Origin of the sequence: Nocardia sp. NPDC127579, from assembly GCF_042672005.1 — a bacterium.
Classification (GTDB): Bacteria; Actinomycetota; Actinomycetes; order Mycobacteriales; family Mycobacteriaceae; genus Nocardia.
The window spans coordinates 54,957-111,246 of sequence record NZ_JBHXVZ010000013.1 but is presented as its reverse complement, the minus strand read 5'-3'; the positions used below and the strand labels follow the sequence as shown (position 1 = coordinate 111,246).

Genomic DNA, 56,290 nt, shown 5'->3' with positions numbered 1-56,290 from the left:
ACCAGCGGCACGCCCCCGTCCTGATCCCGCCCACTGTCGAGCCGGCTCAATCCGAGCATTCGCCAGGCCGGCCACTCCGGATCATCCGGCGTCACCACCCGCCCGCCCATCCGCTCCATTGCCGTCAAATCCCGCTCCGCACAATCGATCTCCCGCCGCGCCCGCGTCGGACCCCGCAACGCCTGCGGTAGCGCGCACTCCCGCACCGCCCGCGCCGCCTCCACGACCCCCACCGCCTCGATCAACGCCGACAACGCCGCACACGGCCCAGCCACCACCCGCGACAGGTACATCCAGGCCAGCCTCCGTTCCTCGCCTACCAACCCACCCCTGTCCAAATCCAGCACGCGATCCGCACCGACCCCGGCCCCGCCCCAAGCACCCCCACACTGCCCGACCGGCACATCGACTCGAGCACTCCCGCACCGTTCCGCAGGCACTTCAACTCGAGCACCCCCAGACTCCTCCGCAGGCACCCCGACTCGAGCACCCCCACACCGTTCCGCAGGCACTTCAACTCGAGCACCCCCAGACTCCTCCGCAGGCACCCCGGCTCGAACACCCCCACACCGTTCCGCAGACACCTCAACTCGAGCACCCCCACGCTCCCCCGCAGCCACCCCAACTCGAGCACCCGCACACGGCCCCGCAGGCATACCAGCCCCGCTCCCGCCGAGTCCCGCCTCGTCATCGTTCGCCGCGCTCATTGCGCACCGCGCTGGCGGAAGTTGAGGGCGAGCATGATGTCCTGGGCGGTGGGTAGGGTGGCGCCGCGGAGATCGCAGATGGTCCAGGCGACGCGGATGGCGCGGTCGGCGCCGCGGGCGGAGAGGCGGCCCATGCGCAGGGCGGCTTCCAGTGGGGCGATGGCGTCGTGCGGGAGGCGGAAGCGTTGCCGGAGCACATGTCCGGGGACCTCCGCGTTGGTGGTCCAGCCGTCGTCGTGCCAGCGCGCCGTGGCGGCCTGGCGGGCGGCAGCCACCCGGGCCCGGACGACCGCGCTGGATTCGGCGTTGTCGGAGGTGAAACTGGAGCCGGAGTGACCGCGCATCTGCACCCAGATGTCGATGCGGTCCATCAGCGGGCCGGAGAGCTTGCCCAGATAGCGGCGGCGTGCCAGGGGCGCACAGATGCAGTCGACATCGCGGGCCGGGGCGCACGGGCACGGGTTCGCGGCCAGCACCAGTTGGAAGCGGGCCGGGTAGCGGGCCACGCCATCGCGCCGGGCGATCCGGATCTCCCCCTCTTCCAAGGGAGTTCGCAGCGCCTCCAGCACCTTGGCACCGATCTCCGCGCATTCGTCCAGGAACAGCACGCCGCGGTGCGCGCAGCTGACCGCACCGGGACGGGCAGCGGGCGAACCACCGCCGACCATGGCCGTGGCCGACGTCGAATGATGGGGTGCGACGAACGGCGGCATCGTGATCAAGGGCTGATCACCGGAGAGCAGACCCGCCATCGAGTGAATGGCGGTGACCTCCAGCGCCTCGGACTCCGACAGCGGCGGTAGCAATCCCGGAAGTCGTTGCGCCAGCATGGTTTTGCCGATTCCGGGCGGACCGGTCAGCAACAGGTGGTGGCCGCCGGCCGCGGCGACCTCCAGCGCCCACCTGGCCTCGTCCTGCCCGACGACCTCGCTGAGATCGCCGCCCGTGGGCGCCGGGGCGGGCAGATCACCACTGGGCGTGCGCAATTGCCCTTCCGCGCGCAACCAGGCAACCATGGTCCGCAGGCTGGCCGCGCCGAGCACCTCGATGCCCTCGACCAGACCAGCTTCGGGCAGTGCGGATTCCGGCACCACGACGGTGGGCCAGCCCGCGTTCCGGGCGGCGATCACCGCGGGCAGGACGCCGCGCACCCGCCGGACCCGGCCGTCGAGCGCCAGCTCACCGAGCAGCACTGTCTTCGCCAGCCGCTCGGAGGGCACCGCGCCCGCCGCGTCCAGCACCGCGACCGCGAGCGCCAGATCGTAGACGCTGCCGACTTTCGGGAGCGTGGCCGGTGACAATGCCAGCGTCACCCGGCCGTCCGGCCATTTCTCCCCCGAGTTGGCCACCGCCGCCCGCACCCGATTCCGGGATTCCTGTAATGCGGTGTCGGGCAGCCCGACCAGGTGCACCGACGGCAAGCCCTGCCCGATATCGGCTTCGATCTCGACCAGCAACCCGTCCACACCGGTGACGGCCACCGAGTGCGCCCGCCCGAGCGCCATCAGAACACCGCCTCGAGGTGATCGATGACCGGCCGCTGCCCCGGCAGCAGCAGGACCGAGATGACATCGAACCGCACCCGCCGCAGCGGGCCGTCGTGCTCGTTCAGCCAGAGCAGCGCGAGCGTGCGGATCCGCCGCCGCTTGGCGTAGGTGACCGATTCCGCGGGTACGCCGAAACCCAGACCGCGTCTGGTTTTCACCTCGATGAACGCGGTGTAGCGGGCATCGCGGGCGATGAGATCGAGCTCGCCGTAGCGGCACCGCCAGTTCCTGCCGATGATCTCCCAGCCGGAGGACCGCAGATAGCGGGCCGCCAGCTCTTCCCCTCGTGCGCCGAGCGCCTTCTTATCCGTCACCCGCACAGCGTGCGGGCGCGGACGCTGGCGGGCGCCGAGCCGACCTGGGAGAACGGAAAAGCTGTGGATAACCTTTCGGCTGTGGACAACTCGCGTCCACGAGCACCGAACTACTCGGGCAGTCGCAGGTCAGGCTTCTCCAGCTCCTCGATATTGACGTCTTTGAAGGTGATCACCCGGACGTGTTTGACGAAGCGCGCCGGGCGGTACATATCCCACACCCAGGCATCGCTCATGCGCACCTCGAAGTACACCTCGCCGTCGGCGTTCTGCGGCCGCAATTCGACCGAATTGGCCAGGTAGAAGCGACGTTCGGTCTCCACCACATACGAGAACTGACCGACGATGTCCTTGTACTCGCGATACAGCGAGAGTTCCATCTCGGTTTCGTACTTCTCGAGGTCCTCGGCACTCATCGGGTGGAAGTCCTCCTAGTTCGCGGGTCCTTGATGAGATTCAGCTCCATCGGCGTCGTCGCTGCACATCATCTCGCATGGACCGGCCCGCCAGCCACCCGGCCTTCCGCGGCCTGTTCGGCCAGCACCGCGTCGGCGTGGTCGAGGGCCGGATCCACGGGTACCAGGCCCGCCATTTCCCGGACATTGCGCCAGGACCGGCGATGCTCACTGCTGGGGCCGAGCCGCTGCAACGCCTCGGTGTGCTCGGGCGTGTTGTAGCCCTTGTGGGCGGCGAACCCGTACCCGGGCAGGCGCTGATCGAGGTCGACCATGATCCGGTCCCGGGTGACCTTGGCCAGGATGCTGGCGGCCGCGATACAGGCGGCCGCGGCGTCGCCGCCGATCACCGGCAGCGAAGGCGCGGGAATGCCGGGCACCCGGAAACCGTCGGTGAGCACATAGCCCGGGGTCCGCCCGAGCCCGGCGACCGCGCGCCGCATGCCCTCGATATTGGCGACGTGGATGCCGATGGCGTCGATCTCCCAGGCGGGAACGACCACGACCTCGTAGGCCAGCGCCAATCGCTGGATGATCGGGAAGAGTTCCTCGCGGGTGGCCTCGGTGAGCTTCTTGGAATCGTCGAGCCCGGCCAGCCGGTCGTAGGCCTTGGGCGCGAGCAGGCACGCGGCGATCACCAGCGGCCCCGCGCAGGGGCCGCGACCGGCCTCGTCGACGCCCGCCACCGGGCCCAGGCCGCTGCGGATCAGCGCGGCCTCCAGGGTGCGCAGACCACCTGCCTTGCGCATGACGACGCGCGGCGGCCAGGCAGAGTTCCCCCGCCCCGCCTGCCATCCGCCACTGGTGCTCCGGGTGTAGCCCACGAACCAATTATCCTGCCGCCGTGCGCCTTAAGTTCGCCCGGGGTGTCAATTCACCTGTGGATCGATCGAACTGACCGATCCGATCCGGCTCGGCGGCCAGATCTTGAACACCGCCTTGCCGCGGACATTGTCGACTGGGACCGTGCCCTGCAGCGAATCCGAGACGTGCGCACGGGAATCGGCGGACTGGTCGCGGTTGTCACCCATTACCCACAGGTTGCCCTCGGGCACCTTGACCGGGCCGAAGACCCGCCCGGCCGGGTAGGTGGCGTTCTGCTTACCCGGGAACCACGGGTAGTCGTTCTTCACGTAGGGCTCGTCGAGCGGTTTGCCGTCGACCAGGATCCGGCCTTCGGCGTCACAGCACTGCACGGTCTGTCCACCGACCGCGATGACCCGCTTGACCAGGTCGTTCTCGTCCGGCGGCACCAGGCCGAAGAAGGAGAAGAAGTTCTGCACGCCGCGGATCACGGTGTTCTCCGAGCGGATCGACTGGTACCGGGTGTTCCAGGACTCCGGCCCCACGAACACCACCACGTCACCCGGCTTCGGATCACCGAAGTAGTAGCTGAGCTTCTGCACGTAGATGCGGTCGCCGACGCAGCCGGGGCAGCCGTGCAACGTCGGTTCCATCGATTGGGACGGAATCACGTACGGGCGGCCGACGAAGGTGACCATCAGCGCGGCGATGACCGCCGCGATCACGATGAGAATGGGCAATTCCTGCCAGAACGGCCGCTGCTTCTTGCCCTTCTTCTTGGCGCGCCGCGCCCTGGGGGCGCGATCCGCGCCTTCGTCACCCGCACCCGACACCGACACCGACCCACTTTCGTCTGCCACGCCGAACAGAGTAGCCCGGCACCCATCCTGGCGGCGGGTACCGGGCTACGAAGTATCTGCTGTGGCGAGCGGCTCGCTACAAGATCAGCGCTTTTCCTTGATCTTGGCGGCCTTGCCGCGCAGGTCGCGCAGGTAGTACAGCTTGGCGCGACGGACGTCACCGCGGGTCAGGACATCGATGTGGTCGATGTTCGGGCTGTGCACGGGGAAGGTGCGCTCGACACCGACACCGAAGGACACCTTGCGGACGGTGAAGGTCTCGCGGATGCCACCGCCCTGGCGGCGGATCACGACGCCCTTGAAGACCTGGACGCGCTCCTTCGAGCCTTCGATGACCTTCACGTGCACGTTCAGCGTGTCGCCCGGGCGAAAGTCCGGGACGTCGCTGCGCAGCGACTTTTCGTCGACGAAGTCAAGGGTGTTCATTCTCATCCTTTGTGATGTTTGCGCGAACAGAGGACCCTGGCGGCATTCCCTCGAACCGAAATGAGGGCGCGCGACCGGTTCATGCTCCGAATTAGGGGGTGCTCCCGGGACAGAGATCTCCCCAGGGCAACCCGATTATTGTGCCAGACCACCCGGGCACCGGAGAAATCGGCCCGTCAACGCTCCGATTTGTGCTCCGGGGAGAACAGCGAGTGCTCCGGAGAGAACAGCGGATGCGGATGCGGCGCGGGTGGGGCGGGCACCACCTTACGGGCCAGCTCCGCCTCGGCGGCGCTGCGGACATGCTCGACATCGGGCTTGCCCGCGATCAGGTCCTGGATGAAGATCTTCGCCCGGATCGCCGGCCGCCGATAGCGCCGTTCGCGCACGATCGCGCGGTACATCAGGCGGCGGCGTTCGGCGTAGCGCCAGCGGGCCCAGGGCGCGCCCGGCCGGCTCAGCCGCAGCGCGCCGATCCACAGCAGCGGCGGGAAGAACATGCCGAACAATCCGGTCCAGATCTTGCCCTTGGCGATGACCACAGCCGCCAACAGCAGATTCGACAGCGCGATCGCGGTGGCGAGCGCCTTGGCGTCGACGCCGATGGAACCGCCGATATCACCGATCTCGAGGATCGAGAGCGGATGGAAACCCAGCAGCAGCAGGCCGGTCACGGCGAGCGCGACGAACACCGCGTCCACCGAGGTGCGGCCCTGCTCCTCCCAGTACACATCGCGCAGGTAGTAGATGAGCGCGAACTCGTCGAGCACCAGGGCGGCGCCGACCCCGAACGCGGCGGCGAACGCCGCGGTGACCGCCTCGCTCGCGGTCGAGTACACCGCGATCAGGCCCAGGCCGGAGCCGAGCACCAGCACCACACCGATGACCATGTGGTGGATGTGGGTATCACCGGCGCGCAGATTGCCCGGCCACCACCGCACCTGCGCCCGGATCAGCCGGACGCTGACCCGGATGAACAGGAATCCGACGATGAACCCGAGCAGGAAGCACAGCAGCGGGAGGCGGCCCTGCGCGATCACATCGTTGTCGAGCCACCTGCGCATGGCCGCCTACCACCCTCCCGTCTGTCGTCGCCCTACTGGCCGAAACCCGCCCGGCGCAGCGCGTCGGCCATGGAACCGCTGGGCGCGGGTGCGTTGCGCCGCTGGTTGCCCTGTCCACGCCCCTGCTGTCCCTGTCGTCCCTGACCATTCTGCCGCTGCCGGTTGTCCTGACCGGACTGGCCACGCTGGCCGCCGCGATTACCGCCGCCACGTTCGGGTTTGGCGCCCGCCCCCGGCTCGTCGTCCAGGCGCAGCGACAGGCCGATGCGCTGGCGCTGCACATCCACCTCCAGCACCTTCACCTTGACCACATCACCGGATTTCACGACCTCGCGCGGATCCTTGACGAAGGAGTGCGACATGGCCGACACGTGCACCAGGCCGTCCTGATGCACACCGACATCGACGAACGCGCCGAACGCGGCCACATTTGTGACCACCCCCTCCAGCACCATCCCGGGCTTCAAGTCGGCGACCTTCTCCACTCCGGCGGCGAATTCGGCAGTCTTGAACTCCGGGCGCGGGTCGCGGCCGGGCTTCTCCAGTTCGGCGATGATGTCCGAAACGGTAGGGACACCGAACTTCTCGTCGGTGAACTGGTCGGGCCGCAGCTTGCGCAGCGTGCCGGTGTTGCCGATGAGTTCGGCGATGCCGCTGCCGGTCTGCTCCAGGATGCGCCGCACCACCGGATAGGCCTCCGGGTGTACCGCGGAGGTGTCGAGCGGGTCGTCGCCACCGCGGATACGCAGGAAGCCCGCGCACTGCTCGAAGGCCTTCGGGCCCAGCCGCGGGACCTCCAGCAGGGCCTGGCGGCTGCGGTAGGAACCATGCTGATCACGGTGCGCCACAATGGATTCCGCGACCGAACCGGTGATACCCGACACCCGGGACAGTAGCGGCACCGAGGCGGTGTTCACATCGACGCCGACGGCGTTCACCGCGTCCTCGACCACCGCGCCCAGCGACCGGGCCAGCAGGGTCTCCGATACATCGTGCTGGTACTGGCCGACGCCGATCGACTTCGGATCGATCTTCACCAGCTCGGCCAGCGGATCCTGGAGCCGGCGCGCGATGGACACCGCGCCGCGCAGCGAGACATCCATCTCGGGCAGTTCCTGCGAGGCGTAGGCCGACGCGGAGTACACCGACGCGCCCGCCTCGGACACCACGATCTTGGTCGGCTTGTGCTCCGGAATGCGCGAGATCAGCTCCGTGGCAAGGGCATCGGTCTCCCGGGAGGCGGTGCCGTTGCCGATGGCGATCAACTCCACACCGAACCGGGCGACCAGCGCGCCGAGCACCGCCAGCGACTTCTCGGTCTGCCCCTGCGGCTTGTGCGGGTAGATCACCTCGGTGGCGACCGCCTTGCCGGTCGCGTCCACCACGGCCACCTTCACGCCGGTGCGGTAGCCCGGATCCAGGCCCATGGTGGTGCGGGTGCCCGCGGGCGCGGCCAGCAGCAGATCACGCAGATTGGCGGCGAAGACGTCCACCGCGTCCTTCTCGGCGGCCTGCCGCAGGCGCATGCGGGTGTCGATGCCCAGACTCACCTGAAGTTTGGTGCGCCACGCCCAGCGGACCGTGTCCAGCAGCCAGGTGTCGGCGGCGCGGCCCTGATCGGCGATGCCGAACCGCACCGCGATCCGGCCCTCGTAGAGGGAGCGTTCGCCCGGCGCCAACTCCTCTGTCTCGGACTCCAACTGGAGGCTGAGCACCTCCTCCTTCTCGCCGCGCAGCAACGCCAGGATGCGGTGGGAAGGCAATGTGGTGAACGGCTCGCTGAATTCGAAGTAGTCGGCGAACTTCGCGCCCGCCTCCTCCTTGCCCGGGCGCACCGTCGAGCTGACCTGCCCCCGGTTCCACATCAGCTCGCGCAGCTCGCCGACCAGATCGGCGTCCTCGGCGAAACGCTCGACCAGGATGGCGCGGGCGCCGTCGAGTTGCTCGGCGCTGTACTGGGCGGGATCGGTGGTCGCGTCGGTGATCAGGGCATCGGCGACGGGTTCGTGACCCGCCTCGCGCGCGATCTGCGCCTTGGTGCGGCGCTTGGGCTTGTAGGGCAGGTAGATGTCTTCCAGGCGGGCCTTGGTCTCAGCGGTCATCAGCTGGCCGAGCAGGGCGTCGTCGAGTTTGCCCTGGCCCCGGATGGATTCGATGATCGCGCCGCGACGCTCGTCGAGTTCGCGCAGGTAGCCGAGGCGTTCGTCGAGCTGCCGCAGCTGCGCGTCGTCCAGGCCGCCGGTGACCTCCTTGCGGTAGCGCGCGATGAACGGCACGGTCGATCCGGCGTCGAGCAACTCCACCGCGGCGCGAACTTGCGTCTCGCGCACACCTAGTTCGTCGGCGATGCGGCGGCCGACACTGGCCAGGGGTGTGGTGCTGTTCGTCTCGGAACTGGCGATCTCGGGCGCTGTCGTCACGGCCGCCAACACTACCGCCGCCGACCGACACGGCGTCTACCCCTGGGTGAAGCCTTGGCCCGCCGCACGCTCTCCCGCCGCCGGGACCAGCGATTTCGCCAGTTCCCGCATCTCCGCCTTGCGGACCTTCCCGGTGACGGTCATCGGGAATTCGTCCACGATGTGGACAAAACGCGGAATCTTGAAGTGCGCCAGCTTGCCCGCGCAGAAGGCCCGGATCGCGTCGGCGTCCAGCGGCGCGGCACCGTCGCGCACCCGCAGCCAAGCCATCAGTTCCTCACCGTATTTCGGGTCGGGCACACCGATGACCTGAGCATCCAGAATGTCGGGGTGGGTGTAGAGGAACTCCTCGATCTCGCGCGGGTAGATGTTCTCACCGCCGCGGATGACCATGTCCTTGATCCGGCCGGTGACCGCGAGATAGCCGTCCTCGTCCATCACGCCGATGTCGCCGGTGTGCATCCACCGCGCGGCATCGATCGCCTCGGCGGTGCGGTCGGGTTGATTCCAGTAGCCCAGCATCACCGAGTAGCCGCGGGTGCACAGCTCGCCGGGCTCGCCGCGCGGCACGGTGACACCCGTTGCGGGATCGACGATCTTGACCTCGAGGTGCGGCAGCACCCGCCCGACGGTGGCGGTGCGACGCTCGAGGGTGTCGTCCCGGCGGGTCTGGGTGGACACCGGCGAGGTCTCGGTCATGCCGTAGCAGATGCAGACCTCCGACATACCCAGGCGATCGATGACCCGCTTCATCACCTCCACCGGGCACGGCGATCCCGCCATGATGCCGGTGCGCAGGCTCGAAAGATCCGGCGCCGCACCGCTGTCGAGTTCGCCGAGCACAGCGATGAACATGGTGGGCACACCGTAGAGCGAGGTACATCGTTCGGTCGCGACTGCGGCCAGGGTCGCCGCCGGATCGAAGGCCGGAGCCGGAATCACCACGGCCGCACCATGACTGGTGGCCGCGAGATTGCCCATGACCATGCCGAAACAATGATAGAACGGCACCGGCAGGCAGATCCGGTCCTGCTCGGTGTATCCGCACAGCTCACCGACGAAATACCCGTTGTTGAGGATATTGTGGTGGCTGAGCGTCGCTCCCTTGGGGAAACCCGTTGTGCCGGACGTGTATTGGATATTGATCGGATCGTCCATGGTCAGCGTCGCGCCGATCGCCACGAGCCGGTCGGCGTCGATCTCGTAGCGCGCCAGCACATCCCACGCGACCGTGCCGAGAATCAGCACCTGCTCCAGCGCGGGACAGTTCGGACGAACCTCGTCGATCATGGTGACGTAGTTGGAGGTCTTGAACTCCGGCGCGGCGATCAGCAGCTTCACCCCGGCCTGGCGCAGCACGTATTCCAGCTCGCTGGTGCGGTAGGCCGGATTGATGTTCACCAGGATCGCGCCGAGTTTCGCGGTCGCGTACTGCACGAGGAACCATTCCGCGCAGTTCGGTGCCCAGATGCCGACCCGATCACCCTTGTCGATGCCGAGCGCGGTCAGGCCGGTGGCGAGCGAATCGACGGTGGCGGCGAGTTCGCGATAGGTCCAGCGCCGACCGGAAGGCACGTCCACCAGGGCCTCGCGATCCGGGTACGCCGCGACCGCGCGGTCGAGGTTCGCGCCGATCGTGTCGCCGAGCAGCGGCGCCGCCGAGGTGCCGGACGCATAGCTGGGAAGTCGCATCACGCCCCGTTTGTACCTCGGGGCACCAGCATCCGGGTCGGGATTGGCCGAAAAGTCTTACTCGGTACCGGGCAGCAGGTCCGGACGGCGTTCCCGGGTACGCGTCAGCGATTGCTCGTGCCGCCACGCGGCGACCTTGGCGTGATCGCCGGAGAGCAGAACAGGCGGCACATCCAGACCACGCCAGGACACCGGGCGGGTGTAGCTGGGCCCCTCGAGCAACCCGTCGGAGAACGAATCCTCCTGGTGCGACTGCTGATTGCCGAGCACGCCGGGGATCAGCCGGACGAATGCCTCGGTCATCACCAGCACGGCGGCCTCGCCGCCGATCAGCACATAGTCGCCGATGCTGACCTCTTGCACCCGCACCCGGCGGGCGGCATCGTCGAAAACCCGCTGATCGATGCCCTCGTAGCGGCCGCAGGCGAAAACGATGTGCTGTTCGCTCGCCCAGCGCTCGGCGGTGCGCTGCGTGAATGGGACACCCGCGGGCGTCGGCACGACCAGCAGCGCGTCGTCGGGGCACACCTCGTCCAAGGCATCACCCCAGATGGTCGGCTTCATGACCATGCCCGGTCCGCCGCCATAGGGAGAATCGTCGACCGACTTGTGCACGTCGTGCGTCCAGCGCCGCAGATCGTGCACCTGCACCGACAGCAGGCCCCTGTCGATGGCCTTGCCCAGCAGCGCGGTGCGCAGCGGCTCCAGATACTCCGGAAAGATGGTGACGACGTCGATCTTCATTCGGGATCGAGCAGACCCTCGGGCGGATCGATGACCACGAGCCGGTCCGCGATCGACACCGTCGGCACGATCGCGGTGACGAACGGGATCAGGATCTCGCGCTTGTCCTCGACCGCCCGTACCGACAGCAGCTCGCCCGCCGCGGAATGCAGCACTTCCCCGACCGTGCCGACGACGGTGCCGTCGGTGAGCTGGACGGTCAGGCCCTCCAGCTCGTGGTCGTAGTACTCGTCCGGATCCTCCGACGGCGGCAGATCCGCGCTGTCGATGTGGAACAGGGTGCCGCGCAGTGCGTCGGCGGCGGTGCGGTCGGAGACGCCGGCGAGAAACACCAGGAGTCGGCCCGAGTGCTCCCGGGCCGACTCGATGGTGAAGTCACGGACCTCCTTGGACCGCGGCAACCGACCCCGCAGGGTGGTGCCGGGCGCGAACCGGGACTCCGGTTCGTCGGTGCGGACCTCGACGACGAGTTCGCCGCGCACACCGTGCGACTTGGCGACCCGCCCCACGACGAGTTCCATCTAGGCGTCGGTGTCGACCACGTCGACGCGGATACCCCGGCCGCCGATGCCGGCAACAAGGGTACGCAGCGCGGTCGCGGTGCGACCGCCGCGGCCGATGACCTTGCCCAGATCCTCGGGATGCACATGCACCTCGACGGTGCGTCCGCGGCGGCCGGTGATCAGCTCGACGCGGACGTCATCGGGGTTGGCGACGATACCGCGAACCAGATGTTCGACGGCATCCGCCACGACGGCCGACATTACTCGGCGGCTTCGGTCTCGGCGGGCGCCTCGGCGGCCTCGTCCTTCTTGGCGGCCTTCTTCTTCGGGGTGACGGCCTCGGCGACCGGCTCGTTGTCGGCGGCGGCGAGCGCGGCGTTGAACAGTTCCAGCTTGGACGGCTTCGCGGCCTTCACCTTCAGGGTGCCCTCGGCGCCCGGCAGGCCCTTGAACTTCTGCCAGTCGCCAGTGATCTCCAGCAGACGCTGCACCGACTCGGTCGGCTGCGCGCCGACACCCAGCCAGTACTGGGCGCGCTCGGAATCGATCTCGATCAGCGAGGGCTCTTCCTTGGGGTGGTACTTGCCGATGGACTCGATGGCGCGGCCGTCACGACGGGTACGCGCGTCGGCGACGACGACGCGGTACTGCGGGTTGCGGATCTTGCCCATACGGGTCAGCTTGATCTTCACAGCCATGGCTGATCTGCCTCTTTCAGTAGTTGGTCACGGCGCAATTCAGCGACCCGCACGGTCTGCGAGCCCGGTTTCACGCTTGGAGTGTGTGACCGCCGCGCGGTACGTAACCGGAGACGGGCTGACACTTGTCATTCGAAGGACGAGGGTTCATTCTGCCAGACGGGTCGATCCACCCTGAAATCGGCCATTGACCAGGTGTCACGGAAGCGGTCGTGACCCATGCCACTGCGCCGGGCTCGGTACTGGATTCAGCGCAGCTCCGCTGTATTCACAGTCACCGGTACAGGGCCGGGAGCTTTGACGGTTTCACCGTTTGCGGCATACACGTCCTGCCGGTATCCGGTCTCCCCCAGTGAATAGCCACAGAATTTGGCGGGTTTGCCCAGCGGCAACTCCACGATCCACAGGTACTGGACCCTCGCGGACGCATAGGCCGCGATCTTGGTATCGCGTTCCTCCCGAGTGTTGCCCGGAGACCAGACCTCGACCGCGAGAACGACATCCTCCGGTGCGAAGCTGGTGTGATTGATGTCGGCAGACACCACCGCGACATCGGGAATGACCCCAGTACGGAAGGCCGTACTGATGCGCACCGCGACGCCGGGCAAAGCCCGCAGATCCGTACGCACAGCTTCTCGGAGCGCCTCACGCAACACGGCGAAAAGCTCTCCCGCAGCAAACTGGTGTGGCCCGCCGGGCGCTGGCGTCATGTAGAGGTACCCCAGAATGAGTTCGAGTCGAGATCCGTCGGATGGCTGCTCTTCGGCTAGCCAGTCTTCCACCGTGGTCGGCCCCAGGGGATGGATCATCGATACCTCGGCGCTCATCGTCACGTTTGTCCGATCTTCCCGTTCGCGTGCCGTCGCATGTCGCTCGATTCGAACTTGACCTGGACTGTTAGCAGTCCAGGTAACTGTATCGCAGGGCACCGAAGGCGGTCGCGAAAGCGGTCAGCGCAGCAGGGACGAGAGTGCGGCCGAAGTCGGACTCCGGCATCGGATTCGTGACCGATGGTGAGCCGGTCAGCGGTGGCCGGTGACCGGGTTCGGGGTTTTGACTACGCGGCCGCGCAGGACCACCCACTGCGGGGCGGTCAGCATGGCCGGGTTGGTGCGTGGATCTTCTCGGTAGACGACGAAGTCGGCAGGGGCGCCTGAGGTGATGGAGGGGCGGCCGAGCCAGGTGCGGGCGTTCCAGGAGGCGGCGCCGAGGGCGTCGTGCGGGGACAGGCCGGCACCGGCCAGGGCGGTGATCTCGTCGGCGATCCGGCCGTGGCGGATCGAACCGCCGGCGTCGGTGCCCGCGTAGATCGGCACACCGGCCTCGTGCGCCTTGCCGACGGTGTCGCGGACGCGGCGGTGCAGATCGCGCATGTGCGCGGCGTAGGTGGGGAATTTGCCTGCGCTGTCCGCGATTTCGGGGAAGGTGTCGATATTGATCAATGTGGGGACCAGGGCGGTGCCGTGGCCGACCATGAGCTCGACGGTCTCGTCGGACAGGCCGGTGCCGTGCTCGAGGCAGTCGATGCCCGCGTTGATGAGGCCGGGCAGGGCGTCCTCTCCGAAGACGTGCGCGGTGACGCGGGCGCCGTTCGCGTGCGCGGCGTCGATGGCCGCCTTCAGGATCTCATCGCTCCACAGGGGGCGCAGATCGCCGACGGAGCGGTCGATCCAGTCGCCGACGATCTTGACCCAGCCGTCGCCGAAGCGGGCCTGTTCGGCCACGATCTCGGGCAGATCGCGTTCGTCGTCGAGCTCGATGCCGAGTTCGCGGATATAGCGCTTGGGCCGGGCGATGTGGCGGCCCGCCCGGATGATCCGCGGCAGTTCCTCGTGCTCGTCGATGAACCGGGTATCGATCGGGGAGCCGGCGTCGCGCAGCAGCAGCGCACCGGCGTCGCGTTCGGTTTCGGCCTGCGCCACGGCTCCCGCGCGGTCCTCGTCGCCGCCGCCGTAGCGGATGCCGACGTGACAGTGCGCGTCGACCAGACCCGGCACGATCCACCCTGTGTCACACAGGGTTTCGTCATCGGCACCGGGCTCGTAGGACACCACGCCGTCGCGTACCCACAGGTCGCGCATCTCGTCATCGGGGAGAACCACACCACGCAGATGCACAGCAACCTCCTGGACGTCGTCGGCAGCCTCCAACCTACCGCTCACGCTCTCGCACCGCCCGCCCGCGGTCACCGATTCACCACGTCACAGTGCAGCCGCACACCGCACCGGCGATCACGCCACAGGCCGAACGCCCAGATCCACGGTGCTCACGCCACGGGCCAGCCGCACACAACAGTCCGCAGTGATCGCCGCACCCATCAGAGCGCAGTGATATCCCCACGCTCACGACAGATCGCGCGGACCGCCGCCAACCCGGCGGCGATCGCAGGGTGGCCACTACTACCCCGCCGAACGAACGCGATATGGCGGCGGCTGGGCGCGGACGGTCCGTGCAAGGGAATTCGGACCACGGCATCGTCTGCGGGCAGGTAGGCCAGGCGCGGGATCAGGCTGACGCCGAAACCGCGGGTCACCAGGGCCGAGATACCGATCCAATCCATGCCGCGATGCACGATCCGCGGCGTGAAACCGGCTGCGGCACAAGCACTCAGCTGAAGCTGACAGTGCGCTACGCGGTCCGGCGCGCCGATCCAGTCCTCTGCGGCGGCTTCGGCGAGTTCGACACTGCGGCAGGCGGCCAGCCGATGACCGGCGGGCACGAGCAGATCCTGGGGCTCGTCCGCGAGCGGATGCTGTTCGAACCGCGCGTCCGTCGGCGCGGGGCCGTCCGCGGCCGGGATGACGACACCGATATCGGTGTCCCCGGCGAGCAGCAGATCGAAGCAGTGCCGACTCTCGTCCTCGTTGATTTCCAGTGCCAGCCTGGGATGTTCGGCCCGCAGCCGAGCCGCGGCGGGCGCGACCAGTGCGACCATCGCCGTGGGCATCGCGCTGATCCGCAGCACACCGGACAGGTCCGCGCGCTGCGCGGCCAGATCGGCGCGGGCCCGTTCGGCACCGGCGAACAGATCGTCGGCGTGCCGGAGCAGAGTGTGCGCCGCCGCCGTCAACTGGACCCGCCGCCCGACCTGTTCCAGCAGCACGGCATCCAGATCGTGTGCGAGCTGGCGCAATTGCTGCGACACCGTGGAGGGGGTGAGGTGTAGTGCCATGGCCGCCGCGGTCACCGTGCCGTGCTCGCGCAGCATCCGCAGCGTATGCAACCGCGGATCGATCATGTAGCCATTCAACACGATTCACTGCGGAATCTATTGATGGATTCGCACATCACCGCGTCGAATACTGGGGATATGCCCCCATCACCGTTCGTTTCGAGCTACGACGACACCGTTTCACACTGCCGCCGCTGCGGCCGCACCGTCCGCCAACCCGACCCGTCGGAGTCCTGCCACCGCACCTCCGAGGGTGTGGTCCGCTACAGCCGCTGCGCCTGCGGCATGGCCCAGATCTGGCTGCGGCGCTGGTCGGCCGAAGTACTGCACCGCTGAGGTGCGCCCGGCCGACGGCCGGGCACGACGGGAACTACTTCTTCGGGAACTTCAGCTTCGAGATATCGAAACCTTCGAGCCCCGGCGGCAACTGGTCCAGACCGGGCGGCATATCCGAGAGATCGGGCATACCGGCGGGCATACCACCCGGCAGACCCGGCATGCCCGGGAAACCACCGCGCATCTTCGGCGGGGTCGGGCCGCGGCCGCCCTTCTTTCCCTTCTTCCCCTTCTTGGCATTGCGCCGGTTGCCGCCGGGCAGGCCCATCTGCCGGCCCATGGCGGCCATCATCTTCTTCGCTTCGAAGAAGCGGTCGACGAGCTGGTTGACCTCGGAGACCTGCACGCCCGAACCATTGGCGATGCGCAGGCGGCGCGAAGCGTTGATGATCTTCGGGTTGTCCCGCTCGGCGGGAGTCATACCGCGAATGATCGCCTGCACCCGGTCGAGCTGCTTGTCGTCGACCTGGGCGAGCACGTCCTTCATCTGACCGGCGCCCGGCAGCATGCCGAGCAGGTTGCCGATCGGGCCCATCTTGCGGATGGCCAGCATCTGGTCGAGGAAGTCCTCGAGGGTGAGCTCACCGCTGCCGATCTTGCGGGCGGCCTCCTCGGCCTGCTGCGCGTCGTAGACCTGCTCGGCCTGCTCGATCAGCGACAGCACATCACCCATGCCGAGGATGCGCGACGCCATCCGGTCGGGGTGGAAGACGTCGAAATCCTCGAGCTTCTCGCCGGAGGAGGCGAACATGATGGGCGCGCCGGTGATCTCACGCACGGACAGGGCCGCGCCACCGCGGGCGTCACCGTCGAGCTTGGTGAGTACGACACCGGTGAATCCGACGCCGTCGCGGAATGATTCGGCGGTGTGCACCGCGTCCTGGCCGATCATGGCGTCGAGCACGAACAGGGTTTCGTCGGGCTGCACGGCATCGCGGATGCCCGCGGCCTGCGCCATCAGTTCCGCGTCGATGCCGAGGCGGCCCGCCGTGTCGACGATGACGATGTCGTACTGCTTGGCCCTGGCCTCTTCGACACCGGCGCGCGCGACCTCGACCGGGTCGGCGGCGGAGATGCCGAGCGGGTTCTCGCCGCCACCGACCGAGGTGCCGGGGTGCGGGGCGAACACGGCCACGCCCGCGCGCTCACCGACCACCTGGAGCTGGGTGACGGCGCCGGGACGCTGGAGGTCGCAGGCCACCAGCAGCGGGGTATGTCCTTGGCCCTTCAGCCATTTCGAGAGCTTGCCGGCCAGGGTGGTCTTACCGGAACCCTGCAGACCGGCGAGCATGATCACCGTCGGCGGGGTCTTGGCGAAGGTGAGGCGCCTGGTCTCGCCACCGAGAATGCCGACGAGTTCCTCGTTGACGATCTTGACGACCTGCTGCGCCGGATTCAGCGCCGCCGAGACCTCGGCGCCCTTGGCGCGCTCCTTGATCTTGGCGATGAAACCGCGCACCACCGGCAGTGCGACGTCGGCCTCGAGCAGGGCCAGCCGGATCTCGCGGCAGGTGGCGTCGATGTCGGCCGGTGACAGACGTCCTTTACCCCGCAGATCCTTGAGGGCACCGGTTAGCCGGTCGGACAGTGATTCGAACACCGATCGCGCTCCTGAATCTCGAGGGGACGTCTTTTTCCTTCGCCCAGCGTAATCGGAGTTCGCGGGTGATCGCGCACGGGGAGCGGGCACGACGACGCCCGGCCACCCGCGTGGGGGGCCGGGCGCGCGCGAACCGGTCAGTCCAGGGAGCGGCGGCGGGGCTTGACCGTCTTGCGGTAGTCGTGGTTTTCGGCGCCCACCATGAAGATCGCTTCGCGGCCGGTGAGCCCGAGTTCCAGGGCCAGGTCGTCGAGCAGGGCGTACTCGGCCTCGGTGGGCACGTCGGTGCCGGCGGCGGTCACGGCGATGGTCATGGCGGTGACGGCCTGCTGCCCGGTCAGGGTCCGGCCGGGTAGCCAGGAGACCACCCAGCGGTCGCCGCCGACGCAGCGGGCCATATGCGTTGTCTCGTTGCTCGTCATCATCGACGCCGAAACGACTTCGATTGCCACCGACCTGCTCCCCTCGTGCTCGCGATAGCCGGACGCTCTGATACTAGGTCGCCTCGACCACACCGCCTACAGGTTCCAGCAAATCGCGTGCAACGGTTTGATAGCGCGCTGCGCGTCAGGTGGCCGCGGCCGTCTCCGGCCGCTTCGGCGCCGGTCGCGGGACCACTTCCAGCACCGCCTTTTCGATCGCCGCGCGCCGGGCCGCACCGTCGTCGGCACCGAGATCCAGGCAGAACGCGTCCACCACGGCCGAACCCATGGTCACCACCTTGGCCCAGCGCACATTCGCGCCGCACGCCGAGAACGCGGCGGCCAGCCGGCTCAGCAGCGCCAGCCGATCCTCGGCCCGCAACTCCAGCAGCCACTGACCCGGCGCACTGGTCTGCGACCAGATCAGCCGGGGTTCGGCCTGCGCGTGCGGGCTCGCCGCGATACCTGAGTCCCGTTCGCGTTTGGCCAGCCGGGCCGGGAGATCCAGATCGCCCGCGGACGCGCGAATCAGCTCCTGGCGCAGCAGACCCGGGTCCGGCGGGTCCCCGAATTTCGGCGCCACCACGAAGGTGTTGATCGCCGAGTCGCCCGCCGCGCCGACCGATGCCGCCAGCACCCGCAGCGAGTGCAGGGCGAGCACGCCCGCCGCGTCGGAGAGCAGGCCGGGACCGTCCGGCGCGATGACGGTGACCGTGTAGGTGAACTTGCCCTCGGCGGGCCGCAGATCGACGTGGACGCCACCTGCCTCGGCGCGCTGGATCAGGTCGGGCGCAATGGGTTCCGGGGTCGGCAGCGGTTCCCCGGCCAGTACCAGGCGGCAGCGCCGGACCAGGTCGCCGATGAGCGAGGCCTTCCAGTCGCCCCAGACTCCGGGGCCGGTGGCCAGCGAATCCGCTTCCGCGAGCGCGTGCAGCAGTTCCAGCAACTGGATGTCGCCGTCGAGGGTGTCGGCGACGAAGCGGACGGTCTCGGGGTCGGCGAGATCGCGGCGGGTGGCTGTGTCCGGCAGCAGCAGGTGGTGGCGCACCATGGCCGAGAGCGTCTGCACATCCTGCGGCCACAGCCCGAGCCGACGGCCGATGTGGGTGGCCAGTTCCGCGCCGACCACGCTGTGGTCGCCCGCGCGGCCCTTGCCGATGTCGTGCAGCAGCGCACCGAGCGCGAGCAGGTCCGGGCGAGCCACCCGGGTGCTCAAAGTGCTTGCGTAAGCGACGGTTTCGATCAGGTGGCGATCCACCGTCCAGGTGTGCATGGCATCACGGGGCGGCAGATCGCGCACCGCGCCCCATTCCGGCAGCAGCCGGCCCCACAGCCCGGTGCGGTCCAGCGCCTCCACCGCGTCGATGACCCGGCGGCCGGATCCGAGCAGGACCAGCAGGTCGTTCAGCGCATCCTTGGGCCACGGTTCGCGGAGCTCCGGCGCGTCCTCGGAGAGGCGGTTCAGAGTGGTCGCCGACATCGGCAGCCCGTGCTGTGCCGAGGCCGCCGCGACGCGCAGGATCAGCCCGGGATCGCGCTGCGGGCGAGCGTCCCGGGCCAGCACCACTTCGCCCCCGTGCTCGACCACCCCCTCATCGAGTGGTCGGCGCACCGGTGCGCGGCGGAGCCGGGCCAGGCCGCGGCGGGGCAGCGCGTTCGCGGCGGTGCGCAGGCCGACATCGACCGAGTAGCTCACGGTCCGCGCCGAATCGCTGAGGATGCGGGCGAGGTCGAAGCGGTCGCCGAGGCGCAGTGCGCCGCCGATCTCGTCGGCGTCCTGGGCGCGGAGCTGGTCGCGGGCCCGGCCGGCCACCCGATGCAACTCCGTGCGAACATCCAGCAAACGTCGATGAGCGGTCTTCAAACCACCACCCGGCACGTCCGGCCCGAGCCCCGGCATGGCATCGGTGAGCTGAGCGATAGCCAACGCGTCCAGCAGCTGGATATCCCGCAGCCCGCCACGACCGTTCTTCAGATCCGGTTCGGCGCGATGGGCGATCTCGCCGCTGCGCTGCCAGCGCGCCTCGGCCTGCGTGATGATCTCGTCGAACCGGCCGCGGATCCCGGTCCGCCACTCCCGGCGCACCCCGCCGACCAACAGCGTGCTCAGATCCGCGTCACCGACGATGTGCCGGGCCTCGAGCATGCCCATGGCCGCGATCAGATCGTCGGCGGCGACCCGCAGCGCCTGCGGCACGGTCCGCACGCTGTGGTCGAGTTTGATGTGGGCGTCCCACAGCGGATACCAGAGCTGATCGGCCACCTCGGCCACCCGGGCCGGGTCCACGTCGTCGTGCAGCAGCACCAGATCCAGATCCGAGTACGGCAGCATCTCCCGGCGGCCCAGGCCGCCGACCGCCACCACGGCCAGACCGCTGTCGGCGGTGATGCCGAGCTCGGCGCCCTTGGTGGTCAGCCACAGCTCGTACAGGTCGACCAGGGCCGCGCGCACCGCCTCGGAATCCAGTCGCGGCGTCCGGGACCTGCGCTCCCCCGGTTCGGCGATCGGGCCATTGTCGAGCAATTGCTTTCGTGCCGCGACCAGTTCGGCCGCACCCTTCGACTGACCCACAACCCACCACCGTCCCAATGCGGGCGGCCCCGCCCCGACCGGCGATGAACCGGAAGGAGCGAGGCCGCCGCTCGAATTCGTCGTGCTTGTCCTACAGAGCGTCGGTACCGCGTTCGCCGGTCCGGACCCGGATGATCGACTCGACCGGGGTGACCCAGACCTTGCCGTCACCGATCTTGCCGGTGCGCGAGGCCTCCACGATGACCTCGACGACCTTCTCGACCGAGGCGTCGTCCACCACGACCTCGACGCGCACCTTCGGCACGAAGTCGACCGAGTACTCGGCGCCGCGGTAGACCTCGGTGTGGCCCTTCTGCCGCCCGTAGCCCTGCACCTCGCTGACGGTCATGCCGAGCACGCCCGCCTGTTCGAGCCCGGACTTGACGTCCTCGAGCGTGAACGGTTTGACGATTGCGGTGATCAACTTCATGGTCGTCATGCCTCCTTGACGAGCGAGCTCGGGACCGAGCTGGCCGAGCGTGCCGTGCCACCCACAGCAGCGAAATCGTATGCGGTTTCCGCGTGCTCGGACTCGTCCAGGCCCGCCGACTCGGCTTCCTCGCTGGCCCGCAGCCCGATGGTGAACTTCAGCAGGTAGGCGATCACCGCGGTCGCGATCAGCGAGTACGCCAGGACGACGAATGCTCCGACGGCCTGCAGCTTCAACTGCTCGATACCACCACCGTAGAACAGGCCCTTGACCCCGGCGGGTGCTTCCTCGGTCGCGACCAGGCCGACCAGCAGGGTGCCGACCAGACCGCCGACCAGGTGCACGCCGACCACATCGAGCGAATCGTCGAAGCCGAACTTGAACTTCAGGCCGACCGCCAGGGCGCACAGCGCACCCGCCACCGCGCCGATGACGATCGCGCCGATCGCGTTCACCGAGGAACAGGCCGGGGTGATGGCGACCAGACCGGCCACGATGCCCGAGGCCGCGCCGAGGGAGGTGGCGTGCCCGTCCCGGAACTTCTCCACCAGCAGCCAGGCCATCATGGCCGTACCCGTGGCGACGGTGGTGGTCAGGAAGGTCGCGCCCGCGGTGGCGGTGGCGCCGACAGCCGAACCGGCGTTGAAGCCGTACCAGCCGAACCACAGCAGACCGGCGCCGAGCATGACGAAGGGCAGGTTGTGCGGGCGGAACGGCGACTTCGGCCAGCCCTTGCGCTTGCCGAGCACGATGGCCAGCACCAGACCGGCCGCACCGGCGTTGATGTGCACCGCGGTACCACCGGCGAAGTCGATGGCCTTGAGGTTGTTGGCGATCCAGCCGCCCTGCTCGGCGGTGATGCCGTCGAACGCGAAGACCCAGTGCGCGACCGGGAAGTACACGATCGTGGCCCAGACGCCGGCGAACACCAGCCACGAGCCGAACTTCAGGCGGTCGGCGACCGCGCCCGAGATGAGTGCGACGGTGATGATCGCGAACATCGCCTGGAAGGCGACGAAGACCGGCAGCGGGATGGTGCCCGCCAGCGGTACCGCGGTCTCCACGTCGGCCAGGACGTTGGACTGATCGGCGCCGCCGAAGACCGACTTCAGACCGAAGTACTGGGTCGGGTCGCCGAAGAAGTTGCCCTTGTCCTCACCGAAGGTGACGGAGAAGCCGTAGAGCACCCACAGGATGGAGATCAACCCCATCGCACTGACGCTCATCATGATCATGTTCAGCACGTTCTTCCCGCGGACCATGCCGCCGTAGAAGAACGCGAGTCCGGGTGTCATCAACAGCACGAGCGCTGCGCTTGTCAGCATCCATGCGGTATCACCGGCGTCCGGTGCGCCGATTGCGGGAAATGCCACCTTGAAGTCCTCCTCATCTCGGGCCCCGCCGATCGACGGCGATATGGACCTGAACAGAAAGGTTCCTCACTCGGTGTTTCATCTGGCGTGCCGCGAGGTTTCGCGTGCGTGAACGGATACGCCAGTTGTGTTGCGTCTACGTTTCCTACTGCCGACCGTAGCCAAAACCCCTGGTGTGAGGCTCGGGCGGTGGCTAATTCCCGGCGTCAGCCCAGCAGCGCGTCGACGAAGGCGCCGGGTTCGAACGGAGCGAGGTCATCGGCGCCCTCGCCGAGCCCGACCAGTTTCACCGGCACCCCGAGCTCGTGCTGCACCTGGAAGACGATGCCGCCCTTGGCCGTGCCGTCCAGCTTGGTGAGCACCACACCGGTGATGTCGACCACCTCGGCGAAGACCCGGGCCTGCATCAGGCCGTTCTGGCCGACGGTGGCGTCGAGGACCAGCAGGACCTCGTCGACTTCGGCAGGAGCGGAGCCCGCGGAGCGACCAGAGTTCACGGCCTTTTCCACGACTCGTTTGACCTTGCCGAGTTCGTCCATGAGGCCGGTCTTGGTGTGCAGGCGGCCCGCGGTGTCCACCAGCACCACATCGACGCCACGCTCGATGCCCGCGCTGACCGCGTCGAACGCGACGGCGGCCGGATCGGCGCCCTCCTTGCCGCGCACGGTCTCCGCGCCGACCCGCTCGCCCCAGGTCTGGAGCTGATCGGCGGCGGCGGCGCGGAAGGTGTCGGCGGCGCCGAGCAGGACGCGGCGGCCGTCGGCGACCAGCACCCGGGCGAGCTTGCCCGTGGTCGTGGTCTTCCCGGTGCCGTTCACTCCGACCACCAGCAGGATCGACGGATGATCGGCGTGCGGCAGTGCGCGCACGGAGCGATCCAGTTCGGGGCGCAGCGCCTCGATCAGCACCTCGCGCAGGATGGTGCGGGCCTGCTCGGGGCTGCGCACGCTGTGCGCGGCGATCTCCTCGCGCAGGCGGCTCACCACGGCCGCGGTGGAGGCGGTGCCGAGATCGGCCAGGACCAGGGTGTCCTCGATCTCCTCCCAGGAGTCCTCGTCCAGGTCGCCGGCGCCGAGCAGTCCGAGCAGGCTCTTGCCGACCGCGTTCTGCGAGCGGGACAGACGTCCGCGCAGGCGGAACAGGCGGCCCTCGGTCGGCTCGATCTCGTCGAGGACGACCTCTTCGTCCAGCACCTCGGTGGTTTCGGCCGTCGGCGCCGCGGCGACCTCGACATCGCCCTCGGGCAGGGCCACGTTGGTGATGCCGCGTTTGGGGGCGTCACGCGGGACGGCGGCGTCGTCGCCGATGTGCGGCTGGCCCTCGTCGTCGGTGCGCTCCAGCGGAACGGGTTCCAGGGTGGCGGTGCCGCCACCCTGACTGAAACTGAACCCGCCCTGGGCCGTATAGCCACCGGACCGATCGGTCACCTCCTTGGTGTCGGAGGTCGGCGATGTCAGCGAGACGCGGCGACGCCGATACCGGACCGACCCGGCGACGAGCACGACCAGCAGCACCGCCGCGATCGCGGCAATCAGGATCCAGGCTTGGGAACTCACGTGCCCCATCCTTGCAGAACACCGACACGCCGCCGACGAGGCACAACCGGACGAGTCCGGCGGGCGGGCGGCTCGGTGCAGGCCGGAGGGGGTCGCGCGGTGGACACAGCCCACGAGATTTCTTGTCCTGCGGAACTTCTCGCGACGGGACAATAGGATCGGCAACGTGACAGACCGAAACGTGCTTGGGGGGCCGCTGGAAGAGTGCGGCGCCGATCCTGTGACCGGCTTCTACCGGGATGGCTGCTGCTCGACCGGACCGGAGGATCTCGGCAGCCACACCGTGTGCACCGTCGTCACAGCAGAGTTCCTGGAGCATCAGGCCTCCATCGGCAACGACCTGTCCACCCCGCGCCCCGACAATAATTTCCCCGGCCTGCAACCTGGTGACAGATGGTGTGTGGTCGCCGTGCGCTGGTTACACGCCCACGAGGACGGCGTCGCCGCACCGGTGGTCCTGGCCGCCACCCATGAGAACGCCCTGGAGGTCATCTCCATGGACATCCTGCGCAAGTACGCGGTCGATGTGCCCGATGACGTGAGCGATCTGTTGTAGCCGGTTTCGGTCGATGATCTCGACGGTCGGCTCGCGGCGGAGCGATCCTCCGGGCCGATCAGCCGGCGGTGCGACGGCGGTGGGCTTTCTGGCGGCAGGCGGCCGAGCAGTATCGAGCCGGGCGGCCGGTGGTCGGGCGGTGGACGGCGGCGCCGCAGATCGGACAGCCGCGAGTCTCGTTACGCGACGGAGTTTCGTCATGCGAATCCGGGCCGACGCCGGGTTTCGTAACAGCCGGAGCTGCCACGGTGGCGCGCAGCGAGTCCAGGACGAGGGCGGCGCCGCGGACGAGGCGGCGATCCGGACGCTGATGCCGTTGAATGGCAACGCATCCGGTGAAGATGTCCAGCACATCGCCGAGGGTGATGTCGGCGCGGACCGCACCGTGCCGCTGCGCGGCGACCAGCAGTTCCCCCACGGTCCGGTTGAAGCGCGCGCCCGCGCTCTGCACCAGCGCACGCGGCCAGCCGTCGTCGGATTGCACTATGTCGCAGAGTGCCTGGTTGCCCGGGGTAGACGCGATCACTTCGGCGCATACCTCGAAGAACGCGGCCCCGGGGTCCGCTGCGTTCAGCCGAGCGGCGGCGAACCGGGCCAGCCGATCGATCCGCTGCTGCATGACCGCTTCCAGTAGATCGGCTTTGGTGGGGAAATGGCGGTAGACCGTGCCCGCGCCGACCCCGGCGCTGCGCGCGATCTCGGCCAGTGACACCGAGGTTCCCTGCTCGGCGAATGCTTGCTGTGCGGCGGCCAGGACCTGGGCGCGGTTGCGCCGTGCGTCGGTGCGCGACGCGGGGCCGAGAGCGGCTGGTGGAGCGGACATTTCGTTACGGTCCTCCGATACACGTCCTGGTCGAGCGGGGCGCGTCACCCGTATCGTCCGAAAGCGGGTCACCTGACCCGATTGTATCGGCTCCGACACCAAGGCAGACAACGCGAATGTCACAACAACCCGTTCTCATCACCGCCGCCACCGGCAAGCAGGGTGGCGCGACCGCTCGACGGCTACTGACCGGCGGCGTCCCGGTCCGGGCCCTGGTCCGCGATCAGAACTCCACCGCCGCACAGGCTTTGGCCGCCGCCGGTGCCGAGCTCGCGGTCGGCGATTTCGACGCACCCGACACCGTCGCGGCCGCACTCACCGGCGTCCGCGCCACGCTGCTGGTCCCACCCGCCGAATACGGTGCGGGCGGTTGGAATGTCGAACTCGAGGCGCGACGCGGCGAACAGTTCGTCGACCTCGCCCGCGCAGCCGCCGTCGACCACATCGTGTTCACCGGTATCGCCTCTATGCGCGAGGACGCCAGCTGGGGCACGGCGGGCAAACGCCGCATCGAAGACGCGCTGCGCACCAGCGGTCTGCGCTACACCGTCCTGCGGCCGGTCCGCTTCATGGAAAACTATCTGATGCAGGGTTTTCCGGTGGACGGCATCAACGGCGGGGTGCACCGCCATCTCTTCCCCGCCGACCGCCCGCTACAGATGATCGCGGTCGCCGACGTCGCCGAATTCGCCGCGCTGGCCTTCGCCGACCCGGACCGCTTCCACGGCCTCACCCTCGAACTCGCCGGTGACGCACCGACTCCCACCGCCGCCGCCGCGACGATCAGTGCGCGGGTCGGCCGCCTTATCCGCTACCGGGAGTACACCGAGGCCGAGGCCGCCGCCATCGGATCGGAGATCGCCGAGGTCTGGCGGGTCAGTCGCGACAGCGGCGGCTGGCACGCCGACATCCACGCTCTGCGTGCCCTGCACCCGGGCCTCATGACACTCGAATCCTGGCTCACTGCAACCGGTTCCGCGCAGCTGCGGGCCCTCCCCGCGAACTGACCGCAGGCACCCTGTGCGATCATCCGCCCCCGATGGCGGTGGGGCGCAACTGCCGTCCTGATCAGTTCGCCGCGGCGCCCACCAGGTTCTCCCCGCGCAGGCGCTGGGAGATCACCTGGGTGATGCCGTCACCGCGCATGCTCACCCCGTAGAGCGCGTCGGCGATCTCCATGGTGGGCTTCTGGTGGGTGATGACGATCAGCTGACTCTTCTCCCGCAGCTGTTCGAACAAGCCGATCAGGCGGCGCAGGTTGGTGTCGTCGAGCGCGGCCTCGACCTCGTCCATCACATAGAACGGGGACGGGCGGGCGCGGAAGATGGCCACCAGCAGCGCCACCGCGGTCAGCGACTTCTCGCCACCGGAGAGCAGCGAGAGCCGCTTGACCTTCTTGCCGGGCGGGCGAGCCTCGACCTCGATGCCGGTGGTGAGCATGTCGGAGGGGTCGGTGAGCACCAGCCTGCCCTCGCCGCCGGGGAACAGTTTCGCGAAGACACCGACGAATTCGCGTTCCACGTCCTCGTAGGCCTCGGTGAACACCTGCAAGATGCGCGCGTCGACCTCGGCCACCACATCGAGCAGGTCCTTGCGGGCGTTCTTGACATCCTCGAGCTGAGTGGCCAGGAAGTTGTAGCGTTCCTCCAGCGCCGCGAACTCCTCCAGCGCAAGGGGATTCACCTTGCCAAGGGTGGCCAGGTCCTTCTCGGCGCGTTTGGCGCGGCGCTCCTGGGTGGCACGGTCGTACGGCATGGCGGTGGGCGCGACGACCTGTTCGCCGCGTTCACGGGCCTGGTCGTATTCCTGCCATTCCAGATCGGTCGGGGGCAGCGGCACATCGGGGCCGTACTCCTCGATCAGGTCCGACAGCGCGATCCCGAACTGCTCGGCGATGGTGGCCTCGAGCTGTTCGATCCGCAGCGCCGCCTGTGCCTTGGCGACCTCGTCGCGATGCACGGCGTCGGTGAGCTGGGCCAGCTGGGTGCTCAGCGCGCGGGCCCGCTCTTTCACCTGCTCGACCTGCGCGGCCGCCTCGGTGCGGCGGCGCACCAGATCGTCGCGGCGGGCTCCGGCCTCGGTCACCACCCGGTCCAGCTCGGCGGCGACCCGCGCCCCCGATTCCGCGACGGCGGCGGCCACCGCGGCGGCCTGACGGCGGGCGGCGTGCGCGCGTTCGGCGCGGGCCCGCGCCTCGCGCTCGGCGCGGGCGGCGCGACGCAGCGAGTCCGCTTTGCCGCGAACGGATTCCGCGCGTTCCTCGGCGGTGCGCACCGCCAGGCGCGCCTCCACCTCCATGGCGCGCGCCTCGGCCAGCGCGGCCGCGGCCTCCTCGCGGTCGCGGCCCGCGGACTCGGTGCCCGCGGCGGCCAGTTCGGAATCGTCCTGCTCGAGTTCGACGGCGCGCAGCCGGTCCTCCAATTCGGCCAGGGCCGTGAGGGATTCACCACGAGCCGCCTCGGCGTCGCCGCGCTGCCTGGCCAGGCGGTCGCTGTCGCCGGTGGCGGCGCGCGCAGCCTGGCCGAGCCTGCCGAGCCGGTCGTAGATCGTCATCAGCGCCTGATCGGATTCGTGCAGGGCCAGCAGCGCCTGATCGACGGCATCCTTGCGGTCGGCCTGTTCGTCCAGCGCGCCCGAGAGGGCGGCCTCCAATTCCTCGGCGCGCCGCTGCGCGGCCTCCAGATCGGCTCGCGCGGTATCGATATCGGCCTGGATCTCCAGCTGACTGGGCGCGCGGTCGGAACCACCGAGCACCCAGCCGGTGCCGGTGAGATCGCCCTCCCGGGTGACCACCCGCAGTTCGGGGCGCGTGCGCAGCAGCTCGGTCGCGTCGGCGAGCGTGTCCACCACCGCCACGCCCGCGGTGAGCGCGCCGATCGCGCCGCGCACCGAATCGGGGCAGTCCAGCACCTCGGCGAGCCAGCGGGCCGCTGCGGGCAAAGCGTCGCCGGATGCCGATGGTGGGGTGGCCGTGCCGAAGACGAGTGCGGCCCGGCCGCCGTCGGCCTCCCGCAGCGAGCGCACGGCGGCATGCGCGGTGCCCGCGCTGTCGGCGGCGACCGCGTCGGCCAGCGGGCCGAGGGTGGCGGCGACCGCCGCCTCGAAACCGCCGTGCACCCGCAGCAGGCCGGACAGCGGGCCGAGCAGGCCCTGCGTCTGATGCTCCGCGAGCCACGCCGCGCCGTCACGGCGCGCCAAGCCCATGCTCAGCGCCTCGATCCGCGCACCGAGCGACGCGACCAGTTTGCTCGCGTCCCGATCCTGTTCGCGCAGCTCCTTGACCCGCCGGTCGGCGAGCTCCAGTGCCTGCACGGCGTGCTCGTGCTGGGTGTCGAGGCCCGCCTCGCCCGCGTCGAGCTCGCTCAATTCGCCCTGTACCGTGTCGAATTCGGCCTGGGCCGCGTCACCGCGCTGCCGCGCCTCGGTAATCGCCACCGACAGTCGCGCGATCTCCGCGTCCATCGACTGTGCCTTGGTGCGCAAGGTATCGACCTGGCCGGACAACCGCGCCAAACCCTCGCGCCGGTCGGCGACGGCCCGCACCGCGGCCAGATGCGCCTGCTCGGCGGCCTTGGCCGCCTGCTCCCGTTCGTACAGCGCGTCCCGCGCCGCCTCCAGGGTCTCGGCGGCGATCTCCACGGCCTCCCGCAGTTCGGCCTCCTCGGCCTCCACGCGCGCGGCCTCCGCCTCGAGCTGATCGGGATCGCGGCCGGTACCGACCGGCAGCTCGGTATCCAGGTGACGCGCGCGGTCCTCGGCGATCCGGATGGTCGCGTTCACGCGTTCGGCCAATGCCGAGAGCTGGAACCACAGCTGCGCCGCCGCCTCCGCGCTCGGGGTCAGCCGCGACAGCTGGAATTCCTGCTGAGCCAGCACGGCGTTCGCGGCGTCGAGTTCGGTCTGCACGGTGATGTGCTGTTCGCGTGCGTACGCCTCCTTGCTCTGCTGACCGGCCAGCTCGTTGCGCCGGGTGACCAGATCGTCAGCGGCCAGGCGCAAGCGCGCGTCCCGCAGATCCGCCTGCACGGTCTGCGCGCGGCGGGCGACCTCGGCCTGCCGGCCCAATGGTTTGAGCTGGCGGCGCAATTCGGTGGTGAGGTCGGTCAGACGCGCCAGGTTCGCCTGCATGGCGTCGAGTTTGCGGACCGCTTTCTCTTTGCGTTTGCGGTGTTTGAGTACACCGGCCGCCTCCTCGACGAAGGCCCGCCGGTCCTCCGGCCGCGATTCCAGGATCGCCGACAGCTGGCCCTGCCCCACGATGACGTGCATCTCCCGGCCGATCCCGGAGTCGCTGAGCAGTTCCTGCACATCCATCAAACGGCAGCTGCTGCCGTTGATCTCGTATTCACCCGCGCCGTCACGGAACATGCGGCGGGTGATCGACACCTCCGCGTAGTCGATGGGCAGCGCGCCGTCGGAATTGTCGATGGTCAGGGTGACCTCGGCGCGGCCGAGCGGCGCGCGACCGGAGGTGCCCGCGAAGATGACGTCCTGCATTTTGCCGCCGCGCAACGCTTTCGCGCCCTGCTCGCCCATCACCCAGGTCAGCGCGTCGACCACATTCGATTTGCCGGAGCCGTTCGGGCCGACCACACAGGTGATGCCCGGCTCGAACCGCAGCGTCGTCGCGGACGCGAAGGATTTGAATCCCTTCAGCGTCAGACTCTTCAAATGCAATTCGACACCTTTCCGGAGTCGGCCTGATCGGGCGGGGCGACCAGCCATGATATCCACCCGGCGCCGACCGTCTGGTACGCGGGCAGTGGAGCGCGGATGCCACCGCGGGGGCGTCCTCCAGGGTATCGAGTTCGCCCGGTAGCAGGCACATTCGAGTGTGCCAGAGGTTTGCCGAATTCGCGGGCCGGATTCGATGCCAAGCCGTGATCACCGAAAGGCGGTGCGGGACACCGCGAGGACATACCATCCACCCTGATTCGCCAGCGCGCCGTCCTTTTCTGGAGTATCCGCAGATGCCACCCCTTTTCGGCACCAGCACCAGCTACCGGCTGGCTCGGATCGCCGCGCTCGTGGTCGGCAGTCTGCTGTTCCTGTACGCGTGCGAGCGCAGCCGCAGCACCATGCTGTCGGACGTGTGGGTGGAGGTCCTGCTCGCGGCCGCTTTCGGGCTGGCCGGGATCGGGGCGGCGTGGTTCGAGATCATGATCGATGAACGGGCCGCCCGCAGCGGCAAAGCCGACACCGCCGGGCTGCGTTTCGAGACCGGCGAGCGGGTCATCCGAGGCCGGATCGCCCGATCCGGGAATCTGGTGCTGCACGGACGCGACCTGGATTCGGACTACGAATGGTCTTGGACCTTCCGCCCAGCCACCTTCCCCGCCCTGCGCGCCGCCCTCGGAGACGAGGAGGGCGACCTGCTGAAACTCATGGAAACAACCATCCCCCAACTGGATCGAAACGCCCAGGCCGATCCCGGCGCCTGGTTACGCGCCCACGACGTCCCAGCCACCTACCGGGAAAAGGGCGACAACCCGGCCCAGGCCACCCGCGAACTGCCGATCCTGCACATCGGCCCGCCGGCCCGCCCGCGCTCGGGCTCCGAGCGCCGCCACGATTCCGCCTCGACCGGTGAACGCAACCGCGCAACCCGCCGCCGCACCTCCTCGTCGAACTCCGCTGACGAACGCTCCTCCCGCACACCGGCCTCCGCCACCGCAGCACTCGAAGAGCCCACACGCTCGCGTCGCCGACGCCGCGACGACAGCCGCCGCCGCCGCAGCAGTACCGGTGCCGGGCGAGACAGTGCCGCTGAGCGGGAGGAGGTCGATGTCGACGGCTATCGCGACGCGGGAGAGACCCGGAACAGTCGCGGCAACACCGGCAGTCGCGAACGCCGTGCGGACCTTCGCGACGGCCCAGCCCGGCGGGACACTACCCGCGGCAACCCAGATGCGGACCGGGACAGCGCACTCGAAGGCGGTGTCGATCGCGGCGGTCACCGAGGTCGCAAATCCGACAGTCGCGCGTCCGGCGGCGATCGGCGCAACAGCACGGCGCGCGATCGAAGCGCGATCCGCGACGATGGGCGAGCCGGTCGCGCCGGCGGCTACGGCAGCCGACTCGACGCGAATTCTCGCTACGCCCTCGGCGACCCGAGTGACTCCCGCGACCACGAGCCGGTCACGACCGGCACCCGGCACAGCGAGCAGCGCGACACCCGCCGCGGCAGTCGAGACGAGGGCGACAGCCGCCGCGCGGATACGCGGGACGGTCGAATCGCGGATCCGCGAGCGGATTCGGTACGCCGGTCCCGGCGCACCCAGGCGGAGCTGCCGGAATACCCCGACCGCCCGTTACCCAGCCGCCGGGACCGCAGCTTGCGCGCCGAGGCCGACCAGTCCGCCCGCCGCGGCCAGGCGGTGACCGACCGACCGGTACAGGTGCCACTCAATCGTCTGTCCGCCCGCGAATACGACGACCTCCGCCGCACCCGCCGCAGACGCTGACGAGCACTCGCGCGACCACTCGACTACACCGTGCCCGCACTGCGGGCAGCTACCGCGAATTGCGGATGCGCGAGCGCGACCGGAACATCACCGCGTGATGCGGGCAGCGGCCGAGCGCCGGATTCGCCTGTGTGCCGATCAGATCCGCCGCACTCGTCGCTGACCCGAGCAGGTCGATTCCGAGCGTCGATCAGACTGTTCGACGCTCGATACCGCAGTCCGGCCCGCGGATGCCGCACTGGGCGATCAGGACCAGCGGGCGCGGTGCTTGCCGGACTCGAAGCCGGTGAGCATGCGGAAGGCGAGGACCGCGCCCCAGGGGCCGATGACCCAGACAGGCCAGAAGTAGGTGAATTGGCCGAGGCTCAGGGAGATGGCGCCCCAGATGCCGAGTACCAGGAGGCTGACGCCGAGCCAGGAGGTGGCCTCGATGCGCTGCCAGATGGGGAAGCGGGCGGGAGCGGATTCGCCGGAGGTTTGCTTCGACAGTTTCGGCAGGTCGGTCAGGACCGAGCCGAGGTCTTCGCGGGTGGTCGTCGCGTAGGTCTGCGCGACGCGTTTGTCGTATTCGGCGAGGTCGAGGCGACCGTCCGCCAGGTGGCGGCCGAGCAGCTCGACCACGGTGGCTCGTTCCGCATCGGAGGCGCGGGTGCCGGTGCTGATGTCCATGTCAGACCCTTCGATCCATATTCCACATTGGAAGGTAATTCCAGCATGTACCCTCCACTATGGAATGTCAAGGTCGGAGCGGTTTTTGTGGCCCGCGATCGGCGAACCCAGTACGCTCGACCGCATTCACGCGAGGAGGTTGTTCTTGTCCGAGACCGTGCGCGGCGTCATCGCACGAAGCAAAGGCGTTCCCGTCGAACTCGTCGATATCGTGATCCCGGATCCGAGCGCGCACGACGTCGTGGTGCGCGTGCAGGCGTGCGGTGTCTGCCACACCGACCTGCACTACCGCGAGGGCGGCATCAACGACGAATTCCCGTTCCTGCTCGGGCACGAGGCCGCCGGCGTGGTGGAGACGGTCGGCAGCGCGGTCACCCACGTGGCACCCGGCGATTTCGTGGTGCTGAACTGGCGTGCGACCTGCGGCGAATGCCGGGCCTGCAAACGCGGACGCCCCTGGTATTGCTTCGACTCCAGCAATGCGAGCCAGAAGATGACCCTGGCCGACGGCACCGAACTGAGCCCCGCCCTGGGCATCGGCGCGTTCGCGGACAAGACACTGGTGCACGAAAGGCAGTGCACGAAGGTCGATCCCGGCACCGACCCGGCGGTCGCGGGACTGCTCGGCTGCGGTGTGATGGCCGGTATCGGCGCCGCGATGAACACCGGCAACGTCTCGCGCGGTGACACCGTCGCGGTCATCGGCTGCGGCGGCGTCGGCGACGCGGCCATCGCCGGCGCCCGGCTGGCCGGGGCGCGCACCATCATCGCCATCGATCGCGACCAGCGAAAACTGGAGTGGGCCAAGGATTTCGGCGCCACCCATGCGATCGACGCCGGCTCCGAGGATGTGGTCGAACGCATCCAGGAACTCACCGACGGTTTCGGCGCCGATGTCGTCATCGAGGCGGTGGGCCGCCCGGAGACCTGGAAGCAGGCCTTCTACGGCCGCGATCTCGCGGGCACCGTGGTCCTGGTGGGTGTGCCGACCCCGGACATGACCCTGGAGATGCCGCTGATCGACCTGTTCTCGCGCGGCGGCGCGCTGAAGTCCTCCTGGTACGGCGACTGCCTGCCCGAGCGCGACTTCCCGATGCTGATCGACCTGTACCGTCAGGGCCGCCTGCCGCTGGAACGTTTCGTCTCCGAGCGCATCGCGCTGGACGAGGTCGAAAAGGCGTTCCACGCCATGCATTCCGGCGATGTGCTGCGCTCGGTGGTGGTCTGGTGACCCGGATCGACCGCGTCGTCACCTCCGGCACGTTCGCCCTAGACGGTGGCACCTGGGATGTCGACAACAACATCTGGCTGATCGGCGACGATCGCGAGGTCCTCATCGTGGACGCGGCGCACGACACCGAGCCGATCGTCGACGCGGTCGGTGACCGTGAGGTCGTCGGCATCCTGTGCACGCACGCCCACAACGACCACATCACCGTCGCACCGCACCTGGCCCGGCATTTCGACGCGCCGATCCTGCTGCACCCGGCCGACGACGTCCTCTGGCGCATGACCCACCCGGATGTCGAGTACGACTCACTGGCGGACAAGCAGCGAATCACGGTGGCGGGCACCGATATCGACATCCTGCACACGCCGGGCCACTCCCCCGGCTCGGTCTCGCTGCACGCCCCGGAGCTGACCGCCCTGTTCACCGGCGACACCCTGTTCCACGGCGGCCCCGGCGCCACCGGTCGCTCCTACTCCGATTTCGGCACCATCATCGATTCCATCCGCGATCGTCTGCTCACCCTGCCGGAGCAGACGGTGGTGCACACCGGCCACGGTGACACCACCACCATCGGCACGGAGCGCCCGGGCCTGTCGAATTGGCTGGCACGCGGCCACTGATCAACTCGGGACCCACTCCCCGGTCCGGCGATGCCGGTTCAGTCCGACGACCTCGAATTCGTCGCGCCGCCCGGCCGCGCCGGTGACGCCGAGCCGGTGCAGCGCGATGGAAATCGGCCCGCGCCCGGGATATCCGGTCTCGTGGTAGGTGACCGCGCCGTCCTCCCAGATCGTCGCGGCCTGTACCCCCAGCCCGGCGTGCATCTCCGACCAGGCGTAGATCAGCGGCCCGTGCGCCGACCAGGCGCGCAGCACCTCCTCGAAGCGCTTGCCCGCGAACAGCACCGCCGCGATGTCGTCGGTCAGCGGGATCAGCGCGAGTCCGGACGCCAGCGGCACCACGGGTACCTCGTGCTCGCTGCCGATCGCCGCGAGCATCGTCATGTCACCGATCAACGCGCTGAGTTCGTAGGCCACCGCAACTCCTGAAGTCGCACCACCCGAGGAGTTCCAGGCTACGAGCTGCCGGGCCCACGGGGCGGCGGTTTCCACCAGTACATGCCAGAATTCGATCATGGACGACTCGACGATCGAGGTGATGCTCACTCGCCAGAGCGTCACCGCCGGTGACGATTACAGTGCGCCGCACCATCACTCGGTCGAGTTGCCTCGCGACGGGACGTTCGCGGATCTGATCGAACACCTCTGGGATATCCACTACGCCCCGCGCACCGGTGGCCCCGAACTCGATCCTGACGTCTGGACGCTGTGGTCCACCGAGTACCCGCGCGAGGACATCCTCATCGCCGCGATCCGGGTCTACCGCACCGGCGCGGACGACGACATCGCCTGGGCCGTCGACGAGAACACCGTGCTGTCGGATCCGCGGTTCGTCACCGAGCGCGGATACCTCAGCATGCGTATGCATTCGGCCGGCACCCGAAATCCGCGAGTAGGGCTGAACGAGGCGCGCAGGCGCAGACGCTGAAGGTACGACAGCACCACCCGGCCGAGCGCGAAACGCTGTGGGACCACCCGTCGAGCGACCCGGCACCGCGACGGTGACAGAACTCAGGACGCAGGCGATGCCAGCCGGACCCGGGCGATGAGTGCCCGATGATCGGCGCCCGGTAGCGGTACCGTCTCGACAGCGGTCGCCCGGCCGTCGGCGACCAGGATGTGATCGATCCCGACCATCGGCGGGTAGGGCTTGTCGGTCGGATAGGTCACCAGGTGGCCCGCTCCGGATTGTTCGGCGGCGTCGTGGAATCGGCCGGACAGCATCGCCCGGAATTGGAAGTGGTCGAAGGTGGCGTTGAGGTCGCCGCCGACCAGGGCCGGGCGGTTGGGGGCGCGGTCCAGAATCGCTCGCAGCCTTGACAACTCGTCGGACCACACGTCGGTTCCATAGACCGGCGGAACCGGGTGGAAGGCATACACAGAGACCGGTCCCACGCCGGGAATCGTCGCGGTCGCCGCGAGCTGGTTCAGTACATAGCCGTCGAATTCGATGGTGTCGCTCAGCGGATGGCTGCTCCAGATTCCGGTACCCGTCGCGGTGCGGCCGGGCGAGACGTGACGATGCGGGAGCACCTGATCCAGTCCGGCACGCGCGAGATCGTCCAGCGCCGCGGGCGTGAGCTCGTTCACTGTCAGGATGCTGACGCCGCGCGCACGGACCTCCGCCACCAGCGCAGCCGGATCGGCGCCTTCGAACAGTAGATTCGCCTGCATGACAGTCACTTCGGGGCCGTCTACCGCATCCGCGTCGCCCGCGTAGAGCGGTACCTGAGTCCACAGCCCTGCCGCGGCGACGAATACCGCCACCGCCGCGCCCGCCCGGGCTCGCAGCGCCGCGAACCCTATTACCGCGAGCACGGCGAAGCACATCAGATAGGGCGCACCCGAAGCCGCCAGTACCAGCACCTGCCAGGACGACCGGCTGAAATGCACTGCGACACCGGCCGCTGCGACCACCGTGGCACCCCACGCCAGCAGCACCGCACCGGTGCGCAGCCGACCCGGCTCAGAAAACCGCGAAGGCAACGACCAGGCCGAGGGCGAAATGCGCGGCCGCGACGACGAGCGACGACGGGCTGAACGTGTCGGAGTGCATCGCCTTGCCGATGTCGATCCCGATGGCGCGTTCCAGCACCCGCACCGAGATCACCTGCGCGGCAATGCCGACCAGACCGAACACGGTGGACGCGAGCAGCCCCTCGAGCAGCGCGCCGCCGGAGGTGAAGATCGCGATCACGACGATGAAGGCCATGCTGATCAGGCCGGCGGCGGTGACCACGATGGCGTTCGGCTTACCCGCGGCGACCAGTCCGCGCAGGCGGCCGGGCGTGGTGAGATCGATGGCGTAGAAGCCGATCAGCATCAGGACCAGGCCGACGATCGCGTACAGGATGATGGCCCCGACGCCTTCGCCGAGCAGGCGCCAATAGTCCTGCTCGAGGGCATATGCGGTCATCTGAAGTCCTTCCGGGACAAGGGATTAGGTGGTGGGGATGCGGTGCGGGACGAAGGCGGCGCCGTCGTCGGTGATCAGCCCGGCGGTCTCGCGGATACCGAGCCCGGCGGAGCTGTCGCCGACCATCCAGGCCCCCAGTACCGGGCGCATCTCGTCGAATTCGGGCAGCGGGTCCAGTAGCTGGTAGACGAAGCCCTCGGCGCCGTACACGCCGCCGGTGGCGGTTTCCAGGCCCGCGCCGACGATCGTCATATTGGCGCCCTCGCGGCCCAGTTTGGGTTTGCGAATGTACTCGGTGAGCTCATGGGGCTGATCGAGGTAGGCGGGCAACAGGTTCGGGTGCCCGGGGTACATCTCCCACAGCACCGCGAGGATCGCCTTGTTGCTCAGCAGCGTCTTCCACAGCGGCTCCACCCACGCGGTGGCGGGCAGGCTCGCGAGCACCCGCTTGCCGAAGTCGTCGTCGAGCACCCATTCCCACGGATACAGCTTGAAGATCGATTCGATCGGCGCCTCGGCCAGATCGACGAAACGATCCAGCTCCAGGTCGAATCCGACTTCCTCGATCGGCAGCGCGATGGTGTCGAATCCGGCCTCGGCGGCCGTTTCCTGCATGTAGGCGGTGGTGACGTTGTCCTCGCCGGTAGCGTCGGCGGAGGACCAGGCGAAATGCAGCTGCGCCGCGGGCAGCGTGTCCTTCAGCTCGGTCCAGCGTTCGACCAGCTTCTCGTGCAACGAATTCCACTGGTCGTCGCCCGGGTACTGCGTAGTCAGCCAGTGCCACTGGATGATCGCCGCCTCCAGCAGCGAGGTCGGGGTATCGGCGTTGTACTCCAGCAGTTTCGCGGGGCGGCGCGCGTCGTAGCGCAGGTCGAAGCGCCCGTACACGTAAGGGTCACCGCGCCGCCAGGATTCGGCGATCGGCTCCCAGCTCCATTCGGGCAGACCGAAATCTCGGTATCGCTCGGTCAGGATGACGTGCTCTACCGCGTGCAGGCACATCGAATGCAGCAGTTCGACATCGGCCTCGAGCGCGAGTATCTCGGCCATGTCGAATTCGTAGTGCACCGATTCGTCCCAGTAGGGACGCGGCTGGCCGCTGGCGTCGCGACCGGGCGCGCCGTAGACCAGGCCCTGCTCCTCGATGATCTGCTGCCAGCCCGGTCGGGGCGTGCCGCGGACCCGCCGCATCAGGACCCCCCGCCGCTCTTGCTGCCCAGCCCGCCGCGCTGGATCACGGTGCCGCTCTTGGTCTTGATCGTCGCGCCCTTCGGTTTCACGGTGCTACCGCCGGTGGGCGGCTGACCGATGGTCGGGGTGCCGCCGTAGTAGTAGCGATATTGCGGCCAGCCGCCGAGCAGGATGAGCCCGCCGCCGTGCCAGCCGTCCTCATCCCGGAATCCTTGCTTACCCGGCCCGCATTTGTCGTCCGGAACGACGACTTCTTTGCCGTTCTGGTCGATCTGCACGCAGGCCGCGTTGACCTGGTCGGGTTTGGTGGCGGCGCGATAGGCCAGGTAGCCGCCGCCGACCAGCCCGGCGACGCCGACGATGGCGACGCTGCCGATCAGGACCCGTTTGCGGGTCTTCTTCTTGGCGGCCTCGGCGACTTCGGCCGCGGCGGCCTGCGCCTCGGCCCGCTTGCGCGCCTTGTCGCGGGCGCGGGCCTCGGCGACGGTCGGCGGTCGCGGCTGGGTGACTCCGGCTTCCTGCCGCGCGATGCTGCCGGGCCGGGGCGTTTCGGGCGGCAGGGCCAGCTCGGGTCGTTCGGGTTCCGCGGGCGGCAGGGCGAGTTCGGGCCGTTGGGCTTCGTCGGGGCGGCGTTCGTCGTCGCCCGGATGCTGCGTGCTCACCGCTCCGCCCTCACTACCGCTCCTCGAATCCGGACATTCCGCCCCGCGCAGGCTCCCAGCTTTCCACAACCAGGGTCACCCGGCCGGGAGATTCACCGGAACGCAACAGCTCGAGCAACCGGTCGGCGGCCGCGCGCGGCCCCTCGGCGATCACGTGCACCCGCCCGTCCCGCGCATTGCGGGCATACCCGGTCAGACCGAGTTCCAATGCGCGAGAACGAGTCCACCAGCGGAAGCCGACACCCTGCACGGTGCCGTGCACCCAGGCGCTGAGCCGGACCGCTGCCATCTAGGCGTCGATGTCGAAGTTCACGTTGACCTTGGTGCCCGCCTTCAGCGTGCGCCCGACGGTGCACACCTTGTCGATGGCGCGCTGCACCGCGACCAGCAGCCGTTCCCGGGTGGCCTCGTCGAGCTCGCTGAGATCGAGTTCGAACGACTCGTCCAGCTGCGGATACACCTCGTTCTCCCGGTCGGCGTCACCGGAGACGCGCACGGTCGCGTCGAAATCGTCGCCGAGTTTGCGCGCGAGCGTGAAGTCGGCGCTCAGCCCGGAGCAGCCCGCCAGGGCGATCTTGAGCAACTCGCCGGGGGTGAACGCGCCGGGCACGCCCTGACCCGCGATCTTCACTTCCGCACCGCGTGAGCTGCGGCCGGTGTAGGCCCGGGTACCTGTGCGCTCGACCCACAGGGTGGTCGGGGTTTCTTCAGCCATGATCACGATCCTGCCATCTCGGTGTTCCAGTGTTCTGCACCCCTGGAACACCGGCCCGCGCGGCACCATTCCTACTCCTGGAACCGGTACCCCATGCCCGCCTCGGTCAGCAGATGCTTGGGCCGGGACGGGTCGTCCTCGAGTTTGCGCCGCAACTGCGCCAGATACACGCGCAGATAATGAGTTTCGGTCGCGTAGGCCGGACCCCACACCTCCCGCAGCAACTCCTTGCGGCCCACCAGTTTGCCCTTGTTGCGCACCAGCATCTCGAGCATGCCCCACTCGGTCGGCGTCAGATGCACGGCCGCGCCGTTCTTGGTGACCTTCTTCAACGCCAGATCGACACTGAACGATTCGGTGTGCACCACCGGTTCGTGTACGCCGGGCTCGGCGGCCCCGCGGCGAACCGCGGCCCGCAGCCGCGCCAGCAACTCGTCCATGCCGAACGGCTTGGTGACGTAGTCGTCGGCGCCCTCGTCCAGCGCCTGGACCTTGTCGGCGGAATCGGTGCGCGCGGACAGCACGATCACCGGGGTCGAGGTCCAGCCGCGCAGGCCGGCGAGCACCTCGATGCCGTCCATATCGGGCAGGCCGAGATCGAGGACCACCACATCGGGGTGCTTGTCGGCGGCGATGCGCAGGGCCGCGGCGCCGGTGCCCGCGGTGAGCACCTCGTAACCGCGGACCGACAGGTTGATGCGCAGCGCGCGCACGATCTGGGGTTCGTCGTCGACGACCAGCACCTTGACCGGCGGAACCTCCGGCTTCGCGACCATCGCGGTGTCGACCTCCTTCGTCGGCATGTCAGCGGCTCCCGGCCGCGGTGTCGGCGGCCGACAGGTCGACCAGCATGGTCAGGCCGCCGCCCGGGGTGGCCTCGGCGTGCACCGTGCCGCCCATCGCCTCGACGAACCCGCGCACCACCGCCAGTCCCAGCCCCACGCCGGTGGTGTTGTCGCGATCGCCGAGCCGCTGGAACGGCTCGAAAAGCTGCTCCTCGGTGCCGCTGTCGACCCCCGGTCCATTGTCGACCACGGCGATCAGCACCCGGTCGCCGGTGCGTTCCGCGGTCACCCGGACCGGCGTGTCGCGCGGCGCGTGCCGCAACGCGTTATCGATCAGATTGGCCAGCACTCGTTCCAGCAGGCCGGAATCCGCGTGTACGGACACCTCACCGACCTCCACCCGCACCCGGTTCACCGCGGCCCGGCGCAATCCTCGGGCGCCCATGCCGACGCTCACCAGGGCCCGATGCACGACCTCGTCCACATACACCTGCCGCAGCTGCGGCCGCACCACCCCGACGGCCAGCCGCGAGGAGTCGAGCAGGTTGCCGACCAGCGCGGTCAGCTGGTCGACGGATTCCTCTACGGTTTCCAGCAATTCGGCGGTGTCCTCGGCGGAGAACTCGATGTCGTCGCTGCGCAGGCTCGATACGGCGGCCTTGGCGCCGGCCAGCGGCGTCCGCAGGTCGTGGCTGACGGCCGAGAGCAGCGCGCGCCGCAGCCGGTCGGCTTCGAGCAGCGCGGCCGCTGCCTGCGCCTCGTCGGCGAGCCGCGATTGCCGGACCAGCCCGGCCGCCTGATTGGCCACCGCGTTCAGCACCGGCAATTCCCCGGCGTCGACCGCGCGCCCGGACAGCAGCAGCAGACTGGTCGTATCCCCGGCCTCGATCACGGTGTCCGCGTCGGCGACCCGCTGCGGCGGCAGCTCCCCCGCGACCGCCAGCACCTCGGCGCCGCAGCGCAGGCTCACCGACTTCTGCCCGTAGGTTTCCCGGATCTGCTCCAGCAGTTTCGGCAGATCCGCGCCGTAGAGGACGGCGCCGGAGAACATGGTGAGCAGCTCGGCCTGCCGGGAAGCCTTGCGCGCCTGCCGCGTTCGCTTGCCCGCCACGTCGACCAGGGCGGCCACGGCCACCGCCACGATGAGCAGCACGACGACAGTGACGAAGCTGTCCGGTTCGGCGATCGTCAGGCTGTAGCGCGGCGGCGCGAAGAACCAGTTCAGCAGCATCCCGGACAGCAGCGCCGAGCACGCCGCGGGCACCACGCCCCCGAGCAGGGCGACGGCCACGACGCCGACGAAGAACACAGCGCTCAGTCCGCCGAGCGCCAGGTAGGGATCGAGCGACAGACAGATTCCGCAGACCAGCACCGGGATCAGGACCGCGCCGGCCCAGGCGGTCACCGGCTGCCGCGCCGTGAACGGCCAGCGGCGCGCCCCTCGATTGGCCTCCTCGTGGGTCACCATGTGCACGTCGATCTTGCCCGACTGCTGCACCACCGCAGATCCGATGCCCTCGTCGAAGACGCGCGCCCAGCGCGAGCGCCGCGAGGTACCCAGTACCAGCTGGGTCGCGTTCACCTCGCGTGCGAATTCCAAGAGGGCGGAGGGTACCTCGTCCCCGGTGACGGTGTGCAGACTGGAGTTCAGGCTGGCCGCCAGCTCGCGCAGGCGGCCCAGCCGCTCGGTCGACACACCGGCCAGGCCGTCGCCGCGCACCACGTGCACCAGGACCAGATCGGCGCTCGACTTCGTCGCGATGCGACTGGCCCGGCGCACCACCGTCTCCGATTCCGGCCCGCCCGTCACCGCCACGACGACCCGCTCGCGGGCCTCCCAGAGTTCGGTGATCCGGTGGTCGGCCCGATATTTCGCCAGCGCGGCGTCGACCTGGTCGGCCAGCCACAGCAGCGCCAATTCCCGCAGCGCGGTGAGGTTTCCGGGCCGGAAGTAGTTCCGCAGCGCCGCGTCCACCCGCTCGGCCTTGTAGACATTGCCGTGCGACATCCTGCGCCGCAACGCTTCCGGGGTGATGTCGACCAGCTCGACCTGATCCGCGCCGCGCACCACCGCGTCCGGCACGGTCTCCTGCTGCTGGATTCCGGTGATCTGCTCGACGACGTCGTTGAGGCTCTCCAGATGCTGCACGTTCACCGTCGACACCACATCGATCCCGGCGGCCAGCAGCTCCTCGACGTCCTGCCATCGCTTGGCGTGCTTGCTGCCCGGCGCGTTGGTGTGCGCGAGCTCGTCGACCAGGACCACGGCGGGCCGCCGGGCCAGCACGGCCGCGACATCGAGTTCGGGCAGCGTCGTGCCGCGGTAGTCGATCAGCTTCGGCGGGATCCGCTCGATGCCCTCGAGCAGCGCGGCGGTCTTGGCCCGACCGTGGGTCTCCACCACCGCCGCCACCACGTCGCGGCCGCGTTCGAGCCGGCGGTGCGCCTCGCCCAGCATGGCGTAGGTCTTGCCGACTCCAGGTGCCGCACCGAGGTAGATGCGCAGTTGCCCGCGATTCACTCGTCCATCATCGCGGGTCGCAGCTCCTGATCGGCACGCGACGCGATCGCGCGAATGATCAGCGCGCAACAGATGAATCCGGCGAGCACCGCGACGGTGACAGTCGACATGCGGGAAATCCTCTCCACAGCGGATGGCGTTACCGGTTGCGCTGGAGTTCTCCGCCTGGCCGGACTCGTCGTTTCTACCCGCGTCAGTGCTGGTGGCCGCGCATCTTTACGGCCTGTTGACGGCATGTCGCCGCACCTTGACGGCATCCTTTCGCTGCGACCGGCATCTGCTGTAAACGAAGCGTCAATCGTCACCGTCGCGGCGCTAAGGACCCGTCAAGAAGCTCGGAACCGGCCCGAATCACCGCTTGACTCACCCTGTCGCGCTCCAGCAAGGGGAGCGCCAATGGAGGTTTTCAATGTCTGTCGTGGTGTTCACGGTGCTCACCGTGGCGATCTTCGCGCTGCTGGGCCTGATCCAGCGGGGGGTGGAGAAGCTGTGATCGCGAACCTGATCGGTCTGATCCTGGCCGTCGGCGTCGCGGTCTACATGGTCGTCGCGCTGCTCTTCCCCGAAAGGTTCTAGGTGAACACGACAACGGCGGGGATCGCCTTCGCGGCGGCCCTGATCATCGCGCTCGCCCTGGTGCATGTGCCACTCGGCGACTACATGTACCGCGTCTACACCGCGAAGAAGCACTCGCGGGTGGAACGAGCCGTCTACAAGGTCATCGGCGTGCAACCGGAGGTCGAACAGACCTGGGCCGTGTACGCCCGCAGCGTGCTGGCCTTCTCGGCCGTCGGCATCCTGTTCCTGTTCTTCTTCCAGCTGGTCCAGGGCACACTGCCGCTGCACCTGAACGACCCGGGCACCGAGATGACCCCGGCGCTGGCCTGGAACACCGCGGTCAGTTTCGTCACGAATACGAACTGGCAGAACTACTCCGGCGAGTCGACCATGGGGCACCTGGTGCAGATGGCCGGGCTCACGGTGCAGAACTTCGTCTCCTCGGCGGTCGGCATCGCGGTCGCGATCGCGCTGGTGCGCGGTTTCGCACGCCGCCACACCGGCGAACTCGGCAACTTCTGGGTCGATCTGGTGCGCGGCACCCTGCGCGTCCTGCTGCCGCTGGCGTTCGTCTTCGCGCTCGTGCTCGTCATCGGCGGCGCGGTGCAGAACTTCCAGCTCAACGATCAGGTCGCGCATACGCTCACCGGCGCCGAGCAGACCATCCCGGGCGGCCCGGTGGCCAGCCAGGAGGTAATCAAGGAGCTCGGCACCAACGGCGGCGGCTTCTACAACGCGAATTCGGCGCATCCGTTCGAGAATCCGACCGCCTGGACCAATTGGGTGGAGATCTTCCTGCTCATGGTGATCAGCTTCTCGCTGCCACGCACCTTCGGCCGCATGGTCGGCAGCCGCAAGCAGGGTTACGCGATCGTGGCGGTGATGGGCACGATCGCGCTGGGCAGCCTGCTGCTGCAGAACCTCTTCCAGTTGCAGCACCACGGCACGGTGCCGACCGCGATCGGCGCGTCCCTCGAGGGCGTCGAAACCCGTTTCGGCGTCTCGAATTCGGCGACCTTCGCGACCGCGACCACCCTGACCTCCACCGGCGCGGTGGACTCGTTCCACGACTCCTACACCAGCCTCGGCGGCATGATGTTGATGTTCAACATGCAGCTGGGCGAGGTCGCGCCGGGCGGTACCGGCTCGGGCCTGTACGGCATGCTGATCCTCGCGCTGATCACGGTGTTCGTGGCCGGGTTGATGGTCGGGCGCACGCCGGAGTACCTCGGCAAGAAGATCACCCCGCGAGAGATCAAGCTGGCCGCGTCCTACTTCCTGATCAGTCCGCTCATCGTGCTGATCGGCACCGCGCTGGCCATGGCGATGCCGGGACAGCGGGCGAGCATGCTCAATACCGGGCCGCACGGGCTCTCGGAGGTGCTGTACGCGTTCACCTCCGCGGCGAACAACAACGGTTCCGCGTTCGGCGGCCTGTCCGGCAATACCGAATGGTTCAACACCGCCCTCGGCCTGGCCATGGTGCTCGGCCGGTTCCTGCCCATCATCTTCGTCCTGGCACTGGCGGGTTCGCTCGCCCGGCAGGGCCACACCCCCGAGTCGATCGGCACGCTGCCGACGCACCGGCCGCAGTTCGTCGGCATGGTCGTCGGCGTGACCGTGATCCTGGTCGCACTCACCTTCCTGCCCGCCCTCGCGCTCGGGCCGCTCGCTGAAGGAATCCACTGATATGACCAGCTCTACCGACACGACCGCGCCGGGCTCCGGCGTCCGATCGGGCGTTCTCGATCCGACGATGTTGCTGACCTCGCTCCCCGGGGCGATCCGCAAGCTCGACCCGCGGATCATGTGGCGCAACCCGGTCATGCTGATCGTCGAGATCGGCGCCGTCTGGTCCACCCTGCTCGCTCTCGTGGACCCCGGCTTCTTCGCCTGGGCGATCGTGGTATGGCTGTGGCTCACAGTGATTTTCGCGAATCTGGCCGAGGCGGTCGCGGAGGGACGCGGCAAGGCGCAGGCCGACACCCTGCGAAAAGCCAAGACCGACACCATGGCTCGGCGCCTGGTCGATTGGTCACCGGGCGCCCGAAGCACCGAGCAGAGCGTCGGAGCGCCCGAACTCCAGCGCGGCGACTACGTGGTCGTCGAAGCCGGGCAGGTCATCCCGGGTGACGGCGACGTCGTCGAAGGCATTGCCTCCGTGGACGAATCGGCCATCACCGGCGAATCCGCCCCCGTGATCCGGGAATCCGGTGGTGACCGCTCCGCCGTCACCGGCGGCACCACCGTGCTGTCGGACCGGATCGTCGTGCGGATCACCCAGGAACCCGGCGCCAGCTTCATCGACAAGATGATCGCGCTGGTCGAGGGTGCCGCCCGGCAGAAGACGCCGAACGAGATCGCGCTGAACATCCTGCTCGCCGCGCTGACGATCATCTTCGTCTTCGCGGTGGCGACCTTGCAGCCGCTGGCCATCTTCTCCAAGGCGAACAACCCCGGTGTCGCCGACACCGTCGCTCTGGACGTGCACGGCATCACCGGCATCGTGATGGTCGCGCTGCTGGTCTGCCTGATCCCGACCACCATCGGCGCGTTGCTCTCGGCCATCGGCATCGCCGGCATGGACCGGCTGGTGCAGCGCAATGTGCTGGCCATGTCGGGGCGCGCGGTCGAGGCCGCCGGTGACGTCAACACCCTGCTGCTGGACAAGACCGGCACCATCACCCTCGGTAACCGGCAGGCCTCGGATTTCGTTCCGGTGCCGGGCATTCCGGACGACGAGCTCGCCGACGCGGCCCAGCTGTCCAGCCTCGCCGACGAGACACCCGAGGGCCGTTCCATCGTGGTCTACGCCAAGCAGGCCTACAACAAGCGTGAACGCACGCCCGGTGAACTGCTCGGCGCGGAATGGGTGGAATTCACCGCGCAGACCCGGATGTCGGGCGTGAACCTCGGCGACGGGCACCGGCTGCGCAAGGGGGCAGCCAGTGCCGTCACCGAGTGGGTGCGCGCGCACGGCGGCCACGTCCCCGGCGAGATCGGCACCCTCGTCGACGGCATCTCCGCCTCCGGCGGCACACCGCTGGTGGTCGGTGAGATCCAGGACGGCACCGCCCGGCTACTGGGCGTCATCCACCTCAAGGACGTCGTCAAGCAGGGCATGCGCGAACGTTTCGACGAGATGCGGCGCATGGGTATCCGCACCGTCATGATCACCGGCGACAATCCACTGACCGCCAAGGCGATCGCCGACGAAGCCGGCGTGGACGACTTCCTCGCCGAGGCCACCCCCGAGGACAAACTCGCCCTCATCAAGAAGGAGCAGGACGGCGGACGGCTGGTCGCCATGACCGGCGACGGCACCAACGACGCACCCGCCCTGGCCCAGGCCGATGTCGGCGTCGCCATGAACACCGGCACCTCGGCGGCCAAAGAGGCCGGGAACATGGTCGATCTGGACTCCGATCCGACCAAGCTGATCGAGATCGTGGAGATCGGCAAGCAGTTGCTGATCACGCGCGGCGCGCTCACCACGTTCTCCATCGCCAACGACATCGCCAAGTACTTCGCGATCATTCCCGCGTTGTTCGTGGCGCTGTTCCCGGGCCTGGACCTGCTCAACATCATGCGGCTGGCCAGCCCGCAGTCCGCGATCCTGTCCGCGGTCGTCTTCAACGCCGTGGTCATCGTCGCGCTCATTCCGCTTGCCCTGCGCGGGGTGCGCTACCGGCCCTCGAACGCGTCGAAGTTGCTGAGCCGCAACCTGCTGCTCTACGGACTGGGCGGCGTGATCGCCCCGTTCCTCGGCATCAAATTCATCGACCTGATCGTCCAACACCTCCCTGGGATGTCCTGATATGCGACTGTCAACCTGGCTCCGGCAGCATCTCGCCGCCCTGCGCGCCCTGCTGGTACTCACGGCGATCACCGGAATCGTCTATCCCCTGGCGGTTTACGCCTTCGCACAGCTGCCCGGCCTGCACGACAAGGCAGAAGGGTCGCTGCTGCGGGTCGACGGAAAAGTGGTGGGCTCCAGCCTGATCGGCCAATCCTTCACCGACGCGGACGGTGCGGCGCTGCCGCGGTACTTCCAGAGCCGTCCCTCCGCCGCGGGCGATGGATACGACGGACTGTCCAGCTCGGCGAGCAATCTCGGCCCGGAGAGCATCGTGGACACCCTCGCCGCCGACCCGGCCGAGACCACGCTGAGCCTGCTGTCCACGGTCTGCGCGCGCAGCAAGGAGATCGGCGACCGTGAGGGGGTCGACGGTCACCGCCCGTTCTGCACCGAAGACGGTGTCGGCGCGGTGCTCTCGGTGCTCGGTCCGCGCAATGCCGACGGCCGGGTGTCGCGGCCGACCCGGGTGGTGAGCGTCAACCAGGCGTGCCCGGCCACCCCGTTCCTGACCGCCTACCTGGGCGTGCGGGTCGAATGCGCCGAGCCGGGCGCGGATTACTCGGCGGGGCAGATCGTCCCGATCATCGGCGACGCTCCGGCCGAGCCGGCCGTCCCGGCCGACGCGGTGACCGCCAGCGGCAGCGGCCTGGATCCGAACATCTCGCCGGAGTACGCGGCCATTCAGGTCGCGCGCGTCGCCCAGGCCCGCGGAATCGGCCCGGAGCAGGTGCGGGAGGTCGTCGCGGCACACAGCAAAGGCCGCGCGCTCGGGTTCCTCGGTGAGCCGCGGGTCGATGTGCTGGAGCTGAATCTGGAGTTGGATCGCCGATTCCCGGTCGGTTAGCCCTCGTCCCGGCGCGGAATGTAGACGCCCGCGGCGCGGAGCTTGGCTTCCATGAGCGCGGCCACCTTGGCCGCGGCGGACTCCTGCTCCTCGCCGTGGTCGGCGATCATCCGGTATCGGGCCCCGGCATCGGTGCGTGCCTGCATACCCGTCAGGATCTTCAACTGCTCGGGATTGGCGAGATAGTGCTCGACCATGTCGGTGGCCAGGCCCGGGATGCGGGGATCGTCGGGCGTCCAGGTCGCGACCTCGGAGGCGCGCAGGCTGATCGCGACGAATCCCGGATCCTGCATCGCCTGCTCCAGATGGTCGAGATACTCCTCGAAACCTTCCGGTACCAGGGCTTTTGCCAATACCCAGCCTTCGCGCGCGGTGGCCACCTCGGACTGGCTGAATCCGAGCCCGGGCATCCGCTCCAGCAGCGCCACCGCGCGGTCGGGCAGCAGGGCCCGGTTGCCGTCGGTCAGCCGGTTCAAAGTGTCGCGGCGGGCGGTCAATTCCTCGATCCGCGCGGTGAGGTCACGCTCCACCTCGGCCACGGCCGCGGCGAACCGGTCGGCGTCGGCGTCGAGCAGCGCCGCGATCTCGGCCAGCGGCACTCCCGCGCCGGCCAGGGTGCGCACCTGGACCAGCCGCAGCAGCTCGGCCGACCCGTAGCGCCGGTAGCCCGAGGCGTCGCGTTCGGGCTCGGCGACCAGCCCGTGCGCATGATAGTGCCGCACGGTTTTGGTCGTGATGCCGACGAATGCCGCGGCCTGCCCGATGGTGACGCCGCTCATCGGCGCTCGATCCCGCTGTCGCGGACCACCAACACAGATTTCATGGGCACAGAGCCTAACCGCGTGCCGACACCTCGCTGCGCTCGGCTTTCGGCCCGCTGACCGGATCAATTGCGCATCGGGGGCGCTTCGCTTCCCCGATGCGGTCCAGCTTTGGAGCTTGCTCGCTGCGCTCGCATGCGCTCTGGGTCCAGTAGGACATCAGACTAAGGGCGCGTCCGGCGCGTGGGCTCAGCCCGCGCGGTCCTTGCGCAGTCCGTACAGCGCGAGCAGTGGTTTCAGGGGCAGCCACTCGCCGAAGCGATAGTCTGCGGCAGGTACCAGACGGACGGCGAGTTCCGGACTCTGCCGCGCGAGCAGGCGTCTGGCCCGCTCGGCGTGCAACGGCACCGACACGATCTTGACGCGCTCCACTCCGTGCAGCAGCGGAATTGTGAAAGCGATGTTCTCCCAGGTGGATCGGCTCTGGTCCTCCAGCACGAGGGCACCGCGATATCCACGCGAGCGGGCATAGCGCGCCATCAGCGCGGCCTCGCTCTGCGGGCCCGCGCACGCGCCGCCGCAGAGCACCAGGCGAGTCTCGGAGGCGGCGGGATCGCATGAGCGCAGCCCGGCGCGCACCCGCCACCGGTTCATCGCGTTGGCCCGCGCGCCGGGATTGCGGTAACCCAGCACCACCACCGCCTCGGAACCACCGTGGTCCGGCCCCAGGCCCCGGCGCGAGGCGCGCCAGTTCGCCCATTCACCCCAGAGCAGCGCCGCCCCGGCGGCAGCGACCATCAGCCATGTCCGTTTCCGCATCGCCCCAGCCAAGCACACAGGTGATCAGGAATCGAGAAGCCCGGGACCTGGTCGCGCGCCTACCGTAATTCTCATGTGCAACACACCTTTCGAACCGCCCCGCCGCGCCACCCTCGCGCTCCAGTACTGCCAGATCACCGCGCTGGATGTCGACGCTTCGCTCGCCTTCTACCGTGACGCGCTCGGCCTGGAACTCCGCACCGATCTCGGCACCGGCGACAAGCGCTGGGTCACCCTGACCAGCCCCGATCAGCCCGGCCTGGAATACGTGCTGTCGACCCCGCACGCGGGTCGCTCCCAGGAGGACGGCGACGCGCTGGCGGCACTGCTCGGCAAAGGGGTGCTGCCGATGCTGGTGTTCACCACCGACGATCTCGACGCCACCTTCGAGCGCGTGAAAGCCGCTGGGGCCGAGGTACTTCAGGAGCCGGTCGACCGGCCGTGGGGCCCGCGCGATTCCGCCTTCCGCGACCCGTCCGGCACCACCGTGCGCATCCAGCAGGGCGAGGTGATCACGCGGCGGCGCGGCCAGGTCACTTCTCGATGACGACCTTGCCCGCCTCCGCCGGGGCGAGGAAGCTCAGCAGCGCCTCGGCCTCGGCGCGCACCTCGGCCTCGGCGGAACCGGTGAACGGGTACCACGGGGTGATCCGGACGGTGGCGCCGTCCAGTGCCCAGCGGCCGTGCACGAAGCCGTCGACCAGGTACATCGGGACACCGGCGGAGGCTTCCCTGGCGGTGCGCTGCCGGTCGGCCTCGGCGATGATGCGGCGGCGGTCCTTGTGGCCGAGCAGGGCGTTGTCGAAGGCGGGCAGGAAGCGGACCGGGACCGCCAGGTCCGGGTCCGCGAACGGAGCATCGGGCAGATCGAACAGCACCTTGTGCTGATCGTCGGTGAAAACCGCCAGCTCCGAACGCATTCCATCGATGACCTCGGCCAGCCGGGTAACGCCGGACCAGTTCTGCATGTCGGCGACGGTGGCCGGGCCGAAGGCGGCCAGGTAGCGGCGGATCAATTGCTCCGGGGCGGCCGTGCCGAGCGGCGCGCCGAGCCACTCGTCGGCCAGGCTCATGGTGACGTAGCGATTGCGCCAGCGCCCCCAGGAGCCGGTATCGGCGCTGTGCGCCATGGGCACCAGCACCTCCACCGACTCGGCCAGGCGGCGCACATGGCGATCCGGGAACCGCTCGGCGAGCAGCGTGCCGAGATCGCTGCGGGACAACGCTTTACCGGACAGCAGGGCGCGACCCTCGGTGGCCAGCCGATCCAGATCGATGCCCTCGATCTCGTCGCGGAAGTAGGCCGCGTTGAGCAGGGCGTCGATCCAGGGTTGCAGGGTCGGGCGCAGCCAGGCGAAATCCTCGGCCGCCGCCAGATGGACAGTGCGCCGAATCATGGTGGAGCGCAACACTTTACGATCGACAAGTAGCTTCTCGAGCGCACCCTGCTCGAAATCCGCCAGCCGAGTCCACAACCCGACGTAGGGCCAATTCGGTTCCTGGCCCTGGACCGCCACCAGATGCCGGATCAACTCCAGCGGCGCGAGCTCGACCCGCTCGGCCAGCCGCTGGCGCACCAGCAGCGTCCGGTTCAGTTCCCGCAACGATAGTTCGGTCATGGGTCCATCCTGGCTCAGGCCACCGACAACTTCCGGCTGGCCTACCCTGGAACCATGCTGGATCCCCTCAGTCTCGCGATCGGAGCCGGACTGCTCGGCGTCGGCTGGGCGGTGGGCCGCTTCGGCCGCCGGACCGGCCGCGACAAGCCCATCGTTGCCCGCTGCGGCTGCGGCCACGACCTGTCCATGCACGATCCGGAAAAAGGCCAGTGCCACACCGAGATCCGCCGCCGGACCATCGGCGGCCTCTACGAGTGGGTGCCCTGCAACTGCCAGCGCTACACCGGCCCGCAGCCGATCGAGGAATTGTTCAGCCGGCCGATCCTGCCCCCGGCCGACTGAACGAGCGGCTCACGGCTGCGGCGGCTCCATTCGCAACGGCACGCCGATCCGGTTCCACAGGTTGATCATGGCCGTCACGGCGACCAGACCGGCCCGCGCGCCCTCCTCGAAGTGCTTCTCGACGCCGGCCCAGACCGCGTCGGTCACGCCGTGCGGCCCGAGCGCGGTCACCTCCTCGGCGTAGGCCAGCGCGGCCTTCTCCGCGTCGGAGAACTTCACCGACTCCCGCCAGGCGTTCAGGTAGTAGATCCGCTGTTCGGTCTCGCCGTGCAGCCGGGCGTCGGTGGTGTGCATATCGATGCAGAACAGGCAGCCGTTGATCTGCGAGACACGGATCTTGACCAGCTCACGGACGGTCGCGTCGAGCGGTCCGCGGCGAATCGCCATCTCCGCGTCGTACCAGCCCTTGTAGACCTCGGGCGCGAGCTCGTGCAGGTTCAGTCGAGTCATCGGTGATGTCCTTTCGTCGGTCCTCGCTCATAGGACGCGATAGCCCGGCGGTTTGTGACATCACCGGTCGGGCAGGCAGCGTTCCCGGTCCGGCAGGTCCGCGCACGGCGCGTTGCCGAAGGCCCGCAGCACCTCCTGACCGGTCTGCTCGGTCAGGTAGCGCAGAAACGCCGCCGCCAGGGTATCGCCGGGCGGGTCGCCGTAGGTGTAGGCGTACTCGACGCCCCAGAACGGATAGCTGCGGGCGATCGCGGCGTCGCGGTCGGCCGCGACGCCTCCGAGGGTGACCGGCACCACCTCGGCGCGGCTCGCCTCGGCGAACGAGCTGTAGCCGATCGCACCGGGCAGCAGGCGCACCGCCTCGATCATGTCGCTGGTCACCTGCACGTCGCAGTGCTCGGGCCCGCGGCCGATCAGATCCCGGATGCCGGTACAGCTGACATGGCGGCGCGGCGGCTGCTGCGCGCCGTCCAGCAGGCGGCGGTCGAAGGTGTCGCGGGTGCCCGAACCGGGCAGGCGGTTCACCAGTACGACCGGAATATCGTTGCCGCCCAACTCTTTCCAGTTGGTGATCCGGCCCTGATACAGATCCCGGACCTGCGCGACGGTGAGATCGCGGACCCCGGCCTCGCGGTGCACGATCACCGAGAACAGCGCGACCGCCAGCGCCCGATGCCGCAGCGCGGGATAGGCCGCGCCCTTCGCGCCGTCGCTGATCGTCAGCAGTTCTCGATCTTGCTTGCCCTGCACCGTGACTCGATCCAGGCCACGTTCGGTGCCCTCGAATTCGAAGGTGAATTCCGCTCCGGTGCAGCGCTTTCCGTACTGCTGCGCGGCCGCCCGGATCACCGGCTCGAAGGCCGAGGAACCGACCAGGGTCAATCGGCCCCCGGCGCACTCCAGCGCAACCGGCTCCGGTTCCAGCGCCGTGACCGCGAACTGCACGCCGATCACCAGCACCAGGAAGGCGACCAGCGCCAGCATCACGCGCGAGGCCCCGGTGCGACTCCGGGTCTCGGTGACCCGCCCACCCTTGATCCCGCCCACCAGCGTCGGTACCGGATATTCGCCATTGCCCTCGGAGCGTTGCAGGATCGCCAGAATCTTGTAGTGCTGCGACCGGTCCAGCCCGACCTTCGGTAGGTCGATCACGCCGATATGTCCGCCGGTGTCCTCGCGCACCCCGATACCCGACCGGCTGCCCAGGCTGTCCGCCAGCACCGGATCGCTGAGTTCGGTCACCGCCATGCCGATCACCCGGCGCTGCGGAAACCGCAGGTGCAGACCGATTCTCGGCGAGGGCAGCAGATAGTCGCCGGGCTCGATCGCGCTCGCGCCACTGTTCTCCACCCGCACCAGCACCACCGACAGATCCCGCAGCGTCGCCGGATCCGGGCTCAGCTGCTCCAGCACACCCGGGAACGCCGAGGTGATCTCGCCGGTCACCGGCGTGTCCATCTGCACGCGGTAGCCCAGGCGGCGGCGTCCGACCACCGCGAACTCCCACAGGAACGCGCCCACCGGCACCGCGATACCGATCAGCGCCAGGACCGTGTCCAGCGGAAAATCGCCCACCAGTGTTTCCACTCCCCAACCGACCCGGCGGCCCGCAGCAGCGCACCTGGCCTCCATTCTCGACCGCGGCGAGCGCTCCGCCGACGCGGTGCACGACTGTTCGCCGATCGTTCACCCGGCCGACATCGGCCGCGCCACGAATATCGTTGCGGGACTATCCGGTTCGCCAGTCGAGCAGATCCGCCAGCGGCCAGGTGTTGATCACGCGCTCGGCCGGAACACCATGGGCGACCGCGCGTTCGCAGCCGTAGCCCTGCCAGTCGAGCTGCCCCGGAGCGTGCGCGTCGGTATCGACGGAGAAGTAGCAGCCGGTCGCCAGCGCCAGCTGGATCAAACGTCCGGGCGGATCCCGGCGTTCCGGGCGGGAGTTGATCTCCACGGCCGTGCCGTACTGCTTACACGCCTCGAACACCACCTCCGCGTCGAAGCTGGATTCGGGGCGGGTGCCGCGGCCGCCGGTGACCAGGCGGCCGGTGCAGTGGCCGAGTACGTCCACATTCGGGTTCGCGACGGCGTAGACCATCCGCTTGGTCATCGTCGCGCTGTCGGCGCGCAGATGCGAATGCACGCTCGCCACCACGATATCCAGTTCCGCGAGCAGCTCCGCTTCCTGATCGAGCGTGCCGTCGTCGAGAATGTCGACCTCGATCCCGGTCAGGATCCGGAACGGCGACAGCCGCTGATTCAGCTCCGCCACGACATCCAGCTGACGGCGCAGGCGATCGGCGGACAATCCGTTGGCCACGGTGAGACGCGGCGAATGGTCGGTCAACGCGCAGTATTCGTGGCCCAGAGCCGCTGCGACGCTCATCATCTCGACGATCGGGCTGCCGCCGTCGGACCAGTCCGAGTGAGTGTGCAGGTCACCGCGCAACCGGGCCCGCAACGGTTTCCCCGGGACACCGATGGGTTTCGCGGCCGTACGAAGATCCGCCAGATACGGCGGCAGGGTGCCCGCGCAGGCCTGCTCGATCACCGCGGCGGTCTTCGGGCCGATCCCGGCCAGCTCCTGCCAGCTGTGCGCGCGTTCGTGTCGCACGCGTTCGGCGTCGGAGAGCCGCGCCACGATATCGGCGGCCCGCCGGTAGGCCTTCACCCGATGGGTTTCCGCACGTTCGCGTTCCAACCAGAACCCGATTTCGCGCAGCGCTTCCACCGGGCCGGGCACGATCGGGTCCTGGTCGGTCATGGCGGTTATCGAATCCGGCTGTATTTCACGAACGCGACTCCGTCCTCGAAGACGCGACTGGTGATCACCCGGAAGCGGGCCGCGTCGGGCAGCTGCGGCCCCGACCCGAACAGCGACTTACCGCGGCCCAGCACGATCGGATACAGCTTCAGGAAGATCTGATCGATCTCCGGCAGCAGCGCCTGCGCGAGTTCCCCGCCGCCGCACAGCCAGATACCCAGCCCCTTCTCACGTTTCAGCTCCCGCACCTTTGCCACCGGATCCGCCGCGATCAATTCGACCGCCGGATCCGGACTTTCGGGCAGCGTGGTGGAGACCACGAACTGCCGCAGATGCGCGTACGGGCTCGACGTACCCGTGCGCACCCCGAAGTCGTGCGTCTTGCGCCCCATCAGGACCGTGTCGAAGTAGGCGGCCTTCTTGGTGATCCCCCGCGCCTCCCGCACCTTGGTCGGCAACGTCTCCGGATACTGCGCCGTGATCGCCGGACCGTGGTCACCTCCCACCGGAAAGAAGTCGACCGACCCCTCCTCGGTGGCGATGAATCCGTCGATCGTGGCTGCGACGTAGTACGTGAGCTTGCGCATAAGATCCTTCCTCCCGAGCGGCCGACCCCATGTCCGGCCACCTAGCAGAAACGGTATCTCGCCGCCCGCACACCCCGCGAGGCTTTCCCTGCCCGGCGGTACGCGATCCATGGCTACAGATCGTCTGGGAGTATCTGAAAGGACGGCGCATCGGTCAGCGGACGGATGGCCCGGAAATCCCGTCGATCGAGGGTCAGGATCGCCACGGTGTCGTAGCGGTCTGCGAGAGCCACATTCACGGCGGCGGCAAGATCCAAATCCAATGACTCGTACGCGTCTCGCACACTCTGCGCGACGGCGATCGGTTCATGAACTTCATGTGCTGGACAGGCGCGCCCCAACGCTTCGTCGGCATAGATGTTGCCGACCCTGATCGGCATCGAATTAGACACCGTGGCTGACCTGGGTTAATAGCTCGAGTCCGGAGCTCACACGTGTCTGAACTCAACTGCGAGGGGACGCCCCTCTGATGCGGCGGAGCACAGTTCGGGGATGTGCGAAGCGTCGCTGGACACCACGCGGGCTTGATCCGGGGAGGTGGCCGCTGTCGCGACGACGAGGGCGTCCACGACCGAGCGATGTCCGTCCAACCCTGCGGCATCGAGCAGATCTCGCGCATGCTCGGCGATCTCCTCCGACACCGGGACTCTGATCAACCTCGAGCTCCACCACAGCAAGCGTTGACCTGCTTGGCCGGCCCGGCGTTGTTCGGCTAGCGTGACCACGCTCAGACCGACCATGAAACCTGCTTGTTCGTATGCCTTGAGCAGGCCGACAAGTTGTCTTTTGTCCGGGTGATGATCCGGCTCGCCGAGCAGCGACATAGCTTGCGCGTCGAGGACGACCGCCGACCCGGAGAAGGAGGTCACGGCACTTCGGCGGCTCACAACCCGCCTACACGGCGCACAATCGCCTCCATCTCGTCCGGCGTGATCACCCCGGCGGTCCGCTCGTACTCTTCGATGGCCCGGCGCAGCCGGGTGCGAGCGACCCACTGCGCGAGGGCCTCGTCCGTCGCGGCCGAGAATCCGCGCCGACCTGCGAGGTCTTCGACCTCTGAAATGAGGCTCCGCCGCAGTGTCACGGACTTCTTGTCGGTGTAGTCGTCGCTCGGCAAAGGCATGGCCATACCACAATTGTAGTACTTGAAGTAATACTTCGACCAGGGAACCAGCGAGCCAGCCTGAAGAAGCGAGGACTCCGCGCTCCTACACTCCACGCGGCTTCGGTTGACACTTGCCACAGAAGAAGGATGAACGATTCATGAACCGCATCCGCTGAACCGGCGCACCACACCGCCGACACGGCTCGTCCTCACGCCCGTAGACATTCAGCGCGC

The 56,290-nt window shown here is 68.7% G+C and carries 59 protein-coding genes (2 of these 59 only partly in view); 13 read left to right on the top strand and 46 right to left on the bottom strand.

What is annotated here, in order from left to right:
• The 17 genes from dprA to ACFVMC_RS31670 form a co-directional block, all read right to left on the bottom strand.
• A protein-coding gene (gene dprA, locus ACFVMC_RS31750) for a DNA-processing protein DprA (protein WP_379216444.1) crosses the window boundary here: on the bottom strand, window positions 1–293 show its 5' portion. The gene continues 844 nt to the left of window position 1, outside the view; the window shows 293 of its 1,137 coding nt (coding positions 1–293); it begins with the start codon at window positions 291–293; the stop codon falls past the left edge of the window.
• Between the two features lie 410 nt (window positions 294–703).
• Window positions 704–2,212, bottom strand: coding sequence for a YifB family Mg chelatase-like AAA ATPase (locus ACFVMC_RS31745; RefSeq protein ID WP_379216442.1), 1,509 nt, complete (start codon window positions 2,210–2,212; stop codon window positions 704–706).
• On the bottom strand, window positions 2,212–2,568 hold the full coding sequence (locus tag ACFVMC_RS31740) for a YraN family protein (RefSeq protein WP_379216440.1): 357 nt from the start codon (window positions 2,566–2,568) through the stop codon (window positions 2,212–2,214). The genes ACFVMC_RS31745 and ACFVMC_RS31740 overlap by 1 nt, the downstream gene beginning before the upstream one ends.
• Window positions 2,569–2,678: 110 nt before the next feature.
• Entirely contained in the window at window positions 2,679–2,984 is a 306-nt protein-coding gene (locus tag ACFVMC_RS31735; RefSeq protein ID WP_011210678.1) for a DUF2469 domain-containing protein, read from the bottom strand.
• 68 nt (window positions 2,985–3,052) lie between these two features.
• Window positions 3,053–3,772 (bottom strand): ribonuclease HII, encoded by a 720-nt coding sequence (locus ACFVMC_RS31730; protein ID WP_379216453.1) that lies wholly within the window; start codon window positions 3,770–3,772, stop codon window positions 3,053–3,055.
• Between the two features lie 120 nt (window positions 3,773–3,892).
• Window positions 3,893–4,687 (bottom strand): signal peptidase I, encoded by a 795-nt coding sequence (gene lepB / locus ACFVMC_RS31725; RefSeq protein WP_379216438.1) that lies wholly within the window; start codon window positions 4,685–4,687, stop codon window positions 3,893–3,895.
• Window positions 4,688–4,771: 84 nt separating this feature from the next.
• Window positions 4,772–5,113, bottom strand: a complete 342-nt coding sequence (rplS, locus tag ACFVMC_RS31720) for a 50S ribosomal protein L19 (RefSeq protein WP_379216437.1) — start codon at window positions 5,111–5,113, stop codon at window positions 4,772–4,774.
• Between the two features lie 176 nt (window positions 5,114–5,289).
• Window positions 5,290–6,177, bottom strand: coding sequence for a hypothetical protein (locus ACFVMC_RS31715; RefSeq protein WP_379216435.1), 888 nt, complete (start codon window positions 6,175–6,177; stop codon window positions 5,290–5,292).
• A 32-nt stretch (window positions 6,178–6,209) separates the two neighbouring features.
• Window positions 6,210–8,597 (bottom strand): Tex family protein, encoded by a 2,388-nt coding sequence (locus ACFVMC_RS31710; protein ID WP_379216433.1) that lies wholly within the window; start codon window positions 8,595–8,597, stop codon window positions 6,210–6,212.
• Window positions 8,598–8,633: 36 nt separating this feature from the next.
• Window positions 8,634–10,289 carry an AMP-binding protein gene (locus ACFVMC_RS31705; RefSeq protein WP_379216452.1) on the bottom strand — a complete coding sequence of 552 codons (1,656 nt, stop codon included), beginning with the start codon at window positions 10,287–10,289 and terminating at the stop codon, window positions 8,634–8,636.
• A gap of 57 nt (window positions 10,290–10,346) precedes the next feature.
• Complete coding sequence (gene trmD / locus ACFVMC_RS31700) at window positions 10,347–11,033, bottom strand: tRNA (guanosine(37)-N1)-methyltransferase TrmD (protein ID WP_379216431.1); 687 nt, start codon at window positions 11,031–11,033, stop codon at window positions 10,347–10,349.
• The gene (rimM, locus tag ACFVMC_RS31695) at window positions 11,030–11,554 is read right to left on the bottom strand and encodes a ribosome maturation factor RimM (protein ID WP_379216429.1); all 525 of its coding nucleotides are present in this window, start codon (window positions 11,552–11,554) and stop codon (window positions 11,030–11,032) included. Before rimM ends, trmD begins: the two co-directional genes overlap by 4 nt.
• Entirely contained in the window at window positions 11,555–11,797 is a 243-nt protein-coding gene (locus ACFVMC_RS31690; RefSeq protein ID WP_163822793.1) for an RNA-binding protein, read from the bottom strand.
• Complete coding sequence (gene rpsP / locus ACFVMC_RS31685; RefSeq protein ID WP_379216428.1) at window positions 11,797–12,234, bottom strand: 30S ribosomal protein S16; 438 nt, start codon at window positions 12,232–12,234, stop codon at window positions 11,797–11,799. Before rpsP ends, ACFVMC_RS31690 begins: the two co-directional genes overlap by 1 nt.
• A gap of 248 nt (window positions 12,235–12,482) precedes the next feature.
• Window positions 12,483–13,061, bottom strand: coding sequence for a Uma2 family endonuclease (locus tag ACFVMC_RS31680; protein ID WP_379216426.1), 579 nt, complete (start codon window positions 13,059–13,061; stop codon window positions 12,483–12,485).
• Between the two features lie 195 nt (window positions 13,062–13,256).
• On the bottom strand, window positions 13,257–14,315 hold the full coding sequence (locus ACFVMC_RS31675) for an amidohydrolase family protein (protein ID WP_379216450.1): 1,059 nt from the start codon (window positions 14,313–14,315) through the stop codon (window positions 13,257–13,259).
• Window positions 14,316–14,551: 236 nt separating this feature from the next.
• Entirely contained in the window at window positions 14,552–15,472 is a 921-nt protein-coding gene (locus tag ACFVMC_RS31670; protein ID WP_379216424.1) for a LysR family transcriptional regulator, read from the bottom strand.
• A 72-nt stretch (window positions 15,473–15,544) separates the two neighbouring features.
• Here ACFVMC_RS31670 and ACFVMC_RS31665 point away from each other — a divergent pair, with 72 nt between their 5' ends.
• Window positions 15,545–15,742, top strand: a complete 198-nt coding sequence (locus tag ACFVMC_RS31665) for a hypothetical protein (RefSeq protein WP_379216423.1) — start codon at window positions 15,545–15,547, stop codon at window positions 15,740–15,742.
• Window positions 15,743–15,776: 34 nt separating this feature from the next.
• On the opposite strand, the gene ffh is transcribed toward ACFVMC_RS31665, so the two are convergent.
• From ffh to ftsY, 6 genes are all read right to left on the bottom strand, one after another.
• A complete protein-coding gene (gene ffh / locus ACFVMC_RS31660) occupies window positions 15,777–17,342 on the bottom strand; it encodes a signal recognition particle protein (RefSeq protein WP_379216421.1) in 1,566 nt (521 codons plus the stop codon).
• 137 nt (window positions 17,343–17,479) lie between these two features.
• Window positions 17,480–17,794 (bottom strand): hypothetical protein, encoded by a 315-nt coding sequence (locus tag ACFVMC_RS31655; protein ID WP_379216419.1) that lies wholly within the window; start codon window positions 17,792–17,794, stop codon window positions 17,480–17,482.
• 115 nt (window positions 17,795–17,909) lie between these two features.
• A complete protein-coding gene (locus ACFVMC_RS31650) occupies window positions 17,910–20,336 on the bottom strand; it encodes a [protein-PII] uridylyltransferase (RefSeq protein WP_379216417.1) in 2,427 nt (808 codons plus the stop codon).
• A 91-nt stretch (window positions 20,337–20,427) separates the two neighbouring features.
• On the bottom strand, window positions 20,428–20,766 hold the full coding sequence (locus tag ACFVMC_RS31645; RefSeq protein ID WP_159838907.1) for a P-II family nitrogen regulator: 339 nt from the start codon (window positions 20,764–20,766) through the stop codon (window positions 20,428–20,430).
• Window positions 20,767–20,771: 5 nt separating this feature from the next.
• Complete coding sequence (locus tag ACFVMC_RS31640) at window positions 20,772–22,139, bottom strand: ammonium transporter (protein WP_379216415.1); 1,368 nt, start codon at window positions 22,137–22,139, stop codon at window positions 20,772–20,774.
• Between the two features lie 206 nt (window positions 22,140–22,345).
• Window positions 22,346–23,704: a signal recognition particle-docking protein FtsY gene (gene ftsY, locus ACFVMC_RS31635; RefSeq protein ID WP_379216413.1), complete on the bottom strand. Its 1,359-nt coding sequence runs from the start codon at window positions 23,702–23,704 to the stop codon at window positions 22,346–22,348.
• A 157-nt stretch (window positions 23,705–23,861) separates the two neighbouring features.
• Here ftsY and ACFVMC_RS31630 point away from each other — a divergent pair, with 157 nt between their 5' ends.
• The gene (locus ACFVMC_RS31630; RefSeq protein ID WP_209889680.1) at window positions 23,862–24,251 is read left to right on the top strand and encodes a DUF2237 family protein; all 390 of its coding nucleotides are present in this window, start codon (window positions 23,862–23,864) and stop codon (window positions 24,249–24,251) included.
• Between the two features lie 58 nt (window positions 24,252–24,309).
• Here ACFVMC_RS31630 and ACFVMC_RS31625 read toward each other — a convergent pair whose 3' ends face one another.
• Window positions 24,310–25,074, bottom strand: a complete 765-nt coding sequence (locus ACFVMC_RS31625; RefSeq protein ID WP_379216411.1) for a TetR/AcrR family transcriptional regulator — start codon at window positions 25,072–25,074, stop codon at window positions 24,310–24,312.
• 116 nt (window positions 25,075–25,190) lie between these two features.
• Here ACFVMC_RS31625 and ACFVMC_RS31620 point away from each other — a divergent pair, with 116 nt between their 5' ends.
• Entirely contained in the window at window positions 25,191–26,081 is an 891-nt protein-coding gene (locus ACFVMC_RS31620; RefSeq protein ID WP_379216409.1) for an NmrA family NAD(P)-binding protein, read from the top strand.
• 61 nt (window positions 26,082–26,142) lie between these two features.
• Here the strand turns inward: ACFVMC_RS31620 and smc are convergent, their stop codons facing one another.
• Window positions 26,143–29,751 carry a chromosome segregation protein SMC gene (gene smc, locus ACFVMC_RS31615; protein ID WP_379216407.1) on the bottom strand — a complete coding sequence of 1,203 codons (3,609 nt, stop codon included), beginning with the start codon at window positions 29,749–29,751 and terminating at the stop codon, window positions 26,143–26,145.
• Between the two features lie 293 nt (window positions 29,752–30,044).
• Here smc and ACFVMC_RS31610 point away from each other — a divergent pair, with 293 nt between their 5' ends.
• A complete protein-coding gene (locus ACFVMC_RS31610; RefSeq protein WP_379216406.1) occupies window positions 30,045–31,538 on the top strand; it encodes a hypothetical protein in 1,494 nt (497 codons plus the stop codon).
• 246 nt (window positions 31,539–31,784) lie between these two features.
• On the opposite strand, the gene ACFVMC_RS31605 is transcribed toward ACFVMC_RS31610, so the two are convergent.
• The gene (locus ACFVMC_RS31605) at window positions 31,785–32,207 is read right to left on the bottom strand and encodes a DUF1707 domain-containing protein (RefSeq protein WP_379216404.1); all 423 of its coding nucleotides are present in this window, start codon (window positions 32,205–32,207) and stop codon (window positions 31,785–31,787) included.
• A gap of 145 nt (window positions 32,208–32,352) precedes the next feature.
• Here ACFVMC_RS31605 and ACFVMC_RS31600 point away from each other — a divergent pair, with 145 nt between their 5' ends.
• Both ACFVMC_RS31600 and ACFVMC_RS31595 read left to right on the top strand, forming a co-directional pair.
• Window positions 32,353–33,438: an S-(hydroxymethyl)mycothiol dehydrogenase gene (locus ACFVMC_RS31600; protein ID WP_379216403.1), complete on the top strand. Its 1,086-nt coding sequence runs from the start codon at window positions 32,353–32,355 to the stop codon at window positions 33,436–33,438.
• Window positions 33,432–34,058 (top strand): MBL fold metallo-hydrolase, encoded by a 627-nt coding sequence (locus tag ACFVMC_RS31595; RefSeq protein ID WP_379216448.1) that lies wholly within the window; start codon window positions 33,432–33,434, stop codon window positions 34,056–34,058. The genes ACFVMC_RS31600 and ACFVMC_RS31595 overlap by 7 nt, the downstream gene beginning before the upstream one ends.
• Here the strand turns inward: ACFVMC_RS31595 and ACFVMC_RS31590 are convergent, their stop codons facing one another.
• Window positions 34,059–34,604, bottom strand: coding sequence for a hypothetical protein (locus ACFVMC_RS31590; RefSeq protein ID WP_379216401.1), 546 nt, complete (start codon window positions 34,602–34,604; stop codon window positions 34,059–34,061). It abuts the gene before it with no gap.
• Here ACFVMC_RS31590 and ACFVMC_RS31585 point away from each other — a divergent pair.
• Window positions 34,573–34,986: a hypothetical protein gene (locus tag ACFVMC_RS31585; RefSeq protein ID WP_379216399.1), complete on the top strand. Its 414-nt coding sequence runs from the start codon at window positions 34,573–34,575 to the stop codon at window positions 34,984–34,986. The two genes, ACFVMC_RS31590 and ACFVMC_RS31585, sit on opposite strands and share 32 nt — an antisense overlap.
• A gap of 83 nt (window positions 34,987–35,069) precedes the next feature.
• Here ACFVMC_RS31585 and ACFVMC_RS31580 read toward each other — a convergent pair whose 3' ends face one another.
• The 8 genes from ACFVMC_RS31580 to ACFVMC_RS31545 all read right to left on the bottom strand — a co-directional run bounded on the left by ACFVMC_RS31580 (window position 35,070) and on the right by ACFVMC_RS31545 (window position 42,348).
• Complete coding sequence (locus tag ACFVMC_RS31580) at window positions 35,070–35,975, bottom strand: endonuclease/exonuclease/phosphatase family protein (protein ID WP_379216397.1); 906 nt, start codon at window positions 35,973–35,975, stop codon at window positions 35,070–35,072.
• Window positions 35,976–36,024: 49 nt separating this feature from the next.
• Entirely contained in the window at window positions 36,025–36,474 is a 450-nt protein-coding gene (locus ACFVMC_RS31575; protein ID WP_379216396.1) for a DUF350 domain-containing protein, read from the bottom strand.
• Between the two features lie 24 nt (window positions 36,475–36,498).
• Window positions 36,499–37,665 (bottom strand): glutathionylspermidine synthase family protein, encoded by a 1,167-nt coding sequence (locus tag ACFVMC_RS31570; protein WP_379216394.1) that lies wholly within the window; start codon window positions 37,663–37,665, stop codon window positions 36,499–36,501.
• Window positions 37,665–38,327: a hypothetical protein gene (locus tag ACFVMC_RS31565; protein ID WP_379216392.1), complete on the bottom strand. Its 663-nt coding sequence runs from the start codon at window positions 38,325–38,327 to the stop codon at window positions 37,665–37,667. The genes ACFVMC_RS31570 and ACFVMC_RS31565 overlap by 1 nt, the downstream gene beginning before the upstream one ends.
• Window positions 38,328–38,340: 13 nt before the next feature.
• Window positions 38,341–38,616, bottom strand: coding sequence for an acylphosphatase (locus ACFVMC_RS31560; RefSeq protein WP_379216390.1), 276 nt, complete (start codon window positions 38,614–38,616; stop codon window positions 38,341–38,343).
• The gene (locus tag ACFVMC_RS31555; protein ID WP_379216388.1) at window positions 38,617–39,042 is read right to left on the bottom strand and encodes an OsmC family protein; all 426 of its coding nucleotides are present in this window, start codon (window positions 39,040–39,042) and stop codon (window positions 38,617–38,619) included.
• A gap of 71 nt (window positions 39,043–39,113) precedes the next feature.
• Window positions 39,114–39,845, bottom strand: a complete 732-nt coding sequence (locus ACFVMC_RS31550) for a response regulator (protein WP_379216386.1) — start codon at window positions 39,843–39,845, stop codon at window positions 39,114–39,116.
• 1 nt (window position 39,846) lies between these two features.
• Entirely contained in the window at window positions 39,847–42,348 is a 2,502-nt protein-coding gene (locus tag ACFVMC_RS31545) for an ATP-binding protein (protein ID WP_379216385.1), read from the bottom strand.
• A gap of 396 nt (window positions 42,349–42,744) precedes the next feature.
• Here ACFVMC_RS31545 and kdpF point away from each other — a divergent pair, with 396 nt between their 5' ends.
• The 4 genes from kdpF to ACFVMC_RS31525 are packed head-to-tail and all read left to right on the top strand — an operon-like array spanning window position 42,745 to window position 47,609.
• Complete coding sequence (kdpF, locus tag ACFVMC_RS31540) at window positions 42,745–42,924, top strand: K(+)-transporting ATPase subunit F (protein ID WP_379216383.1); 180 nt, start codon at window positions 42,745–42,747, stop codon at window positions 42,922–42,924.
• Window positions 42,925–44,595, top strand: coding sequence for a potassium-transporting ATPase subunit KdpA (kdpA, locus tag ACFVMC_RS31535; RefSeq protein ID WP_379216381.1), 1,671 nt, complete (start codon window positions 42,925–42,927; stop codon window positions 44,593–44,595).
• Between the two features lies 1 nt (window position 44,596).
• Window positions 44,597–46,723: a potassium-transporting ATPase subunit KdpB gene (gene kdpB, locus ACFVMC_RS31530; RefSeq protein ID WP_379216379.1), complete on the top strand. Its 2,127-nt coding sequence runs from the start codon at window positions 44,597–44,599 to the stop codon at window positions 46,721–46,723.
• Window position 46,724: 1 nt separating this feature from the next.
• Window positions 46,725–47,609, top strand: a complete 885-nt coding sequence (locus ACFVMC_RS31525; protein ID WP_379216377.1) for a potassium-transporting ATPase subunit C — start codon at window positions 46,725–46,727, stop codon at window positions 47,607–47,609.
• Here the strand turns inward: ACFVMC_RS31525 and ACFVMC_RS31520 are convergent.
• The gene (locus tag ACFVMC_RS31520) at window positions 47,606–48,388 is read right to left on the bottom strand and encodes a MerR family transcriptional regulator (protein ID WP_379216375.1); all 783 of its coding nucleotides are present in this window, start codon (window positions 48,386–48,388) and stop codon (window positions 47,606–47,608) included. The two genes, ACFVMC_RS31525 and ACFVMC_RS31520, sit on opposite strands and share 4 nt — an antisense overlap.
• 231 nt (window positions 48,389–48,619) lie before the next feature.
• Window positions 48,620–49,189 (bottom strand): YdcF family protein, encoded by a 570-nt coding sequence (locus tag ACFVMC_RS31515; protein ID WP_379216374.1) that lies wholly within the window; start codon window positions 49,187–49,189, stop codon window positions 48,620–48,622.
• Window positions 49,190–49,262: 73 nt separating this feature from the next.
• On the opposite strand from ACFVMC_RS31515, the gene ACFVMC_RS31510 reads away from it, so the two are divergent.
• Window positions 49,263–49,736, top strand: a complete 474-nt coding sequence (locus ACFVMC_RS31510; RefSeq protein ID WP_379216372.1) for a VOC family protein — start codon at window positions 49,263–49,265, stop codon at window positions 49,734–49,736.
• Here the strand turns inward: ACFVMC_RS31510 and ACFVMC_RS31505 are convergent.
• Window positions 49,723–50,808 carry a winged helix DNA-binding domain-containing protein gene (locus ACFVMC_RS31505; protein ID WP_379216370.1) on the bottom strand — a complete coding sequence of 362 codons (1,086 nt, stop codon included), beginning with the start codon at window positions 50,806–50,808 and terminating at the stop codon, window positions 49,723–49,725. The genes ACFVMC_RS31510 and ACFVMC_RS31505 overlap by 14 nt on opposite strands.
• 54 nt (window positions 50,809–50,862) lie before the next feature.
• Between ACFVMC_RS31505 and ACFVMC_RS31500 the strand changes: the two genes are divergently transcribed.
• The gene (locus ACFVMC_RS31500; RefSeq protein WP_379216369.1) at window positions 50,863–51,150 is read left to right on the top strand and encodes a hypothetical protein; all 288 of its coding nucleotides are present in this window, start codon (window positions 50,863–50,865) and stop codon (window positions 51,148–51,150) included.
• A 9-nt stretch (window positions 51,151–51,159) separates the two neighbouring features.
• On the opposite strand, the gene ACFVMC_RS31495 is transcribed toward ACFVMC_RS31500, so the two are convergent.
• The 8 genes from ACFVMC_RS31495 to mutM all read right to left on the bottom strand — a co-directional run.
• Window positions 51,160–51,600: a carboxymuconolactone decarboxylase family protein gene (locus ACFVMC_RS31495; protein ID WP_379216367.1), complete on the bottom strand. Its 441-nt coding sequence runs from the start codon at window positions 51,598–51,600 to the stop codon at window positions 51,160–51,162.
• Between the two features lie 60 nt (window positions 51,601–51,660).
• Window positions 51,661–53,187, bottom strand: coding sequence for a substrate-binding domain-containing protein (locus ACFVMC_RS31490; RefSeq protein WP_379216365.1), 1,527 nt, complete (start codon window positions 53,185–53,187; stop codon window positions 51,661–51,663).
• A 142-nt stretch (window positions 53,188–53,329) separates the two neighbouring features.
• Window positions 53,330–54,364, bottom strand: a complete 1,035-nt coding sequence (locus tag ACFVMC_RS31485) for a PHP domain-containing protein (RefSeq protein WP_379216363.1) — start codon at window positions 54,362–54,364, stop codon at window positions 53,330–53,332.
• Between the two features lie 5 nt (window positions 54,365–54,369).
• Window positions 54,370–54,951 (bottom strand): dihydrofolate reductase family protein, encoded by a 582-nt coding sequence (locus tag ACFVMC_RS31480; protein WP_379216361.1) that lies wholly within the window; start codon window positions 54,949–54,951, stop codon window positions 54,370–54,372.
• A 113-nt stretch (window positions 54,952–55,064) separates the two neighbouring features.
• Window positions 55,065–55,343, bottom strand: coding sequence for a hypothetical protein (locus ACFVMC_RS31475; RefSeq protein ID WP_379216359.1), 279 nt, complete (start codon window positions 55,341–55,343; stop codon window positions 55,065–55,067).
• A gap of 36 nt (window positions 55,344–55,379) precedes the next feature.
• A complete protein-coding gene (locus ACFVMC_RS31470) occupies window positions 55,380–55,820 on the bottom strand; it encodes a type II toxin-antitoxin system VapC family toxin (RefSeq protein WP_379216357.1) in 441 nt (146 codons plus the stop codon).
• A 14-nt stretch (window positions 55,821–55,834) separates the two neighbouring features.
• Window positions 55,835–56,080, bottom strand: a complete 246-nt coding sequence (locus ACFVMC_RS31465) for a hypothetical protein (protein WP_379216355.1) — start codon at window positions 56,078–56,080, stop codon at window positions 55,835–55,837.
• Between the two features lie 79 nt (window positions 56,081–56,159).
• Window positions 56,160–56,290 carry the final stretch of a bifunctional DNA-formamidopyrimidine glycosylase/DNA-(apurinic or apyrimidinic site) lyase gene (gene mutM / locus ACFVMC_RS31460; protein WP_379216354.1) on the bottom strand. The gene runs 730 nt beyond the window's last position, so 131 of the gene's 861 nt are visible here — the last part of the coding sequence; the start codon falls outside the window, past its right edge; the stop codon is at window positions 56,160–56,162.

Coding starts and splice junctions, on each gene's coding strand:
- ACFVMC_RS31745 (WP_379216442.1), bottom strand. CDS start 2,212: ATGGCGCTCGGGCGGGCGCACTCGGTGGCCGTCACCGGTGTGGACGGG.
- ACFVMC_RS31735 (WP_011210678.1), bottom strand. CDS start 2,984: ATGAGTGCCGAGGACCTCGAGAAGTACGAAACCGAGATGGAACTCTCG.
- ACFVMC_RS31730 (WP_379216453.1), bottom strand. CDS start 3,772: ATGCGCAAGGCAGGTGGTCTGCGCACCCTGGAGGCCGCGCTGATCCGC.
- rplS (WP_379216437.1), bottom strand. CDS start 5,113: ATGAACACCCTTGACTTCGTCGACGAAAAGTCGCTGCGCAGCGACGTC.
- ACFVMC_RS31715 (WP_379216435.1), bottom strand. CDS start 6,177: ATGCGCAGGTGGCTCGACAACGATGTGATCGCGCAGGGCCGCCTCCCG.
- ACFVMC_RS31705 (WP_379216452.1), bottom strand. CDS start 10,289: ATGCGACTTCCCAGCTATGCGTCCGGCACCTCGGCGGCGCCGCTGCTC.
- trmD (WP_379216431.1), bottom strand. CDS start 11,033: ATGAAGATCGACGTCGTCACCATCTTTCCGGAGTATCTGGAGCCGCTG.
- rimM (WP_379216429.1), bottom strand. CDS start 11,554: ATGGAACTCGTCGTGGGGCGGGTCGCCAAGTCGCACGGTGTGCGCGGC.
- ACFVMC_RS31690 (WP_163822793.1), bottom strand. CDS start 11,797: ATGTCGGCCGTCGTGGCGGATGCCGTCGAACATCTGGTTCGCGGTATC.
- rpsP (WP_379216428.1), bottom strand. CDS start 12,234: ATGGCTGTGAAGATCAAGCTGACCCGTATGGGCAAGATCCGCAACCCG.
- ACFVMC_RS31680 (WP_379216426.1), bottom strand. CDS start 13,061: ATGAGCGCCGAGGTATCGATGATCCATCCCCTGGGGCCGACCACGGTG.
- ACFVMC_RS31675 (WP_379216450.1), bottom strand. CDS start 14,315: ATGCGCGACCTGTGGGTACGCGACGGCGTGGTGTCCTACGAGCCCGGT.
- ACFVMC_RS31670 (WP_379216424.1), bottom strand. CDS start 15,472: ATGATCGATCCGCGGTTGCATACGCTGCGGATGCTGCGCGAGCACGGC.
- ACFVMC_RS31665 (WP_379216423.1), top strand. CDS start 15,545: ATGCCCCCATCACCGTTCGTTTCGAGCTACGACGACACCGTTTCACAC.
- ACFVMC_RS31645 (WP_159838907.1), bottom strand. CDS start 20,766: ATGAAGTTGATCACCGCAATCGTCAAACCGTTCACGCTCGAGGACGTC.
- ftsY (WP_379216413.1), bottom strand. CDS start 23,704: ATGGGGCACGTGAGTTCCCAAGCCTGGATCCTGATTGCCGCGATCGCG.
- ACFVMC_RS31625 (WP_379216411.1), bottom strand. CDS start 25,074: ATGTCCGCTCCACCAGCCGCTCTCGGCCCCGCGTCGCGCACCGACGCA.
- ACFVMC_RS31620 (WP_379216409.1), top strand. CDS start 25,191: ATGTCACAACAACCCGTTCTCATCACCGCCGCCACCGGCAAGCAGGGT.
- ACFVMC_RS31610 (WP_379216406.1), top strand. CDS start 30,045: ATGCCACCCCTTTTCGGCACCAGCACCAGCTACCGGCTGGCTCGGATC.
- ACFVMC_RS31605 (WP_379216404.1), bottom strand. CDS start 32,207: ATGGACATCAGCACCGGCACCCGCGCCTCCGATGCGGAACGAGCCACC.
- ACFVMC_RS31585 (WP_379216399.1), top strand. CDS start 34,573: ATGGACGACTCGACGATCGAGGTGATGCTCACTCGCCAGAGCGTCACC.
- ACFVMC_RS31575 (WP_379216396.1), bottom strand. CDS start 36,474: ATGACCGCATATGCCCTCGAGCAGGACTATTGGCGCCTGCTCGGCGAA.
- ACFVMC_RS31570 (WP_379216394.1), bottom strand. CDS start 37,665: ATGCGGCGGGTCCGCGGCACGCCCCGACCGGGCTGGCAGCAGATCATC.
- ACFVMC_RS31560 (WP_379216390.1), bottom strand. CDS start 38,616: ATGGCAGCGGTCCGGCTCAGCGCCTGGGTGCACGGCACCGTGCAGGGT.
- ACFVMC_RS31555 (WP_379216388.1), bottom strand. CDS start 39,042: ATGGCTGAAGAAACCCCGACCACCCTGTGGGTCGAGCGCACAGGTACC.
- ACFVMC_RS31550 (WP_379216386.1), bottom strand. CDS start 39,845: ATGCCGACGAAGGAGGTCGACACCGCGATGGTCGCGAAGCCGGAGGTT.
- kdpF (WP_379216383.1), top strand. CDS start 42,745: ATGGAGGTTTTCAATGTCTGTCGTGGTGTTCACGGTGCTCACCGTGGC.
- kdpB (WP_379216379.1), top strand. CDS start 44,597: ATGACCAGCTCTACCGACACGACCGCGCCGGGCTCCGGCGTCCGATCG.
- ACFVMC_RS31525 (WP_379216377.1), top strand. CDS start 46,725: ATGCGACTGTCAACCTGGCTCCGGCAGCATCTCGCCGCCCTGCGCGCC.
- ACFVMC_RS31520 (WP_379216375.1), bottom strand. CDS start 48,388: ATGAGCGGCGTCACCATCGGGCAGGCCGCGGCATTCGTCGGCATCACG.
- ACFVMC_RS31515 (WP_379216374.1), bottom strand. CDS start 49,189: ATGCGGAAACGGACATGGCTGATGGTCGCTGCCGCCGGGGCGGCGCTG.
- ACFVMC_RS31510 (WP_379216372.1), top strand. CDS start 49,263: ATGTGCAACACACCTTTCGAACCGCCCCGCCGCGCCACCCTCGCGCTC.
- ACFVMC_RS31505 (WP_379216370.1), bottom strand. CDS start 50,808: ATGACCGAACTATCGTTGCGGGAACTGAACCGGACGCTGCTGGTGCGC.
- ACFVMC_RS31500 (WP_379216369.1), top strand. CDS start 50,863: ATGCTGGATCCCCTCAGTCTCGCGATCGGAGCCGGACTGCTCGGCGTC.
- ACFVMC_RS31495 (WP_379216367.1), bottom strand. CDS start 51,600: ATGACTCGACTGAACCTGCACGAGCTCGCGCCCGAGGTCTACAAGGGC.
- ACFVMC_RS31485 (WP_379216363.1), bottom strand. CDS start 54,364: ATGACCGACCAGGACCCGATCGTGCCCGGCCCGGTGGAAGCGCTGCGC.
- ACFVMC_RS31480 (WP_379216361.1), bottom strand. CDS start 54,951: ATGCGCAAGCTCACGTACTACGTCGCAGCCACGATCGACGGATTCATC.
- ACFVMC_RS31465 (WP_379216355.1), bottom strand. CDS start 56,080: ATGGCCATGCCTTTGCCGAGCGACGACTACACCGACAAGAAGTCCGTG.